The organism is Streptomyces blattellae, from assembly GCF_009709555.1.
GTDB classification, from domain to species: domain Bacteria; phylum Actinomycetota; class Actinomycetes; order Streptomycetales; family Streptomycetaceae; genus Streptomyces; species Streptomyces blattellae.
Map to the genome: position 1 here is coordinate 1 of NZ_WJBG01000233.1, position 55518 is coordinate 55518.

General features: G+C 71.8%; 50 protein-coding genes and 4 pseudogenes (1 of these 54 only partly in view). 30 read left to right on the forward strand and 24 right to left on the reverse strand.

Features of this window, described 5'->3' with window-relative positions; translation table 11 throughout:
• The 6 genes and pseudogenes from GFH49_RS33960 to GFH49_RS41685 form a co-directional block, all read left to right on the forward strand.
• On the forward strand, positions 1-852 hold an 852-nt coding region (locus tag GFH49_RS33960; protein WP_196218213.1), incomplete at its 5' end, for an alpha-glucosidase C-terminal domain-containing protein.
• Positions 853-880: 28 nt separating this feature from the next.
• Positions 881-2248, forward strand: coding sequence for a maltokinase N-terminal cap-like domain-containing protein (locus tag GFH49_RS33965; RefSeq protein WP_155059904.1), 1368 nt, complete (start codon positions 881-883; stop codon positions 2246-2248).
• A gap of 4 nt (positions 2249-2252) precedes the next feature.
• Entirely contained in the window at positions 2253-4457 is a 2205-nt protein-coding gene (glgB, locus tag GFH49_RS33970) for a 1,4-alpha-glucan branching enzyme (RefSeq protein WP_155059905.1), read from the forward strand.
• 124 nt (positions 4458-4581) lie between these two features.
• Positions 4582-6486 carry an AMP-dependent synthetase/ligase gene (locus GFH49_RS33975; RefSeq protein ID WP_155059906.1) on the forward strand — a complete coding sequence of 635 codons (1905 nt, stop codon included), beginning with the start codon at positions 4582-4584 and terminating at the stop codon, positions 6484-6486.
• 238 nt (positions 6487-6724) lie between these two features.
• Positions 6725-8101: an NAD(P)/FAD-dependent oxidoreductase gene (locus tag GFH49_RS33980; RefSeq protein ID WP_155059907.1), complete on the forward strand. Its 1377-nt coding sequence runs from the start codon at positions 6725-6727 to the stop codon at positions 8099-8101.
• 21 nt (positions 8102-8122) lie between these two features.
• A pseudogene (locus GFH49_RS41685) lies at positions 8123-8544 on the forward strand (hypothetical protein); the annotation flags it as partial.
• 34 nt (positions 8545-8578) lie between these two features.
• Here GFH49_RS41685 and GFH49_RS33990 read toward each other — a convergent pair.
• Positions 8579-9016, reverse strand: a complete 438-nt coding sequence (locus GFH49_RS33990; RefSeq protein ID WP_155059909.1) for an ATP-binding protein — start codon at positions 9014-9016, stop codon at positions 8579-8581.
• A gap of 158 nt (positions 9017-9174) precedes the next feature.
• Between GFH49_RS33990 and GFH49_RS33995 the strand changes: the two genes are divergently transcribed.
• The 3 genes from GFH49_RS33995 (at position 9175) to GFH49_RS34005 (ending at position 11659) form a co-directional block, all read left to right on the forward strand.
• Positions 9175-9396, forward strand: coding sequence for a hypothetical protein (locus GFH49_RS33995; protein ID WP_155059910.1), 222 nt, complete (start codon positions 9175-9177; stop codon positions 9394-9396).
• 49 nt (positions 9397-9445) lie between these two features.
• Positions 9446-10924 carry an aminotransferase class I/II-fold pyridoxal phosphate-dependent enzyme gene (locus GFH49_RS34000; protein ID WP_155059911.1) on the forward strand — a complete coding sequence of 493 codons (1479 nt, stop codon included), beginning with the start codon at positions 9446-9448 and terminating at the stop codon, positions 10922-10924.
• Between the two features lie 279 nt (positions 10925-11203).
• Positions 11204-11659: a cyclic nucleotide-binding domain-containing protein gene (locus tag GFH49_RS34005; protein WP_155059912.1), complete on the forward strand. Its 456-nt coding sequence runs from the start codon at positions 11204-11206 to the stop codon at positions 11657-11659.
• A 179-nt stretch (positions 11660-11838) separates the two neighbouring features.
• Here the strand turns inward: GFH49_RS34005 and GFH49_RS40785 are convergent.
• Together GFH49_RS40785 and GFH49_RS34015 are read right to left on the reverse strand one after the other, a co-directional pair.
• Positions 11839-11976, reverse strand: a pseudogene (locus GFH49_RS40785) (MFS transporter); the annotation flags it as partial.
• A 134-nt stretch (positions 11977-12110) separates the two neighbouring features.
• Complete coding sequence (locus tag GFH49_RS34015) at positions 12111-12722, reverse strand: LysE/ArgO family amino acid transporter (RefSeq protein ID WP_155059913.1); 612 nt, start codon at positions 12720-12722, stop codon at positions 12111-12113.
• A 69-nt stretch (positions 12723-12791) separates the two neighbouring features.
• On the opposite strand from GFH49_RS34015, the gene GFH49_RS34020 reads away from it, so the two are divergent.
• A complete protein-coding gene (locus tag GFH49_RS34020) occupies positions 12792-13676 on the forward strand; it encodes a LysR family transcriptional regulator ArgP (RefSeq protein WP_155059914.1) in 885 nt (294 codons plus the stop codon).
• Positions 13677-13729: 53 nt separating this feature from the next.
• On the opposite strand, the gene GFH49_RS34025 is transcribed toward GFH49_RS34020, so the two are convergent.
• Positions 13730-14437: a TetR/AcrR family transcriptional regulator gene (locus GFH49_RS34025; protein WP_155059915.1), complete on the reverse strand. Its 708-nt coding sequence runs from the start codon at positions 14435-14437 to the stop codon at positions 13730-13732.
• 111 nt (positions 14438-14548) lie between these two features.
• Between GFH49_RS34025 and GFH49_RS34030 the strand changes: the two genes are divergently transcribed.
• Positions 14549-15763 (forward strand): saccharopine dehydrogenase family protein, encoded by a 1215-nt coding sequence (locus GFH49_RS34030; RefSeq protein ID WP_155059916.1) that lies wholly within the window; start codon positions 14549-14551, stop codon positions 15761-15763.
• Positions 15764-15784: 21 nt separating this feature from the next.
• Here the strand turns inward: GFH49_RS34030 and GFH49_RS34035 are convergent, their stop codons facing one another.
• Genes GFH49_RS34035 through GFH49_RS34045 form a run of 3 tightly spaced genes read right to left on the reverse strand, consistent with a single transcriptional unit; the run spans position 15785 to position 19096 of the window.
• A complete protein-coding gene (locus tag GFH49_RS34035) occupies positions 15785-17638 on the reverse strand; it encodes a sensor histidine kinase (protein WP_155059917.1) in 1854 nt (617 codons plus the stop codon).
• On the reverse strand, positions 17638-18333 hold the full coding sequence (locus GFH49_RS34040; protein ID WP_155059918.1) for a response regulator: 696 nt from the start codon (positions 18331-18333) through the stop codon (positions 17638-17640). The genes GFH49_RS34035 and GFH49_RS34040 overlap by 1 nt, the downstream gene beginning before the upstream one ends.
• Before the next feature lie 19 nt (positions 18334-18352).
• Positions 18353-19096, reverse strand: a complete 744-nt coding sequence (locus GFH49_RS34045; protein WP_155059919.1) for a hypothetical protein — start codon at positions 19094-19096, stop codon at positions 18353-18355.
• A gap of 228 nt (positions 19097-19324) precedes the next feature.
• Between GFH49_RS34045 and GFH49_RS34050 the strand changes: the two genes are divergently transcribed.
• Complete coding sequence (locus GFH49_RS34050; RefSeq protein ID WP_155059920.1) at positions 19325-19675, forward strand: DUF488 domain-containing protein; 351 nt, start codon at positions 19325-19327, stop codon at positions 19673-19675.
• Between the two features lie 18 nt (positions 19676-19693).
• On the opposite strand, the gene GFH49_RS34055 is transcribed toward GFH49_RS34050, so the two are convergent.
• Both GFH49_RS34055 and GFH49_RS34060 read right to left on the reverse strand, forming a co-directional pair.
• Positions 19694-21367 (reverse strand): FAD-binding dehydrogenase, encoded by a 1674-nt coding sequence (locus GFH49_RS34055; RefSeq protein WP_155060005.1) that lies wholly within the window; start codon positions 21365-21367, stop codon positions 19694-19696.
• Positions 21368-21384: 17 nt separating this feature from the next.
• Positions 21385-22011, reverse strand: a complete 627-nt coding sequence (locus GFH49_RS34060; protein WP_155059921.1) for a TetR/AcrR family transcriptional regulator — start codon at positions 22009-22011, stop codon at positions 21385-21387.
• 128 nt (positions 22012-22139) lie between these two features.
• Here GFH49_RS34060 and GFH49_RS34065 point away from each other — a divergent pair, with 128 nt between their 5' ends.
• The 3 genes from GFH49_RS34065 to GFH49_RS34075 all read left to right on the forward strand — a co-directional run bounded on the left by GFH49_RS34065 (position 22140) and on the right by GFH49_RS34075 (position 24915).
• Positions 22140-22769 carry an alpha-ketoglutarate-dependent dioxygenase AlkB gene (locus tag GFH49_RS34065; protein ID WP_155059922.1) on the forward strand — a complete coding sequence of 210 codons (630 nt, stop codon included), beginning with the start codon at positions 22140-22142 and terminating at the stop codon, positions 22767-22769.
• Positions 22770-22925: 156 nt separating this feature from the next.
• Positions 22926-23672 carry an MBL fold metallo-hydrolase gene (locus GFH49_RS34070; protein WP_155059923.1) on the forward strand — a complete coding sequence of 249 codons (747 nt, stop codon included), beginning with the start codon at positions 22926-22928 and terminating at the stop codon, positions 23670-23672.
• Between the two features lie 10 nt (positions 23673-23682).
• A complete protein-coding gene (locus GFH49_RS34075; RefSeq protein ID WP_155059924.1) occupies positions 23683-24915 on the forward strand; it encodes a DUF4032 domain-containing protein in 1233 nt (410 codons plus the stop codon).
• A 1-nt stretch (position 24916) separates the two neighbouring features.
• On the opposite strand, the gene GFH49_RS34080 is transcribed toward GFH49_RS34075, so the two are convergent.
• Complete coding sequence (locus GFH49_RS34080; RefSeq protein WP_155059925.1) at positions 24917-25789, reverse strand: universal stress protein; 873 nt, start codon at positions 25787-25789, stop codon at positions 24917-24919.
• Between the two features lie 59 nt (positions 25790-25848).
• Here GFH49_RS34080 and GFH49_RS34085 point away from each other — a divergent pair, with 59 nt between their 5' ends.
• Complete coding sequence (locus tag GFH49_RS34085) at positions 25849-26214, forward strand: VOC family protein (protein WP_155059926.1); 366 nt, start codon at positions 25849-25851, stop codon at positions 26212-26214.
• Between the two features lie 76 nt (positions 26215-26290).
• Here the strand turns inward: GFH49_RS34085 and GFH49_RS34090 are convergent, their stop codons facing one another.
• The 4 genes from GFH49_RS34090 to GFH49_RS34105 form a co-directional block, all read right to left on the reverse strand.
• Positions 26291-26500: a hypothetical protein gene (locus GFH49_RS34090; protein ID WP_155059927.1), complete on the reverse strand. Its 210-nt coding sequence runs from the start codon at positions 26498-26500 to the stop codon at positions 26291-26293.
• The gene (locus GFH49_RS34095) at positions 26497-26688 is read right to left on the reverse strand and encodes a hypothetical protein (protein WP_155059928.1); all 192 of its coding nucleotides are present in this window, start codon (positions 26686-26688) and stop codon (positions 26497-26499) included. Before GFH49_RS34095 ends, GFH49_RS34090 begins: the two co-directional genes overlap by 4 nt.
• Entirely contained in the window at positions 26685-26873 is a 189-nt protein-coding gene (locus GFH49_RS34100; protein ID WP_155059929.1) for a hypothetical protein, read from the reverse strand. The genes GFH49_RS34095 and GFH49_RS34100 overlap by 4 nt, the downstream gene beginning before the upstream one ends.
• A gap of 87 nt (positions 26874-26960) precedes the next feature.
• Entirely contained in the window at positions 26961-28211 is a 1251-nt protein-coding gene (locus tag GFH49_RS34105) for a helix-turn-helix domain-containing protein (RefSeq protein WP_155059930.1), read from the reverse strand.
• 205 nt (positions 28212-28416) lie between these two features.
• Between GFH49_RS34105 and GFH49_RS41775 the strand changes: the two are divergent.
• Together GFH49_RS41775 and GFH49_RS34115 are read left to right on the forward strand one after the other, a co-directional pair.
• Positions 28417-28509, forward strand: a pseudogene (locus tag GFH49_RS41775) (UBP-type zinc finger domain-containing protein); the annotation flags it as partial.
• A 112-nt stretch (positions 28510-28621) separates the two neighbouring features.
• Positions 28622-31570: a helix-turn-helix transcriptional regulator gene (locus GFH49_RS34115; protein ID WP_155059932.1), complete on the forward strand. Its 2949-nt coding sequence runs from the start codon at positions 28622-28624 to the stop codon at positions 31568-31570.
• 9 nt (positions 31571-31579) lie between these two features.
• Here the strand turns inward: GFH49_RS34115 and GFH49_RS34120 are convergent, their stop codons facing one another.
• From GFH49_RS34120 to GFH49_RS34135, 4 genes are all read right to left on the reverse strand, one after another.
• On the reverse strand, positions 31580-32710 hold the full coding sequence (locus GFH49_RS34120) for a glycoside hydrolase family 88/105 protein (RefSeq protein ID WP_155059933.1): 1131 nt from the start codon (positions 32708-32710) through the stop codon (positions 31580-31582).
• A gap of 128 nt (positions 32711-32838) precedes the next feature.
• Complete coding sequence (locus GFH49_RS34125; protein ID WP_155059934.1) at positions 32839-34032, reverse strand: ROK family transcriptional regulator; 1194 nt, start codon at positions 34030-34032, stop codon at positions 32839-32841.
• Between the two features lie 76 nt (positions 34033-34108).
• Positions 34109-35416, reverse strand: coding sequence for an ABC transporter substrate-binding protein (locus GFH49_RS34130; RefSeq protein WP_230396654.1), 1308 nt, complete (start codon positions 35414-35416; stop codon positions 34109-34111).
• Between the two features lie 26 nt (positions 35417-35442).
• Positions 35443-36414: a bestrophin-like domain gene (locus GFH49_RS34135; RefSeq protein WP_155059935.1), complete on the reverse strand. Its 972-nt coding sequence runs from the start codon at positions 36412-36414 to the stop codon at positions 35443-35445.
• A gap of 230 nt (positions 36415-36644) precedes the next feature.
• Here GFH49_RS34135 and GFH49_RS34140 point away from each other — a divergent pair, with 230 nt between their 5' ends.
• From GFH49_RS34140 to GFH49_RS34155, 4 genes are all read left to right on the forward strand, one after another.
• Positions 36645-38147 (forward strand): CAP domain-containing protein, encoded by a 1503-nt coding sequence (locus GFH49_RS34140; RefSeq protein WP_155059936.1) that lies wholly within the window; start codon positions 36645-36647, stop codon positions 38145-38147.
• A gap of 69 nt (positions 38148-38216) precedes the next feature.
• A complete protein-coding gene (locus tag GFH49_RS34145; protein ID WP_155059937.1) occupies positions 38217-38894 on the forward strand; it encodes an AIM24 family protein in 678 nt (225 codons plus the stop codon).
• A gap of 694 nt (positions 38895-39588) precedes the next feature.
• Positions 39589-40557, forward strand: a complete 969-nt coding sequence (locus tag GFH49_RS34150; RefSeq protein WP_155059938.1) for a threonine/serine dehydratase family protein — start codon at positions 39589-39591, stop codon at positions 40555-40557.
• Positions 40558-40712: 155 nt separating this feature from the next.
• On the forward strand, positions 40713-42350 hold the full coding sequence (locus GFH49_RS34155; RefSeq protein WP_230396655.1) for a serine/threonine protein kinase: 1638 nt from the start codon (positions 40713-40715) through the stop codon (positions 42348-42350).
• Here the strand turns inward: GFH49_RS34155 and GFH49_RS34160 are convergent.
• On the reverse strand, positions 42342-43772 hold the full coding sequence (locus GFH49_RS34160; protein ID WP_155059939.1) for a serine hydrolase domain-containing protein: 1431 nt from the start codon (positions 43770-43772) through the stop codon (positions 42342-42344). The two genes, GFH49_RS34155 and GFH49_RS34160, sit on opposite strands and share 9 nt — an antisense overlap.
• A 181-nt stretch (positions 43773-43953) precedes the next feature.
• On the opposite strand from GFH49_RS34160, the gene GFH49_RS34165 reads away from it, so the two are divergent.
• Positions 43954-45006: a hypothetical protein gene (locus tag GFH49_RS34165; protein ID WP_155059940.1), complete on the forward strand. Its 1053-nt coding sequence runs from the start codon at positions 43954-43956 to the stop codon at positions 45004-45006.
• A 32-nt stretch (positions 45007-45038) separates the two neighbouring features.
• Here the strand turns inward: GFH49_RS34165 and GFH49_RS34170 are convergent, their stop codons facing one another.
• From GFH49_RS34170 to GFH49_RS34185, 4 genes are all read right to left on the reverse strand, one after another.
• Positions 45039-45542, reverse strand: coding sequence for a DUF6328 family protein (locus GFH49_RS34170; RefSeq protein WP_155059941.1), 504 nt, complete (start codon positions 45540-45542; stop codon positions 45039-45041).
• Positions 45543-45634: 92 nt separating this feature from the next.
• Positions 45635-46618 carry an aldo/keto reductase gene (locus GFH49_RS34175; RefSeq protein WP_155059942.1) on the reverse strand — a complete coding sequence of 328 codons (984 nt, stop codon included), beginning with the start codon at positions 46616-46618 and terminating at the stop codon, positions 45635-45637.
• A 62-nt stretch (positions 46619-46680) separates the two neighbouring features.
• The gene (locus tag GFH49_RS34180; protein WP_155059943.1) at positions 46681-47367 is read right to left on the reverse strand and encodes a ribonuclease H family protein; all 687 of its coding nucleotides are present in this window, start codon (positions 47365-47367) and stop codon (positions 46681-46683) included.
• Between the two features lie 47 nt (positions 47368-47414).
• Positions 47415-48212 carry a VOC family protein gene (locus GFH49_RS34185; protein ID WP_155059944.1) on the reverse strand — a complete coding sequence of 266 codons (798 nt, stop codon included), beginning with the start codon at positions 48210-48212 and terminating at the stop codon, positions 47415-47417.
• Positions 48213-48385: 173 nt separating this feature from the next.
• Between GFH49_RS34185 and GFH49_RS34190 the strand changes: the two genes are divergently transcribed.
• The 5 genes from GFH49_RS34190 to GFH49_RS34210 all read left to right on the forward strand — a co-directional run bounded on the left by GFH49_RS34190 (position 48386) and on the right by GFH49_RS34210 (position 54150).
• The gene (locus GFH49_RS34190) at positions 48386-49396 is read left to right on the forward strand and encodes a zinc-binding alcohol dehydrogenase family protein (protein WP_196218221.1); all 1011 of its coding nucleotides are present in this window, start codon (positions 48386-48388) and stop codon (positions 49394-49396) included.
• A 343-nt stretch (positions 49397-49739) separates the two neighbouring features.
• Positions 49740-50414: a response regulator transcription factor gene (locus tag GFH49_RS34195; RefSeq protein ID WP_155059946.1), complete on the forward strand. Its 675-nt coding sequence runs from the start codon at positions 49740-49742 to the stop codon at positions 50412-50414.
• 8 nt (positions 50415-50422) lie between these two features.
• Positions 50423-52102, forward strand: a complete 1680-nt coding sequence (locus tag GFH49_RS34200) for a hybrid sensor histidine kinase/response regulator (RefSeq protein WP_155059947.1) — start codon at positions 50423-50425, stop codon at positions 52100-52102.
• A gap of 75 nt (positions 52103-52177) precedes the next feature.
• Positions 52178-53080 carry an SGNH/GDSL hydrolase family protein gene (locus tag GFH49_RS34205; protein ID WP_155059948.1) on the forward strand — a complete coding sequence of 301 codons (903 nt, stop codon included), beginning with the start codon at positions 52178-52180 and terminating at the stop codon, positions 53078-53080.
• A 146-nt stretch (positions 53081-53226) separates the two neighbouring features.
• Positions 53227-54150, forward strand: coding sequence for an aminoglycoside phosphotransferase family protein (locus GFH49_RS34210; RefSeq protein ID WP_155059949.1), 924 nt, complete (start codon positions 53227-53229; stop codon positions 54148-54150).
• Between the two features lie 25 nt (positions 54151-54175).
• Here the strand turns inward: GFH49_RS34210 and GFH49_RS34215 are convergent, their stop codons facing one another.
• Positions 54176-54658: a VOC family protein gene (locus GFH49_RS34215; RefSeq protein ID WP_155059950.1), complete on the reverse strand. Its 483-nt coding sequence runs from the start codon at positions 54656-54658 to the stop codon at positions 54176-54178.
• 101 nt (positions 54659-54759) lie between these two features.
• Here GFH49_RS34215 and GFH49_RS34220 point away from each other — a divergent pair.
• A pseudogene (locus tag GFH49_RS34220) lies at positions 54760-54998 on the forward strand (epoxide hydrolase); the annotation flags it as partial.
• 136 nt (positions 54999-55134) lie between these two features.
• Positions 55135-55518, forward strand: the 5' portion of a protein-coding gene (locus tag GFH49_RS34225) for a ClpP family protease (RefSeq protein ID WP_155059951.1). 270 nt of this gene lie beyond the right edge of the window; 384 of the gene's 654 nt are visible here — the first part of the coding sequence; the start codon lies at positions 55135-55137; its stop codon lies beyond the right edge, outside the window.

Genomic DNA, 55518 nt, shown 5'->3' on the forward strand with positions numbered 1-55518 from the left:
GTGATGCCCCGGATCTTCATGGCGGTACGCCGGGAATCCCGCTACCCCGTCTCCGAAATCCTCGCCAAGACCCCCGCGATCCCCTCCAACTGCCAGTGGGGCATCTTCCTGCGCAACCACGACGAACTGACCCTGGAAATGGTCACCGACGAGGAACGCGACTACATGTGGGCGGAGTACGCGAAGGACCCGCGTATGCGCGCCAACATCGGCATCCGCCGCCGCCTCGCCCCCCTCCTCGACAACGACCGCAACCAGATCGAGCTGTTCACGGCCCTGCTGCTGTCCCTCCCGGGTTCGCCGATCCTGTACTACGGCGACGAGATCGGCATGGGCGACAACATCTGGCTCGGCGACCGCGACGCCGTCCGCACCCCGATGCAGTGGACCCCGGACCGTAACGCGGGCTTCTCGTCCTGCGACCCGGGCCGGCTGTCCCTGCCGACGATCATGGACCCGGTCTACGGCTACCAGGTCACGAACGTCGAGGCGTCGATGTCGTCCCCGTCGTCGCTGCTGCACTGGACCCGCCGCATGATCGAGATCCGCAAGCAGAACCCGGCCTTCGGACTCGGCACGTACACCGAACTGCAGTCCTCCAACCCGGCGGTGATCGCCTTCCTGCGCGAGTACGAGGACGACCTCGTGCTGTGCGTGAGCAACTTCGCGCGCTTCGCGCAGCCCACCGAGCTGGACCTGCGCGAGTTCAGCGGCCGGCATCCCGTCGAGCTGTTCGGCGGAGTCCGCTTCCCCGCCATCGGTGAACTTCCCTACCTGCTGACCCTGGGGGGCCACGGCTTCTACTGGTTCCGGCTCGTCCGAGTCGCATCCCGCATCGGCCGACGCCACTGAGTGGGCGCCGAGGAAAGGACGCGTCACCATGCAGAAGACCGCATCGCCGCGACCCGGTCGTACGGCCGTCACCGGGCCCATGGCCTCGCTCGCCGGGCTGCTGCGCGAATGGCTGCCGCGGCAACGGTGGTTCGCGGGCAAGGACCGGCCCGTCACCGACCTCGCGCTGCTGTCCATGACGGAGCTGTATCCGGGCTGTCTGCATCTGCTGGTGCACGCCGGACCCGCCGCCGTGCCCGCCCCCGGTGGCACGGGCGCCGCCCCGGCCGGTGACTGCTACCAGCTGCTGCTCGGTGTGCGCAGGCATCTGGCGCCGCGCCTCGGCCGGGCCCTGATCGGACGGGCGGAGGACGGGCCGCTGGCGGGTCTGACGGTGTACGACGCGCTGCACGACCCGCGCTCGGCGCAGCTGCTGTTGGAGCGGCTGCGGCAGCCCGGCACGGTGGGCCCCCTTCGCTTCGAAGCCGCCCCGACCGCGGAGATCCCTGCCGGGCTGCCGCCCCGGCTGCTGGACGCCGAGCAGTCCAACTCCTCGCTGGTGTACGGCGACGCGTACATCCTGAAGGTGTTCCGGCGCATCCAGCCGGGCGTCAACCCCGACCTGGAGGTGCCGGGCGCGCTGGCCGAGCTGGGCTGCCGCCGGGTGCCCGCACCGGTGGCCTGGCTGCGGACCACGCATCCGCAGGAGGCGACGCTCGGCGTGCTGCAGCCGTATCTGCGGGACGCGTCCGACGGCTGGACCCTGGCGCTGCGGGCGCTGTCGTCCGATGCCGACTTCACCGCGCAGGCGCACCAGTTGGGGCAGGCCATGGCGGAGGTGCACCTCGCACTGGCGTCGGCTTTCCCGGCGGGCGCGCACGAGGAGCACGGCCGCACGGCGGCTGCGATGATCTCGCGGCTGGACGCCGCCGCGCACTGCGTGCCGGCGCTGCGGCCGTTCGTCCCCGGCCTGCGGACCGCCTTCTCCGCGCTCACGACCTGCGACACGGGACCGCCCGCCCAGCGGATCCACGGCGACCTGCATCTCGGGCAGGTGCTGCGCGCCGGGCGCGAGTGGTTCGTCATCGACTTCGAGGGCGAGCCGTCCCGGCCGCTCGCCGAGCGGTGCAGCGCCCAGTCGCCGGTGCGGGACATCGCGGGGATGCTGCGCTCCTTCGACTACGCGGCCCGGCAGCGCCGGCCGTGGCGTCCCGAGTGGGCACGCCGCTGCCGGGAGGCCTACTGCGCGGGCTATGCCGCCCGTGCGGGCTGGGATCCCCGCAAGAAGCACGGGCTGCTGCGCGCCTACGAGACGGACCGCGCGGTGTACGAAGTGCTGTACGAAGCCAGACACCGTCCGGACTGGCTCTCCGTGCCGATGGCGGCGATCGAGCGTCTCGCCGTGAGAGGAAGCTGAAGCCGTGGCCCTGCGAGACACCTCCCTCCCCGAGCCGTCCGGCCCGCCGCCGCCCACGGCCGCGCCCCTGGATCCCGCCGCCCGTGAGCGCCTTCTGTCCGGCGCCCATCACGACCCGCACGCCCTGCTCGGCGCCCATCCGGTGCCGGGCGGGGTGTTGTTCCGGGCGTTGCGTCCGTTCGCCCGCGCGGTGAGCGTCGTGGTCGACGGGCAGCGCACCGGGCTCGCCTCGGACGGGGACGGCCTGTTCTCCGCCGTACTGCCGCTGCCGGAGATTCCGTCGTACACGCTGGTGGTGGCATACGAGGACGACGAACACGAGGTGCACGACCCGTACCGCTTCCTGCCCGCCCTCGGTGATCTCGATCTGCATCTGATCCGCGAGGGCCGGCACGAGCAGCTGTGGCGGGCGCTCGGCGCCGAGCCGATGACCCACCAGGGCGTCACCGGCACCCGCTTCACCGTCTGGGCGCCGAACGCCCGGGGTGTCCGCGTCGCCGGTGACTTCACCTGCTGGGACGGTACGGCGTTCCCCATGCGGTCGCTGGGCGCGTCCGGCGTGTGGGAGCTGTTCCTGCCCGGCATCGGTGAGGGCACCCGCTACAAGTTCGAGATCACCTCCCGGTACGGCCACCGCTTCCTCAAGGCGGACCCGATGGCACGCCGTGCGGAGGTGCCGCCGGACACGGCGTCCGTGGTGACCACGTCCGACTACACGTGGGGCGACGCCGAGTGGCTGGCGCGGCGCGGGGACGTGCCCGTGCACGTGGCGCCGTTCTCCGTGTACGAGGTGCATCTGCCGTCCTGGCGGCCCGGGCTGACGTACCGTCAACTCGCCGAGGAGCTGCCGGCCTACGTCAGGGACCTCGGCTTCACCCATGTCGAGCTGATGCCGGTCATGGAGCATCCCTTCGGCGGCTCCTGGGGTTACCAGGTCACGTCGTACTACGCCCCCACCTCCCGCCTCGGCGCCCCCGACGACTTCAAGTACCTGGTGGACGCCCTGCACCAGGCCGGCATCGGCGTGATCATGGACTGGGTGCCCGCCCATTTCCCCAAGGACGACTGGGCGCTGGCCCGCTTCGACGGGGATCCGCTGTACGAGCCGGGAGACGACCGGCGGGCCGAGCATCCGGACTGGGGGACGTACGAGTTCGACTTCGGGCGCACCGAGGTACGCAACTTCCTGGTCGCCAACGCGGTGTACTGGTGCGAGGAGTTCCACATCGACGGGCTGCGGGTGGATGCCGTCGCCTCGATGCTCTACCTCGACTACTCGCGCGACTCCGGTCAGTGGACGCCCAATGTGTACGGGGGGCGGGAGGATCTGGACGCCGTGGCGTTCCTGCGGGAGATGAACGCGACCGTGTACCGGCGGGCGCCGGGGGTCGTGATGATCGCCGAGGAGTCGACGGCGTGGGACGGGGTGACCCGGCCGACCGACAGCGGCGGTCTGGGTTTCGGCCTGAAGTGGAACATGGGGTGGATGCACGACTCGCTGGGCTACATCGCCCACGAGCCGGTCCACCGCAAGTACCACCACCACGAGATGACGTTCTCGATGGTCTACGCCTACAGCGAGAACTACGTCCTGCCCATCTCGCACGACGAGGTCGTGCACGGCAAGCAGGCCCTCGTGTCGAAGATGCCGGGCGACTGGTGGCAGCAGCGCGCCAACCACCGCGCCTATCTCGGCTTCATGTGGGCCCACCCGGGCAAGCAGCTCCTCTTCATGGGCCAGGAGTTCGCCCAGGGCGCCGAATGGTCCGAGGCGCACGGCCCGGACTGGTGGCTGCTGGACCCGGCGTACGGCGCGGAGGCCGACCACCGCGGGGTGCGGAACCTGGTTCGCGACCTCAACACGGTCTACCGGGCCACCCCGTCCCTCTGGCAGCGCGACACCGAACCCTCCGGTTTCCGGTGGGTGGTCGGGGACGCCGCCGAGGACAACGTCTTCGCGTTCCTGAGGTACGACGCCGAGGGCGTCCCGCTGCTCGCGGTCTCCAACCTCTCCCCCGTCGTCCGCCACGACTACCGCCTCGGCGTCCCCGACACCGTCCTCGCCTGGTGCGAAACCCTCAACACGGACGCGGCGGAGTACGGCGGCAGCGATGTCACCAACCCCGGCCCGGTCACACCGGAGGACGGGCGTCTCCGGATCACGCTGCCGCCGCTGGCCACGGTGTGGTTGACGCCCTACACCGTGTGAAGCTCCTGCGGAGGCGACTTTCCAGTTCCGGCACCACGGGCTGTCACCTGGGCTAGATTCGAGCCCACCGATAACCGTGCTCGTCGGTGACGTCACACCTCGTACACAGCAGCAGGAGCAGCGCATGCGCGACTTCGCCCTCGCGCCACCGGCCACCACGACCATGACCGGCGGACTCGCCGACAGCATCTTCGAGACGGCGGACCTCCGGCCCACCCTCCCGGTGCTCGCGCGCCGCCCCGACCCCTCCTCCACGGTCTGGGAGGAGGTGACCGCCGTCGAACTCCGCGACGAAGTGGTCGACTTGGCCAAGGGGTTCATCGCGTCCGGGATCCTGCCGGGCAACCGCGTGGCGATCATGGCGCGCACCCGGTACGAGTGGACGGTGCTCGGCTACGCCCTGTGGGCCGTGGGCGCCGAAGTCGTACCGATCTACCCGACGTCGTCGCGCGACCAGATCGAGTGGATCCTGCGGGACGCCGCCTGCGTGGCCATGGTCGTGGAGGACGAGCAGGCCATCATGACCGTCGGATCCGTGTGCTCGGGGCTGCCGCTGCTGCGCCACGTCTGGCAGTTGGACGCGGGGGCGCTGGAACAGCTGACGGAACGGGGCGTGGTCATCCCGCTGGCCACGGTCGACTCGTTGCGCCGCATCGTGATGCCGGACTCCACCGCGGTCATCGCCTATACGTCCGGCACTACGGGTCATCCCCTCGGCTGCGCGCTGAGCCATCGCGGACTGGCGAGCGCCTGCGACACGCTGCTCGCGGGCTGGGGCCACACGGTGGTACCACCCGGAGGGCAGGGATCGGTGCTCGCTTTCCTCCCCTTCTCCCATGTGTACGGCCTGGTGGTTCAGGGAGTGTGCATCCGCGGCGGCCTGGTGATGGGCCACGAACCGGACCTGGGCGAGGCGGCACTGTCGGCGGCCCTGCGCTCGTTCCGGCCCACGTACTTCTGCGCCGTTCCGTCCATCTTCGAGAAGATCTACAAGAACTTCCTGCGCACGGCCCAGCAGGCGGGCCGTGGCGCGCTGTTCGAGCGGGCGGCCGACACGGCACGGGACTTCGCCATGGCTTCCGAGCGGCAGCGGCTCGGCGAGGGGCCGGGGCCCGGATTCGATCTGCGGCTGCAACACGCCCTGTACGAGCGGACGGTGTACCGCAAGCTGCGCTCCGCGCTCGGCGGCAGGATGCTCCTGGCGGCGTCCGGCGGCTCACCCCTCAACCGCGAACTCTCCCTCTTCTACGAGGGCATCGGCCTCTACGTCCACGACGCCTACGGCCTCACCGAGACCAGCGGCGGCATCACGGCGCAGCCGCTGGGCCGGGAGAGGTCCGGAACCGTGGGGAAGGCACTTCCGGGCACGGACATCCGGGTGGCCGACGACGGGGAGATCCTGGTGCACGGTCCCTCCGTCTTCCAGGGTTACGTCAACGACGAGGCCGCCACCCGGGCCGCGCTGTACGGCGGCTGGCTGGCGACCGGGGACATCGGACGGCTCGACCCCGAGGGCTATCTGACGATCACCGGCCGCAAGAAGGACATCATCATCACCAGCGGCGGCAAGAGCGTCGCGCCCGCGCCGCTGGAGCAGCGGTTGCGTATGCACTGCCTGATCCATCAGGCCGTCGTCGTCGGCGACAACCGGCCCTGCGTCGGCGCCCTGATCACCCTGGATCCGGAGTTCCTGGCGCACTGGCGTGGCGCCCTCGCCCTCCCGAGCGACACGCCGAGCCGGGACGCCCGGGAGGAGAACGCGCTGCGGGAGGAGATCGCGCGTGCCGTGGCGGCGGCCAACAGTGCCGTGTCACGCTCGGAGTCCATCCGTGTCTTCCGGGTGCTGTCGGAGCCGTTCGACCTGTCAAACGGGCTGCTGACCCCGTCGATGAAGCTGCGCCGGGACGCGATCGTGGAGCGCTACGCGTTCGAGATCGACGCCATGTACCAGGCGCGCTCCCGCAGTTGGCGGCATGCCACGCCGGACGAGTCGGCGGGCTGGGAGGAGTCGGACAACGTGTTCCGGTGAGCGGCCTGCTACTCCGACCAGGTCAATCACCCGGCAAGCATCGCGCACACACCTCATTCACACCCGCCCGGTGCGTTGGAGGCACCGGGCGGGGCATGGTGGTCCCCGACGCGTTCGTCTGCCTGCCGCATCCGGCTGGCGGATCTGCTGAAGGCACGGTGGGATCGATGAGGTGCGAGGCAGCGATCCAGGGGCATACGAACCGCGTGCAGTGGGACCGCCTGGAGCCGCAGAAGGGATGGACAACGTGACACGACCCAGGATCCTGGTGGTTGGCGCAGGCTTCGCCGGAGTGGCGTGCGTACGCCGCCTGGAACGCAAACTCGCCCCGGACGAGGCCGACGTCACCCTGGTGGCGCCGTTCGCCTACCAGCTCTATCTGCCGCTGCTGCCCCAGGTCGCCTCCGGCGTGCTGACGCCGCAGTCGATCGCCGTATCGCTGCGCCGCAGCAAGAAATACCGCACCCGGATCATCCCGGGCGGGGCGATAGGCGTGGATCTCAAGGCCAAGGTGTGCGTCATCCGCACCATCAACGGCCAGATCGTCGACGAGCCCTACGACTACATCGTGCTGGCGCCCGGGAGCGTCACCCGCACCTTCGACATCCCCGGGCTCACGGACCACGCGTTCGGCATGAAGACCCTCGCCGAGGCCGCCTACATCCGCGACCACGTCATCTCCCAGCTCGACCTCGCCGACTCCAGCCAGGACCCGGCCGAACGGGCCGCACGGCTGCAGTTCGTGGTCGTCGGCGGCGGATACGCGGGCACCGAGACGGCCGCCTGCCTCCAGCGCCTCACGCACGCCGCCGTCAAGCGCTACCCCCGCATCGACCCGGCGCTGATCAAGTGGCATCTGATCGACATCGCGCCGAAGCTGATGCCGGAGCTGGGCGACAAGCTCGGCCGCAGTGCCCAGGAGATCCTGCGCCGACGCGGGATCGAGATCTCCCTCGGCGTCTCCATCGGCAAGGCGGGGCCCGAGGAGGTCACCTTCACCGACGGGCGCGTGATCCCCACCCGCACACTGATCTGGACCGCCGGCGTGGTCGCCAGTCCGCTCATCGCCACCCTCGGAGCGGAGACGGTCCGGGGACGGCTCGCGGTCGCCGCCGAGATGAACCTGCCCGGCCACGACGGTGTCTTCGCTCTCGGCGACGCGGCCGCGGTGCCCGACAAGGCCAAGGACGAGGAGGGCGCGGTCTGCCCGCCGACCGCACAGCACGCCATGCGCCAGGGAAAGCGCGTCGCCGACAACGTCATCGCGACCGTGCGCAACCAGCCCATGGTGCCGTACGTCCACAAGGACCTCGGCCTCGTCGTCGACCTCGGCGGCAAGGACGCCGTGTCCAAGCCGCTCGGCATCGAACTGCGGGGGTTGCCCGCCCAGGCGGTGGCCCGCGGCTACCACTGGTCGGCGCTGCGCACCAACGTCGCCAAGACGCGGGTCATGACGAACTGGGTGCTCAACGCGCTCGCCGGCGACGATTTCGTGCGCACCGGCTTCCAGTCGCGCAGGCCCGCCAAGCTGCACGACTTCGAGTACATCCACTCGTATCTGACGCCCGAACAGGTACGGGCGCATGTCGACGGCACGGACCGGCTGGACCAGTGACGCCGCGACTGATCGACGCTCCTGAGGGATCGCCCGGCATGGGGGCGACGGGACCGGGCGCGGCTGCGGGACCTCGCGGCGGCGTCCGACCCCCGGCCGACCGCGCCTGACCGCCGGACTGCGGACGGTGGACGGTGGACGCCGTCACCCTCGCGCCGGCCGTGCTCGCCCTGCCGGGATCCGTCGTGAGCCATCGTCGTGAGCCATCTGGGGCGATGGCGGCGATGGTCGCCACCTTCGCCATCCGGGAGAAGCAGCGCGCCCCGGCAGGCAGTCACGGGTGACGGCCCCGTGACCTCTTCTTCGCCGCGCTCAGGCCGACCGGCCTCCAGGTGTGGCGCCGCAGACAGCAGCGAGGACGCCGGCTGCGGGAGGCGTTCCGCGCCCGGCTGGCCCAGCTCGTGTCCGCGCAGCTCGGGCCGCTGGACGCGGGTCCCGACGCCCGTCGGTGCGCCGCCCAAGCGGTGACGCGGGCGGTCAGGACAGCGGCACGACGGCGGTGATGCACTTGCCGCCCGAGGGCAGGTCCGCGACCCGTATGTCGCGGGCCAGCCGGAGGACGATCGGCCAGCCGCGCCCGCCCGGCCGCTGCCGCCCCTCCGCGTCGACCGGCGGCTCGGTCACCGGGAGGGCGTCGCTGCGGTCGCAGACCGAGACCCGTACCGCGGGCCCCTCGACGTCGACCCGGAAGTCCGTGACCCCGCCGCCGTGCAGGATCGCGTTGGTCGTCAGTTCCGTGGCGACGAGGAGGGCGTCCGACAGGGCGTCGGCACCGCACGCGGTTCCGGTGGCACGGCAGCGTTCGGTCACCACGCGCTCCACGGTTCTGCGCGCCTCGGCGGGCGCGTAACTCCGCCCGGGACGGCTCGCGGCCGACGCGCCGGCACCGGGGCCGGTACTGCGATCCTCGTACATCCCTCTGGCTCCTGTTCGATACGGAAAGAAGCCGGGCCCGGCTGTGCAAGAGGTCACAGTTATTCGGCTCACCCCTGCGCATCGCGCCAAACCTCTGCCCGGGAACAGGAGTGGGGGTCATCCGGTCATCACGGGCTGACATGGGGTACCCGGACCGCATGACGGATGTCGTGGACTCGGACGAACTGCTACGGCGCATCCAGCGGGCCAGGGCCTACGCCGAAAAGGAGAAGCGGCAGTGGCGGTCGCGCACCGACGCGCTCACGTCCACCGATCCGGACAAGGCCCGGGACGCGGCCGTACGGACGCTGGCGTACGAGGCCGTGCTCCGGGTGCTGGACGAGATCGTCACCCCGGGCAGGCACAGCGAGGAGCGCTGACCCGGGCCGGCGCGGATTGCCTGCCGTGGAGCCGGGAACCCGGATGCGCATGACAGCCGATCATGCGCGCGCACCGGTCCTGGAGGCCCTGGACGACTACCGCCGACGGGGACACCTGTCGTTCACCCCGCCCGGGCACAAGCAGGCTCGCGGCGCCGACCCGGCGGTGCGTGAGGTGCTGGGGGACGCGGTCTTCCTCGGCGACGTCCTGGCGTCGGGCGGCTTGGACGACCGGCTCCACCAGGGCAGTGTCCTGGAGCGTGCCGAGGAGCTGATGGCCGACGCGGTACACGCCGAGCACACGTTCTTCACCACCTGCGGCAGCTCGCTGTCCGTCAAGGCGGCGATGCTCGCCGTGGCGGGTCCGCACGAGAAGCTGGTGCTGGGTCGCGACGTCCACAAGTCCGTCGCGTCGGGTCTGATCCTGTCCGGGATCGAGCCCGCGTGGGTGGAGCCGCAATGGGACGGCGCACGGCACCTGGCCCATCCGCCGTCCCCGGAGGAGTTCGAGCGGACCCTCGACCGTCATCCCGACGCGAAGGGAGCGCTGGTCACCAGCCCTACACCGTACGGCGGCTGCGCCTACCTGACGGAGATCGCGCGGCTCTGCCACCGGCGCTCGCTGCCGCTGATCGTCGACGAGGCCTGGGGCGCGCATCTGCCCTTCCATCCCGATCTGCCGTCCTGGGCGATGGACGCGGGCGCCGACATCTGCGTCACCAGCATCCACAAGATGGGCAGCGGCCTGGAGCAGGGCTCGGTCTTCCATCTGCAGGGCGATCTCGTCCCGCCGGAGCTGCTGCGGCAGCGGGCGGACCTGCTGGGCACCACCAGCCCGTCGGTCCTGATCTTCGCCGGTATGGACGGCTGGCGCCGGCAGATGGCCCTGCGAGGGGAGGAGATCATGGGCGCCGCGCTGGAACTCGGGGCCGAGGTCCGGGCCGCCGTCGAGCAGATCGACGGGATGCACGTCAACGACCGCGGCGACTTCTGCGGTGCGGGACTCGCCGCCGACTTCGACCCGCTGCCGGTCGTGATCGACATCGGCGGTCTCGGCATCTCCGGGTACCAGGCCGCGGACTGGCTCCGTGAGCACCGGAGCGTGGACGCCCACCTGGCCGACCACCGTCGGATCGGCATGCAGATCACTCATGGCGACGACGCGGAGACGACCGGCGGACTGCTCGCCGCGCTGAAGGACCTCGCGCGGGCCGCGCCCCTGCTGCCGCCGGCCCCGCGGGTTGCGGTCCCGGCGTCGGCCGAGCTGCGTCTGGAGCAGGCCGTGACACCCCGGGACGCGTTCTTCGGACCCGCCGAGGACGTTCCGGCGGACGCGGCCGCCGGGCGGGTCGTGGCCGAGATGATCACGCCCTACCCGCCGGGGATCCCGGTCGCGCTGCCCGGCGAACGGCTCACCGATCCAGTGCTGCGCTACCTGGTCACGGGCCTTGCCGCGGGCATGTACCTCCCGGACCCGAGCGACCCGGCCCTGGGCACGGTTCGGGTCGTGAAACCCGGATCGACGTGAAACGGGTCACGTGACCGGCTTCATCTGCACAAAAGGACCCGAGATGGTTTACGGTTCATTCATACGTGGTGACGGGGTCGACCGTATCCGTCCTCCGATACCACCCATAACGGCCCTGGCTGGCCTCCCCCGTCCAGCCAGGGCTTTTTCATGCCCGCCGCGGGAACCCGGGGATCCCGCCCACAACTGCTGTCCGCCGAGGTGCTCCGGGCGTCGGCAGCGGCTGAAATGGGCGTAGGGAAAGCACCGGATCCGATCGCCGGCGAGGAGCTGCGTGTCATGACCAAAGCGATAAAACTGCTGACCGCTCTTCCTCCGCCCCAGCGGCAGCGCCTGATGACGCTCGCGCGGGAGGTCTCCTTCCCGGAGGACTGCCGGATCTTCGAGGCGGGCGGCCGGGCCGACCGCTTCTGGGTCATCCGCTCGGGCGCGGTCTCGCTCACCCAGCGGGTGAACTCCCTGCGACGGGTCACCGTGGCGAGCCTCGGCGCGGGCGATCTGCTCGGCTGGTCCTGGCTGTTCCCGCCGCACGAGTGGGACTTCGGCGCGGAGGCCTTCAGCCCCGTCCGCGCCTACGAGTTCGACGCGGCGGCCGTGCTCCGGCTGTGCGAGGAGGACCCGCATCTCGGGCTGTCGCTGGTGCGCAACGTGGCGGAGATCCTCGCGCACCGGCTGGAGACGACCCGGGGCAAGCTGATGGAGCAGTACTCGATGCACCGGCGGGGCACGCTGTAGGGCGCATCGGACGCGGTAACAGCGAGCGCCGGGCATCGCGGCGGCCAGGCCCGGCATCACGGCGACGACCAGAACGCCGCCGCCCGCACCGCCGTCCGCGAGGTGCCGGCGACGGCCGAGCGCGCCACTCCCCTCGTCACGCTGCTCGACGGCACCGTCCCACCGCGCGAACACGACCGGATCCGCCGGGGCACCGAGACGGCGGTGAGCCGGCTGCCGACGGCGGTGACGATGGCCGAGTTCCCCAGGCGGCGGTAGGCCGGGCGGCGCAGCGGACGGGTGTCCCGCGCCCAGCGGCGCCGGTCACGGCGGGGCAGGGTCGTCTTCTTGGCGGCGTCGGACTCGGAGTGGGACTGCTCTCGCTCGTTCCCACGGTCCCTGGATGCTCGCTACGTCTTTCGAAGCCAGAGGTCACCATGGCGCCACCGACCGGGTGTCCGGGTCCGTAACCTCAGATTCCGGCAATGAGCGTCGCGCCCAGGGCGATCATCGTCGCGGCGACCAGACCGTCCAGGATCCGCCAGGCGGCGGGCCGGGCCAGGAGACCGCTGAGCAGCCGGGCGCCGAAGCCGAGGGCCGCGAACCAGCACAGGCTGGCGCAGGCGGCGCCGAGTCCGAACGTCCAGCGCAGCGAACCCCGGTCGGCGGCGACGGAGCCGAGCAGGAACACGGTGTCGAGGTAGACGTGCGGGTTGAGCCAGGTCATGGCCAGGCAGGTGAGCACGGCACGTCGGCGGGAGCCCGCCGCCTCCCCCTCCGCCTTCAGGGCACCCGGCCGGACCACCCGGCGTGCGGCGAGCGCCCCGTAGCAGAGCAGGAACGCGCCGCCGATCCAGCCGACGGCGGTCAGCGCCCCCGGCCAGGCGACCACCACGGCGCCGACACCGGCGACACCCAGCGTGATGAGGGCCGCGTCGGAGAGGGCGCAGATCGCGACGACGGGGAGGACCGCGTCGCGGCGGATCCCCTGCCGCAGGACGAAGGCGTTCTGGGCGCCGATGGCGACGATGAGCGAGAGACCGGTGCCGAATCCGGCGACCGCGGCGGACAGCGCGTGGGACATGGCATCGACGCTAGGGAGACCCTGGTCTGGAGTACAGCTAAAGATTCTTACGTAACATTAGCTCTCGTGATGAACGACCTCCCACTCGACCAGGTACGGACCCTCCTCGCCGTGGTGGACGAGGGCACGTTCGACGCGGCGGCGTCCGCCCTGCATGTGACGCCGTCCGCGGTCAGCCAGCGCGTCAAGGCACTGGAGCAGCGCACCGGGCGGGTGCTGCTCACCCGGACCAAGCCGGTGCGGCCGACCGAGTCGGGTGAGGTGGTCGTGCGGTTCGCCCGCCAGCTGGCCCGGCTGGAGCGCGACGCGCGGGCCGAACTCGGCATGACGAGCGCGGGCGAGCCGACCCGGGTGTCCATCGCCGTGAACGCCGACTCCCTCGCCACCTGGTTCCTTGGCGCGCTCACCCGCCTGCCCGCCGAGCCGCGGCTCGGCTTCGAGCTGCGCCGCGAGGACGAGGACCACACGGCGGAACTGCTCCGGGAGGGCCAGGTGATGGCGGCGGTGACCTCCTCGCCGGACGCCGTGGCGGGGTGCTCGGTGCGGGCGCTGGGCCGGATGCGCTACCTGGCCGTGGCCAGTCCGGAGTTCGCGGCCGGGCATCTCGGCGGCCCGTTGGGGGAGGCTCCGGTGGTGGACTTCGACCGCCGTGACGACTTCCAGGACGGTTTCGTACGGCGACTGCCGGGGGCCGAGGGCGCGGCGAGCCCGGTGCGGCACTTCATCCCCACCTCGGAAGGGTTCGCGGTGGCCGTCGCCGCCGGTCTGGGCTGGGGCATGCTGCCCGAGGCGCAGGCCGTGCCGCTGCTCCGCGCGGGGCGTCTGGTTCAGCTGGCGCCGGAGCGGCCGGTGGATGTGCCCCTGTACTGGCAGCAGTGGAAGCTGGACTCGCCCGCGCTGGCGGCGGTGGCCCATGCCGTGTCGGCGACGGCAGCCGAGACGCTTCGCTCCTGAGCGGCCCGGCACTGTCCGGCACCGTATCGATGCCGAGGTGACAACTCCCCGGCTCAGTCCCGCAGTTCCTCCAGCCGGGCCCCGGCGCTGTCCAGGAGCATCTCCAGGGCCGTCGGATAGGCGCTGGTGACCATGCGCGTGGCCAGGAGGGGTGCCGCCTCGGCGATCCGCGGATGAGTGGTACGGGGCAGGCGGGCGTACGTCGAGCGCCACATGTCCTCGTCGGCGCGGAGCGCGGCGCTCGGCAGGGTCAGGGACGCGGCGTCCAGCGCGGCGAAGGCCAGCGTCTGGTCGATGAAGGCGTGGTAGATCCGAACGGTGTCCGGCACCGGGAACCCGGCCGTGCGCAGCACGTCCAGCACCGCCTCGTCCGCGGCCAGTTCGCTGGCCCGCCCGGTGACCCGGTTCGCGGTGAGCAGCGCCGCCTGCGGGTGGGCGACGTACGCGGCGTGGATGCGCAACCCGACGGTGCGCAGGTCCTCCCGCCACTCCCCCGTGGGCCGCCAGCCCCGCAGCGCCTGGCCGATGAGCGCGTCGCCGATCGCGAGGGTCAGGTCGTCCATGCCGCGGAAGTACCGGTACAGCGTGCTGGGGTCGGCGTCGAGGGCGAGTCCGAGGCGGCGGGCGGTGAGGCCGGCGCTGCCGTGTTCGCGCAGCATGCGCAGTGCGGTCTCGACGATGAGTTGCTCGGACAGCACGGTGCCGCCCTTGGTGGGCCGTCGCCGGCGCCGCCGATCCTCGGGCACCACGGGTTTGGGCACGCGGCCTCCTTCGCGAGCTTATGCCAACGCCATTGACCTTAAGCGGGCAGACGGCGTTGTATCCCGTGCGGGGCCCGTGTTCGCCGCTTTGACCGACAGGGAGTTCTTGTCATGCGTGTACTGCTCGTGGGCGCCGGTGGTGTGGGCACCGCCGTCACCCGGATCGCGGCCCGGCGGTCCTTCTTCGAGGCGATGGTGGTCGCCGACTACGACCCGGCACGGGCGGACGCGGCCGTCGCCGCGGTCGGCGACCGGCGGTTTCGCGCCGAGCGTGTGGACGCGGGCGACCAGACCGCGGTGGCGGCCCTGCTGGAGGCGCACGGATGCGACGTGCTCCTCAACGCCACCGACCCGCGCTTCGTGATGCCGCTGTTCCGGGCGGCGTACGCGGCCGGGGCCACGTATGTCGACATGGCGATGTCGCTGTCGCGCCCCCACCCCGACCGCCCGTACGAGGAGTGCGGGGTCAAGCTCGGCGACGCCCAGTTCGCGCAGGCCGCCGACTGGGAGAAGGCGGGTGTGCTGGCGCTCGTCGGCATGGGGGTGGAGCCGGGCCTGTCCGACGTGTTCGCCCGGCACGCCGCCGATGAACTCTTCGACGAGATCGAGGAGATCGGCATCCGCGACGGCGCGAACCTCACCGTCGACGGCTACGACTTCGCCCCGTCCTTCAGCATCTGGACCACCATCGAGGAGTGCCTGAACCCGCCCGTGGTCTACGAGGCCGACCGCGGCTGGTTCACCACGGCACCCTTCAGCGAGCCCGAGGTGTTCGACTTCCCGGAGGGCATCGGCCCGGTCGAGTGCGTCAACGTGGAGCACGAGGAGGTGCTGCTCGTCCCCCGCTGGGTCGACGCGCGCCGGGTCACCTTCAAGTACGGCCTGGGCGAGGAGTTCATCGGGACGCTCAAGACGCTGCACCTGCTGGGCCTGGACCGCACCGGCCCGGTGACCGTCCCGAGCCCGGCGGGCCCGGTCGCGGTGTCTCCCCGTGACGTCGTCGCAGCGTGCCTGCCCGACCCGGCGGCCCTGGGCGAGCGGATGCACGGCAAGACCTGCGCGGGCACCTGGGTGCGGGGCACCAAGGACGGCGCGCAGCGCGAGGTGTACCTGTATCACGTGGTCGACAACCAGTGGTCGATGGCCGAGTACGGCTGTCAGGCCGTGGTGTGGCAGACGGCGGTCAATCCGGTCGTCTCCCTCGAACTCCTCGCCACCGGCGCCTGGTCCGGCTCGGGCGTCCTCGGGCCGGAGGCCTTCCCCGCCCGCCCCTTCCTCGATCTGCTGACGGAGTACGGCTCCCCGTGGGGCCTCCGGGAGCAGTGAGGGGCCCACCCTCTCGGCTCCTCAGGACGGCCCGGTCTCTGATCCGCTCCGGCTCTCGGCACTCTCCCGCGGCGTCCGGCCACGTGGCAGTCGCAGCGTGAAGGCGCTGCCCTCGCCGGGCTCGCTCGTCACACCGGCCGTGCCGCCGTGGGCGGCGGTCAGATGGCGGACGATGGGCAGGCCGAGCCCGCTGCCGCCCGTACGGCGGCTGCGGGACTTCTCCGCTCGCCAGAACCGGTCGAAGACGTGGGGCAGATCCTCGGGCGCGATGCCGCTGCCGGTGTCGGCGACCTCGATCACGACATCGTCGCCGTCCTCCCACGCGGCCAGGGTGACGGTGCCGCCGGCCGGGGTGTGCCGCAGCGCGTTGGAGACCAGGTTGCCGAGCGCCTGCCGCATCCGGACCGGGTCGGCGTCCAGCCAGGGCGTGCCGTCGGCGTCGGTGCGCAGTGCGACCCCGGCCGCGTCTGCGGCGACATGGTGGGCCGCGGCGACCTGATGGAGGAGTTCGTCGCCGCGCACGGGCTCGCGGTACAGGCGCAGGGTCCCGGCGTCGGCGTCCGCGAGGTCCCGCAGGTCGTCGATGACGCGCTGGAGGACGACGGCCTCCTCGTGCAGCGCGGCCAGCAGGGCGGGGTCCGGGTCGACGACTCCGTCGCGGGTGACCTCCAGCCAGCCGCGGATATTGGTGAGCGGGCTGCGCAGTTCGTGCGCGATGTCGCTGACCATGGCCTTGCGCTGGGCTTCCAGGCGTTCGCGGCGTTCGGTCAGGTCGTTGAAGGCCGCGGCCAGGATGCCCGTCTCGTCCCGGGTGGTGACGGGGACGCGGACGTGGCGGTGCGAGGGCTGCTGGGCCGCCGCGGTCAGCGCGCGCAGCGGCCGTACCAGCCGGGTGGCGACCACGGCGGTCACGGCCACGGTGACGGCGAGCACGAGCCCCGCGGTGCCCACGACCTTGGCCTTGTTGGCCGGGGACATGTCGAACCGCACGGCAGTGCCGCCCCCGCCGCCCAGGAACAGTTCGGCCACCGGCGCCGCATAGGGGTCGAGCTGGGTGCGGCGGGCGTCGTCGAGGCAGGACTCGGCCTGCCGCCTGTCCTCGACCGCTGCCTTGTCGGGCCCGGACGCGAAGGGCAGGCTCGAAAAGAGCGGGCCGGGCAGGGCGTCCCCGAGTGACAGGGGCTGCTGGGGATCGACGCCCGCCCGGGTCAGGCAGCCGCGCGCGAGGGTGTGGAGCGCGGTCAGTGCCCGCGCCTCCGTGGGCATGGGCGTGGTGAGCATTCCGTCGGCGCACGGCTCGGGCACATACCCGGTCCGGTCGGCATCGGCGACGACCGGACGGCCGCCGGGTGTCCGGGTCAGGGTGGTCTCCACGCCGAAGCGGGCGAAGCAGGTCTGTCGTTTCCGGGCCATGGCGTCGAGCTCCGTGCGTTCGCCCGTGGTGAGCCGGTACGGGCCGACCACGCGCGGGTCGGTGCCGGTCAGCTGGGCGCCCGGCTCGCTGTAGGTGTCGGTGCTCAGCGGGTCCACGGTCGCGGCGGCGGTCGGTGGCAGGGAGGTGCCGGGCGGCGCCGAGTCGGCGATGGTCCGCCGGTCGGGGGTGACGAGGGCGATGCGTCGGCCCGTCTTCGCCGACAACTCCCGCACGGTAGCGTCGACTCCCCGCCAGTCACGATGCGTGGCCGCGTAGCCGCTGAGTTCGGCGAGGACCTCCATGTCCGCGGCGAGGGCCTGGCCCTGTTCCTCCCTCAGCGCGCGGGTGGTCGTCGTCACGGCCAGCCACGCGGTCGCCGCCACCGAGCACACGGCGATGAGGCCGGAGGCGATCAGCAGCCGTACCAGGAGGCGCTTGCGCAGCGGGATGCGCCCGCTCATCAGCGGGCCCCGCTGAGCTTGTAGCCGACTCCGAAGACGGTCAGCAGCCGGGCAGGGCGGCGCGGGTCGGCCTCGACCTTCTTGCGCAGGTTCATGATGTGCACGTCGACGGCTCGTTCGGTGGAGGCCCGGTCGGTGCCCCGGGTGATCTCCAGCAACTGCCGCCGGGAGAACACCCGTTCCGGTTCCCCGACCATGGCCAGCAGGATCTCGAACTCGGCCGGCGTGCACTCCACCGGCGCTCCGTCGCAGCGCACTTCATGCCGGACGGGATCGACGGAGAGACCCGCGGCGCGTACGGCCGGATCGTCGCGCCGGTCCGCGGGCACCCGTCCGCCGCGCCGCAGGACGGTCCGGATGCGGGCCATCAGCTCGCGCGGACTGTACGGCTTGGTCATGTAGTCGTCCGCGCCCAGCTCCAGGCCGAGCAGGACGTCCTCCTCGGCCGAGCGGGCGGTGAGCATCAGGACCGGGATGTCGTCGTCCGCACGCAGCACCCGGCACACCCCGAACCCGTCGATCTCCGGGAGCATCAGGTCCAGGACGACGAGGTCCGGGGCGACCCGCCGCGCCGCGTCCAGGGCCGCCCGCCCGTCGTGGACCACGGTGGCGGTGTGTCCTTCCGCGAGCAGGGACCGCCGTATCAACTCGGCCTGCATCTCATCGTCCTCGGCGACCAGCACATGTGCGCACACGCGGCGGATCCTAAACCGTTCAGCGGGCCAGGGACTGGGCGTCGCCCATGACGACGACGGGGTGGAGCCGCGGGTCCAGCGCCAGGAGCAGCTCCTTCATGTGCTCCTCGGCGACGCTCACACAGCCCTGCGTGGGGCCGCCGTGGTCGACGTGCAACCAGATCCCGCCGCCGCGGCTCGCGCCGAGCGGGCGGGTCCAGTCCAGCGGCGAGGTTCCGGGTTTCCGGTTGTAGTCGATGGCGATGACGTAGTCGAAGGAGCCGGCCAGCGGCTCACCCTCGAATCCGGTGCCGGAGGCGGTGAAGCTGGCGGAGCGGTCGTACGGCAGCCTGGTTCCGGGGTCTTCGAGCAGGCCGCCGGCGTCCGAGAGGGTGTAGACGCCGATGGGTGAGCGCAGGTCGCCGACCCGGTGGTCGTCGGTCCAGCCCCTGAGGGCGTTGTGGGCGGGCCAGCTCTCGCCCGCACGCCAGCCCGCGGCGGTGCGCTCGTACAGGATGACGGTGGAGGCCGAGGAGTTCTTGCCCCGACCGGTCACGACGACGGCCTGCCGGGCCTCGGACGGCACCTCCGCCAAGGTCTTCGGCCCGAGGCCGGGCAGCTGCTGCGGGGCCGTCTCGATGGAGACCTCGGGGGCGAGGGTATTCGGCGTGGTGGCCGGCGTGGTCACGGTCTCGTGGTCCGGGGAGGCCGCGGCACCGCCACCGCATCCGGTCAGGAGCAGGGACGCGGCGAGCAGGGCTGATCCGGGCTTGCGTGCGATCATGGCTCGACTTTGACCAGGAGATGTGAGGAAGTCGTCAGGTTCTGCGGGGCGTTCGGTCACAGCTGTTCACGCTTGCGAGTCGGAGGGCGGGGAGCCGGGGGGCGGGCACGGCTGCACGGCAGGCGTCGGTTCATCCGTGTTTCGCCCTCGTTCAGGTCACGTCGTACCGCCTTCCCCGCCGCACTCCGCAGTACGCTCCCGGCACATCCCCCGTCGAGAGGCCGCACCGTGAGCGTTCGTGTCCGTCGCGTCTACGATCCGCCCGAGCCGGACGACGGCACCCGAGTGCTGGTCGACCGGCTGTGGCCACGCGGTGTGTCGAAGGACGCGGCGCGGGTGGACGAGTGGCCGAAGGCGCTCACGCCGTCGTCCGAACTGCGCCGCTGGTACCACGCGGGCGAGGGGTCGTACGAGGAGTTCAGCCGTCGTTACGAGGCGGAACTCGCCGCGCCCGAGGTCACCGAACTCGTCGAGGTGATCCGGGAGTTGGTCCGTAAGGGGCCGGTGACCCTGCTCACCTCGGCCAAGTCCCCCGAGGAGAGTCATGCCGCCGTGCTGGCCCGTCTCCTGCAGAGCTGAGGAGACGGGCCGGCAGACTCATCCCGTCTGCCGCGCCGCCGCCCGGCCCGCCGCGCGCCCGGAGAACAGGCAGCCGCCGAGGAAGGTGCCCTCCAGCGCGTTGTAGCCGTGGACGCCGCCACCGCCGAAGCCGGCGACCTCGCCCGCCGCGTAGAGGCCCTCGATCGGCCGGCCGTCCGCGCCGAGCGCGCGGGAGTCGAGGTCGGTCTGGATGCCGCCGAGGGTCTTGCGGGTCAGGACGTGCAGTTTGACGCCGATCAGGGGTCCGGCGGCAGGGTCGAGGATGCGGTGCGGGGTGGCGACCCGGCCGAGACGGTCGCCGATGTAGCGGCGGGCGTTGCGGATGCCCTGGACCTGGGAGTCCTTCGTGTAGGGGTTGGCGATCTGCAGATCGCGCGCCTCGATCTGGCGCCGCACCTCGGCCGCGTCGAGGAGCGGCTTGTGCGTCAACTGGTTCATCTTCTCGACGAGTTGGTCGAGTGCCGGGGCCACGACGAAGTCCGCCCCCTTGCGCAGGAACGCGTCGACCGGTTTCGGGGCGCCCTTGCCCAGGACACGCTCACGCAGAAACGCCCTGCGGTCCTTGGAGGTGATGTCGGGGTTCTGCTCGGAGCCCGACAGCGCGAACTCCTTGTCGATGATCTTCTGGGTGAGGATGAACCAGGAGTGGTCGTACCCGGCGATGTCCTCGGTGGTGCGCAGGTACTTGAGGGTGCCGAGGGTGTCGTAGCCGGGCAGACACGGGTCGGGCAGCCGACGGCCGAGCGCGTCGAACCACATCGAGGACGGGCCGGGCAGGATGCGGATGCCGTGGCCGGGCCAGATCGGGTCCCAGTTCTGCAGGCCCTCGGTGTAGTGCCACATGCGGTCGCGGTTGACCAGCCGTACGCCGGCCTCGGCGCTGATGTCGAGCATGCGCCCGTCGACGTAGGCGGGCACGCCCGTGACCATCTCGGCGGGCGCGGTGCCGAGGCGTTCGGGCCAGTAGCGGCGGACGATGTCGTGGTTGGCGCCGATGCCGCCGGTGGTGACGACGACGGCCTGGGCGGTGAGTTCGAAGTCGCCGATCCGGTCGCGGTTGGAGGCGGCACCGCGGGCCGAGCGGTCCTCGGCGAGGACCGTGCCGCGCACGCCGCGCACCGAGCCCTCCTCGACGACGAGTTCGTCCACCCGGTGCCGGTGGTGGAAGGTGAGCAGCCCGTCGCGCGCCGCCTGCTCGGCGTGGCCGACGAAGGGCTCGACGACACCCGTGCCCGTGCCCCAGGCGATGTGGAAGCGGGGGACGGAGTTGCCGTGTCCGTCGGCCCGCAGGTCGCCGCGCTCCGCCCAGCCGACCGTCGGCAGGAACGAGATGCCGTGCCCGGCGAGCCACGACCGCTTCTCCCCCGCCGCGAACTCGACATAGGCCCGCGCCCAGCGCACCGCCCAGGAGTCCTCGTCGTCGACGCGGTCGAACTGCGCGCTGCCCTGCCAGTCGTTCCAGGCGAGGTCGAAGGAGTCCTTGATGCCCAGGCGCCGCTGCTCCGGGGAGTCGACCAGGAACAGCCCGCCGAAGGACCAGAACGCCTGGCCGCCCAGGTTGGCGGCGTTCTCCTGGTCGACCAGGGCGACCCTGCGGCCCCGGCTGGTGAGTTCGTGTGCCGCGACCAGGCCGGCGAGGCCCGCTCCGACGACGATGACGTCGGCATCCATGGCGACCGTCCCCTTCCTCATACGGTTTTCCCGCTGCCGTCGGTGAGCAGCGCGGTCAGCAGTTGCTTGAGCCAGGCGCGAGCGTGCCCGACCTCGCCGTCCAGCAGCAGTTGAATGGTGACCCCGTCGTACGCGGCGACCACCGCATGGGCGGCGGCCTCGATGTCGCCCAGTACGGCGGGCAGTTCGGTGTGCCCCTGGGCGCGGGCGAGCCGCTGCGCGATGGCGCCGCGCAGCCGGGCGCGGTGCTCCAGCAGGGTCCGCGCCACGTCCGGGTCACGGGCGGCGTGCACCAGGAAGTCCGTCTTCACCAGCAGCCAGTCCCGGTCGAGCAGCAGCACCTCGGTGACGCGGTCGACGGCGGCGGGCACGTCGAGGTCGGGGCCGTCGAGGGCGAGCGCTCCGGACACCTGCTCGGCGATCAGGTCGGCGCGCTGCCGGTAGAGGGCGAAGAACAGCTCGTCGAGGCTGGCGAAGTTCGAGTAGAAGGCGCCCCGGCTGTACCCGGCCGCCTCACAGACCTCCTCGATCGAGACCCGGCCGAAGCCCTTGGCCGCGAACACCGCGAACGCGGCGTCCAGGAGATTGGCGCGGGTGCGGACCCGGCGTCTGGTCACGCGCCCGGTCGTCGCGTCCGCCACCATGTCCCGCCCTTCGTTCGATACGTGAATGTATCCGATACAGGAATGTATCCAAAGGGTGAGGACGGGTAAGAGCAAGAGCCCCCTCACATCATTGGAACATATTTTCGATTTACCGGTACGCTGGGCTCATGACCGCGCACCTCCAGGGCTCGCTCTTCGACCAGTCGGACCGGCTCCGCCTCGGTTCCCTCGGCGGGCTGCGCCGCACCGAACTGGACCGCGGCGCCTGGATCGACGTCCTGCCCGGGTGGCTCGAAGGCTCCGACGTCCTGTTCGAACAACTGGCGGACGACGTGCCGTGGCGTGCGGAGCGGCGCACGATGTACGACCACGTCGTCGACGTACCTCGGCTGCTGGCGTTCTACGGCGCCGACGACCCGCTGCCGCACCCCGTACTCGACGAGGCGCGCGACGCGCTCTCGGCGCACTACGCCGGCGAACTCGGCGAGCCCTTCACCACAGCCGGCCTGTGCTACTACCGCGACGGCCGGGACAGCGTCGCCTGGCACGGCGACCGGATCGGACGGGGCGCCCGGGAGGACACGATGGTCGCGATCCTCTCCGTCGGCACGCCCCGTGATCTGCTGCTGCGTCCCGCGCACGGCGGCGGCGACACGATCCGGCGTCCGCTGGGGCACGGGGACCTGATCGTGATGGGCGGCTCCTGCCAGCGGACCTGGGAGCACGCCGTACCGAAGACCGCACGGGCCGCGGGACCACGCATCAGCGTGCAGTTCCGCCCGCACGGCGTGCACTGAGGCGGAGAGGCGGCCGCTTCGGATGCGCGCGGGGGCTGCCTCCGGCGGACGGCGCCGGAGGCAGCCTCACCCCCTGACGGAACCCTGCCGCCCCTCGACGCTGCGGGTCTGCTTTGCTGGTGCCGTCGGGCAGGGACCTCACCAATCGGGACGATCATGCGGGCAGCGGTGCAGCAAGTCGCCGACGGCACCTATCTGGTGCACGGCTCCCACACGAACTGGGTGATCCTGAGCGAGGGGGAGTCCGTCACGCTGGTCGACACGGGATACCCCGGGGACCGGGCGCACCTTCTCGCTTCGCTCGCGGAGGTGGGGAGTTCGCCGGAGGCCGTCGCGGCGGTGCTGATCACGCACGCCCACAACGACCACCTGGGTTCGGCCGAGCACCTGCGCGGCACGTACGGCACGCCGGTCTACCTCCACGAGGCCGAAGTGCCGCACGCCCGCCGTGATTTCCTGCACCAGGTGACCATCGGCAAGGTCCTCAACAACGGCTGGCGTCCGGGTGTCCTGCCGTGGGCCGTCCACGCCCTGCGGGTCGGCGGCACCGCCCACGTCCCCGTCGCCGAACCTCAGGCGTTCCCGGCGCGGGGTCCGCTCGACCTGCCCGGCCGCCCCGTCCCCGTGCACACGCCGGGCCATACGCTCGGCCACACCGCCTTCCACCTCCCTCAGGCCGGAGTGGTGATCTCCGGCGACGCCCTGGTCAGCGGCCACCCCACCTCGCGCGCCAGGGGGCCACAGCTGCTGCCGGACATGTTCCACCACGAACGCGCCCGCGCCGTGACCTCGCTGGAGATCCTGGAGAGCCTCGACGCCGACGTCCTGGTCCCCGGACACGGGCCGGTGCACCGCGGGCCGGTAGGTGAGGCGGCACGGCACGCCATGGAGCGCGCGCTCTAGAGTTCTGGCCATGGCATTGCAGATCAGCGCGACCAACCCGGAGCACCCCGCGCTCCTCCTGGAGCTGCCGTGGGGCGTGACCCTGGAGGAGTGGCCCGAGGAGTACCTCGTCCCGCTGCCGCGCGGCATCTCCCGCCATGTGGTGCGGTACGCCCGGGCCGGCTCCGAGGTCGTCGCCGTCAAGGAGCTGGCCGAACGTCCCGCGCTGCGCGAGTACGAGCTGCTGCGGGACCTGGACCGTATCGGCATCCCCGCGGTCGACCCCCTCGCCGTGGTCACCGGGCGTGCCGACAAGGACGGGGTCCCGCTGGAGCCGGTGCTGATCACCCGGCATCTGGGCGGCTCGATGCCGTACCGCTCGATGTTCGAGACGACGATGCGCCCCGCCACCATGCACCGCCTCATGGACGCCCTGGCCGTGCTGCTGGTCCGGCTGCACCTCGCCGGGTTCGCCTGGGGCGACTGCTCGCTGTCCAACACGCTCTTCCGGCGGGACGCGGGCGCCTACGCCGCATACCTCGTGGACGCCGAGACCGGTGACCTGCATCCGCGGCTCAGCACCGGACAGCGCGACTACGACCTCGACCTCGCCCGGGTCAACATCAGCGGCGAGCTGCTGGACCTGGAGGCGTCCGGGGCGCTGCACCCGTCCGTCGACGCGATCGAGTTCGGCACCGAGATCTGCGTGCGCTACCGGGCGCTGTGGGAGGAGCTGACCCGTACCTCCGTCTACCCGGCGGGCAAGCACCACTACATAGAGCGCCGGATACGCCGCCTGAACGATCTCGGTTTCGACGTGGCCGAGATGCAGATCGAGCACAACTCCAACGGCGACACGGTCACCTTCGTGCCCAAGGTCGTCGACGCGGGCCACCACCAGCGCCAGCTGCTCCGGCTGACCGGCCTCGACACCGAGGAGAACCAGGCGCGGCGGCTCCTGAACGACCTGGAGAGCTGGATGGCCACCCAGGACGACTACGCCCCGGGCGACCCCCTCGGCGCCCGCCCGGAGGTGCTCGCCCACCGCTGGGTGCGGGACGTGTTCCGGCCCACCGTGCGCGCCGTGCCACTTCGGCTGCGCGGCTCGATGGACCCGGCCGAGATCTACCACGAGCTGCTCGAACACCGCTGGTACCTGTCCGAGCGGGCCCAGCACGACATCGGGCTGGACACGGCGGTGGCGGACTACGTCAAGAGCATCCTGCCCAAGGCCCGCGAGACGCTGCGGCCGACGGCCGAGTGACTCAGGCGGGCGGCACCACGGCCACCGGGCAGCCCGCGTGATGCAGGACGCCGTGCGCGACGGAGCCGATCCGGGCGCCGACGGCGCTGCGGCGGGCCCGGCGGCCGACGACCATCAGCTGCGCCTGCCCGGCGACGTCCAGCAGCACCTGCCCCGCGCTGCCCATCTCCACGTGCTCCGCCACCGCAACGTCCGGGAACCGGTCGCGCCACGGCTGCACCGCCGCGGCCAGCGCCTTCTTCTCGTACGGCTCCAGCCCTCCGGCCTCGTCGAGCAGCTTCAGCGAGCCCGGGCTGTAGGAGAACACCGGCGGCAGGGTCCAGGCCCGTACGGCCCGTACGGTCGCCCCGCGGGCCGCCGCCGTCTCGAACGCGAACCGCAGCACGGCGGCGCTGTCGTCCGGGTCGCCCTGCTGGCCCACGACGACCTCGCGGCCATCGGCCTCGGCGGCCGGCTCGTCCCCCGCCCTGACGAGGACGACGGGGCCCGTGGCCCCGGCGATGACCTGCTGTCCGACCGAGCCGAGCAGGAACCCGACGACCCGGCCGTGGCCGCGCGAGCCGAGCACCAGCATCTCGGCGTCGGCCGCGGCGGCGGTCAGGGTGTCGACCGGGCCGCCTTCGAGGACGTCCGTCGTCACATCGAGTTCCGGGTGCTGCTGGATAACGGTCCTGGCGGCCTCCGCCACGGCCTTGCGCACCCACCCGGCCTGGCTACCCGCGTCCCCGGCGTCGACCGCCTCGTGCGGCTGGAACCTCCAGGCGTGCACCACCCGCAGCGGCAGCCCGCGGCGGACCGCCTCGCGGGCCGCCCAAGCCAGCGCGGCGAGGCTCTCCTCCGTACCGTCGACCCCTGCCGTGATCGGGCGTTTCATGCTGCTGCCTCCCAGTATCGCGGTCGCCTCCGTCGACCAGTCTTCACTACGCTGCCGGGATGGGCCTGGTATGGGAGCAAGTCAACCTGGACAAGGCCGATGCGGCCGACGCGGCTGGCCTGGGCCGCTGGTGGGCCGAGGCTCTGGGGTGGGCGGTGCTGAACGACTCGCCGGAGGAATTCGAGATCCGGCCGCGGGAGGACCGCCTGCCGGGGCTGATCTTCGGGCCGGTCCCCGAGGGCAAGACGTTGAAGAACCGCCTGCACCTCGACTTCCGCCCCGACGACCAGGAGGCCGAGGTCGCCCGTTTCCTCGCGCTCGGCGCACGGCACGCGGACGTCGGCCAGACCGGCGGGGAGAGCTGGGTCACGCTTGCCGACCCGGAGGGCAACGAGTTCTGCGTGCTGAGTTCACGGCGCCGCTGAGGCCGCCGTACGGCGAATCCGAACGCTCTCGGGGTGGGAGACGTATGGCACCGGCCGGGCGTTGGGCTGTGGGGTGCTACATCGCGGGGCGATGTGCGGCCCAGATGCGGAGCATGATCCGGAGCAGGTCCGGGCCGATCAGCTCGACGTCGCCTACATGATCACGGTGGGCGTAGATGTCCCATCCTGGACCCGAGTTGCCCAGGTCGTGAGCCACCAACTCGGCGTCCGCCGGGTCAGTGATCACCTCGTCGCAGGCGCGGCACACGTGCAGGCCTGTGGTCACGAGGCATCTCCCCGGCGGTGGCAGGCGCACGTGCAGCGGCGCACGAGCCAGCCCCCGTGCGAGTACGGCAAGGGCACGTCCTTGATCTGGCGGCACAGACCGTGCACGTCCCGGTAGTCCGGCTGTTGGGCCAGGGTGCATTCCGCCGACAGCGGCGGCCGGTCGGTCTCGGTTGTCGGCGCGGTCATCGTCCGGCCGCCTGGTGGCTGCGCATCTCCACGTTGATGTCCGAGACCTTGGACAGGTCCCCGTCCAGCCGGGCCGCCTCCGGCGCGCGGGCGAGTGCGCCGCACACGTCGCACCCGTCGACCGGATCCGGATCCTGGGGCGGCAGGCCCACCCGCACCGGTCCGGTCATGGTCGTCTCGCTCATGGTCCCCTCGATCCCTCGCTGCGTCGGCCGGGCTGAGACCGTACGAGCGCCGGGGGACTGGCAGGGGCACAGAATGTGCCCCCTCGGCTATGCAGCCAACAGACCGAGCTTCACGGCGAGTTCGGAGGCGCGGCGCTTGCGGGACGGGCTCTTGGACTCCGCCTCTTCGAGGACGATCCGTTTTGCGTAGCCGTTGTACTTGATCGTCTCCGGGGCGGCCTCGTGGGCCTGGTTGAGCGTGGCCAACGCCACGTCCGGCTGTCCGTCGAGCTGGTATCCGCGTGCCTCTTCGATCCGGTGCCGGGCGCGGCGCGGCCGGGACGGGATGGTCATGGCGTCGGCCGCCGCTGCCTGCCGCACCGACTCACCCCCCTGGTGCAGCTCCACGGCGATGGTCACCGCGTGCGCCCCCATGATCGCCCGCGAGAACGACGTCACGGGGTGGTAGTAGTCGGCGGGCAGCCGGTCGGCCATGTCCCGCGCGGTGTCCCAGAAGCGCCACGCCGTCCCGGTCTGGCCACGCCGGGCGGCCGTGTACCCGGCTTCGAAGGTGAGGGCCCCCGTGATCGCCAGGACGTCGTCCGGTGCGTCCGGCAGCAGGGGTTCGAGGTACGCCAGGGTCTCCAGGTTCACCGCGTCGGCGGCGTCGAACTGCGCCGGTCCGGAGTCGCGGTGCGCCTGTGCGGCCAGCCACGCGGCCACGCCGATTGCGTGCGGGTCCTCGGACTCCTGCGCGGCGGTCAGACCCCGCCCGGCGACCCGCCACAACAGGGCGGCGTCCGGCTGGTAGGCCACGAAGAACTGTGCCAGCGAGTACACCTCGGCAAGCGCGGCCTGCGCCGCGCGCCGTTCGGTCCCGGTGTCTGCCTGGCGGACAGCGGCCTGTGCGTCACGGATCAGGTCCGGCAGCAGAGCGCCGATGACGTCCCGGTGGTTGGGTGCGGAGTGCCGCGCCGACCAGGCCCGTGCGAGCCGGGCGCGCAGGTGCGCAGCGGGCGGGGCCTCGTCCGCGCCGGCGATCGGGAAGGCGTCCACGGCGGCCTTCACGGCGGCGAGACGCGGATGCCCGGGACCGGTGAACAGGTCCACGTGGACGGACTGATCACCGGTGAGGTCGGCCAGGTCGCGCACCCGCAGCACTTCGGCGACGCGCAGGATCGTCTCCGGCTTGGGCGTCTTCAGGCGCCCGGTCTCAACGCCCTTGACCCAGGACCCGGACTTGCCGACGAGGCCCCCGAGCTGATCACGGGTCAGGCCCTTGCGGGTCCGAAGGATCTGGAGCCGCTGGCCGAACACCAACCGGTCGGCGTACGGGTCCGGCGTAGCATCTTCAGGCATGGCCTTGCCCCTCCTCGCAGCTTCGTCACTGCCAGGGTATGGGGCCAGGCCGTTCTCGTGTCCTGTCCATTCATGTCCGGCCTGATCACCAACGGCGCGACACGTTCGGCGGGAGCTTGGGCGGCCGGTTGCCCCTACGGGCGTTGCAGACCCGGTGCGCCGGTCGCAGGTATGTGACCGAGGACGGGTCGAGACCCTGGGCAATCTGGCGCCGCCGCTGAGCCATCCGGCGGATCAGCCCGCGCCGGGCCCCGCCGGACGGGTGCGGGCGGACTGGGCACGGGTGCTGCGGGCCTGAGCACGAGCGCCGGGGGCCTGAGCGCCACGCGGCGAAGCCGCTTATCGGTACGAGCCCCGCCCCCCTGAAGGCCCGATCAGGCGCTGTCAGTGTGTCGTGCCAGGATGGATTCGTGCCGCAGACCACTACGTTCACCACGCCCATCGTCGGCCGGGAGGATGAGCTCGCCCGCCTCTCCAGCGTGCTGGAGCGCGCCCGGGGCGGTGCGGCTCGTGCTGTTCTGGTCGCCGGGGATGCCGGGGTCGGGAAGACGCGGGTGCTGGACGAGGTCTCGGCGCGGGCCGCTGCCGCCGGGATGACCGTACTGACCGGGCACTGTGTGGATCTCGGTGACGTCGGACTGCCGTATCTGCCGTTCAGCGAGGTGCTGGGGGTGCTCGCCGCCGACGAGCGGTTCGCGGACGTGCTGGCGGCGCATCCGGCGGTGGAGCGGTTGCTGGGTGCCGGGTCGGACGACGGCGGGCGGGTGCGGCTGTTCGAGGGTGTGGCGGGGCTGCTGGCCGATCTGTCGGACATCGCTCCGCTGCTGCTCGTGCTGGAGGATCTGCACTGGGCGGATCAGTCCTCGCGGGATCTGCTGCGGTTCCTGCTCAGCCGCGGCATGCTGCAGCGGTCCGCGGGTGGTGCGCCCACGCATCGGCTGGCGGTGTTCGCTTCGTACCGCGCGGACGATCTGCACCGCCGGCATCCCTTGCGCCCGCTGCTCGCCGAGCTGGTGCGGCTGCCCGCCGTGGAGCGGCTGGAGCTGCGGCCCATGGCCGATCCCGACGTGGCCCGGCTGGTGCGCGGGCTGCCGCGGGAGCGTCCGGTGCCGGACGCGACGGTCCGCCGGATCGTGGAGCGCGCCGAGGGCAACGCCTTCTACGCGGAGGAGCTGCTGGCCGCCACGGACGCGGAGGCGAGCGGGGTGCCCAGCGGGCTGGCCGATGTCCTCCTCATCCGTTTCGAGCAGCTGTCCGACACGGCTCAGCAGGTGCTGCGTACGGCCGCCGTCGCCGGGCGGCGGGTCGAGCACGACCTGCTGCGGGACGCGGTCGGGCTCCCCGAGGACGAGTTGGAGTCGGCGCTGCGGGAGGCCGTGGAGCGGCAACTCCTCGTCTCCGGGAACGGCGACACGTACTCCTTCCGCCATGCACTGGCCCGGGAGGCGGTGTACGCCGATCTGCTGCCGGGTGAACGGGCGCGGCTGCACGGTGCGTTCGCCCGGCTGCTGTCCGGCCGCGGGCAGCGCGCGGAGACCGCGGCCGAGCGCGCCCACCACTACCGCGCGAGCCATGATCTCGCCGAGGCCCTGGCCGCCTCGCTGGAGGCCGCCGGCCACGCCCATCGGCTCGGTGCTCCGGCCGAGGAACTCAGGCATCTGGAAGCCGCGCTCGACGTGTGGTCGTCGGTGGACCGGGCCGCCCGGCCGTCGGGCGAGGGGGTCGACAGGGTGACGCTGACGCTGCGTGCCTCCGCGGCGGCGGCGCACGCCGGGGAGTCGCACCGCGCGGTCTCCCTCACCCGTGCCGCGCTGGCGGGCATCGGCCAGGACGCGGACTCCGAGCTGGCCGCCCGGGTGCGCTACACGCTCGCCGGGAACCTGATCGGCGTCGACAACCTGACGGCGGCGTTCACGTACAGCAGCGAGGCGCTCGCTCTGATCCCCGCCGAACCCGCCTCGCGGACCTGGGTGTGGGCGGCGGCCACGCATGTGATGGCGGCCCGCCAGGTCGGCGAGACGGCGGTCGCGCTGCGGGTCGCCCGCCAAGCGCTGGGCGTCGCCGAGCAGTTGAGAGTGACCGATGCCCAGGCCGACCTGCTGATCTCGTTGGCCACTCTCGAAGGCGGCGGTCGTCGCACTCCTCAGGGCCGCGAGCGGCTGCGGGAGGCCCGGGAGCTGGCCCGGAGTTCGGGGAGTGCGCCGGTGGAGACGCGTGCGCTGTTCAACCTCGCCATGGGCTGTTTCGAGTCCGGCGATCTGGAGGAGTGCCTGCCCTGGCTGACCGAGGGGCTGGACCGCGCCCGCCGCGCCGGTCTGCTGTCCTCGCCGTATCCGCTGGAGATGCGCTACCTCCAGCTGCTGGTGCTGTACACCCTGGGCCGCTGGGACGAGTGCCTGCGCGCGGCGGTGAGCGACGCCGCGGTGCTGCCGGCGAGCGGCGGCTATACGGCGGGTCCCGCGCTGAACGTCGCCCTGGCGCGCGGCGACTTCAAGGCGGCCGACCGTGCGCGCGCCCTGCTTCAGGGGCCGTTCGACTGGATGGCCACGCTCGTCGCGGGGATCGTGCTGACGGACGCCGCCGCGCTGCTCGGCGATGCGGACGACGCCGTGGCGCGGATGCGCTCCACGGTCGCGGCGCTCACCGACGACGCGGGCACGCCGCCCGATGTGACGGTCCGGCTCGCCACGCTCGCCCTGTCCGCCGTCGCCGACTCGGCCGTCGAGCTCCGCCGCACCGGCGACGAAGCCGGGGCCCGCCACCGGGCGCGGACGGCGGACGAGCTGGTGGAGCTGGCGCGGGGTGTGGCCCGGCACGGCGAGGAGGGCGTCCCACACGGCCCGGAGGGGCAGGCCTGGCTGGCCCGGGCGGAGGCGGAGTGGGCGCGGGCCGTGTCCGGTCCGGACGCGGAGGCGTGGGGGAAGGCGGTGGCCGCGTTCGACTACGGCGACCCGTACGAGCGGGCGCGCTGCCGACTGCGGTTCGCCGAGGCCCTGTTGGCGGCCGGGCGCCGCGAGGAGGCGGCCGTCGAGGCAGGCACGGCCCGGGTGACGGCCGCCGAACTGCGCGCCACGCCGCTCTTGGAGCGCGTGGACGCCGTCATACGCCGTGGCGGGCTGTCGGACCCCGGCCACCACGGCACGTCACCGCTCACCGCCCGCGAGCAGGACGTGCTGCGGCTCCTCGCCCTCGGCCGCAGCAACCGGCAGATAGGCGAGGAGCTGTTCATCACCGGCAAGACAGCGAGCGTCCACGTCTCCAACATTCTCGGCAAGCTGGGCGCCGCGAGCCGCACCGAGGCCGTGGCGATCGCCTACCGCCGGGGCCTGATCACCCCGGAGCCGACGGCGTCCGGCTGACCGGCCCGGTCAGCCGAGCAGCAGGGCCAGTTCGGTGCCGCCCAGCAGGAAGGCGCCGACGCCGAAGTCCGCGGTGCTGTCGTACGTCACGGGCTGGCTGGACTCGGGGCGGTGACCGACCTTCTGTACATACCCCAGGAAGCCGTCGGGGTGGACGGCGGTGGTGACGAGGCCGTGCCAGGCCCGGGACACGACGGGCAGGTGCGCGGCCCGGCCGACGAGCCGGGCGCGGAGCGCGTAGGCCGTGCCGTAGAGGAAGAAGGACGTGCCGCTGGTCTCGGGCCCGGGCAGATGGTCGGGGTCGGCGAGGTTCACGTTCCAGAAGCCGTCCGTCCGCTGCACCCGCGCCAGCGCCCGGACGAGCCGGGTCAGGGTCTGGCGGTATTCGGCGGTGTGCGGCTCGCCCGGCGGGAGGGCCTTGAGGGTCTTGGTGTGGCCGGCGGCGACCCAGCCGTTGCCCCGGGACCACAGCACCGGCTTGCCGGAGGGCGAGAGGATTCCGCCGGGCAGGAACCGGTCGTCGCGGTACCAGAGACCGCTGGCCGGGTCGTACAGGCCGGGCCCGCCTTCGATCCGCTTGGTGTGGTCGTAGAGGGCGTACAGCTTCGCCCGGTAGGCGGGGTCGCCGCGCAGGATGCCGAGGCGGGCGAAGGGCGGCATGCCCATGTGCAGGGCGTCGTCCCACCACCAGTCGTCATTTTTCTCTGGCTGGTCCGTGTACACCATGCGGTGCAACGACTCCTCGATGGCGGCGAGTTTCCGCTCCTCGGGCTCGATCGCGTAGAGGTCGAGGTAGGCCTGTCCGGCGTTGTGGTTGTCGGCGTGCCGGGTGGTGATCCCGCCTTTGAGACCGTAGGCGTGCTCCTCCGCCCACTCCTCGGCGTAGGCGAGATAGCGGGGCGTGCCGGTGAGGCGGTGCAGGGTGAGCAGGCCGCTGAAGAAGGTGGCGTTGGCCCAGCCGTTGTCGCCGGGGTCCGGGTGGGCGGTGATCCAGTGGTCGGCGACCCGGCGCAGCACGCGCACCACCTCCGCCGCCGACGGGAGTGGCGGGGCGGGTGCGGCTGCCGCTCTGGTCGTCGGCAGGAGTGTCGCGGTGGCCGTGAGGGCGGCGCCGCCGGTCAGCAAGCGACGTCGGTTCATGAGATCGGCTCCTCTCGGGTACGGGGTCAGGTGCGGTCGAGGCCGTTCAGGTCCACGGCGTACGCCATGGCCTGCGTGCCCTTGTCGTCGGGGTGCAGAGCCCGCGGTGAGGGGCCCGCACAGGGGTCTCAGCGCGCGTGCGGGGGCTGGTTCATCTCGGACCTGATGAAGGACTGGATCGCGGTGGCGGCGGCCCCGCGTGCCCATTCCTCGAAGGGCAGCGGGCGGGTCTGTACGTCGCACTGGGCGGCGGAGCCGAAGGCGGCGGCGGTGAAGGCGTCACGGATCTGCTCGGCGAACAGGTCGTAGGCAGCCAGGCCCTCACCGGAGATGATCACGCGCTCCGGGCCGAGCAGGTTGGCCACGGTGGCGATGCCCCGGCCGATCGCGGCACCGGCGCGGGCATACGCCGCGCGTGCCCCGGCGACGCCTTGGTGGGCCAGCGCCACGGCCTCGGCGGTGCCGGCGACCTCGATGCCGGTGGTCTCGCGGATCTGCCGGACGATGGCGGCGTCCCCGGCGATCGCCTCCACACAGCCCCGGTTGCCGCAGTGACAGAGCGGGCCCGCCGGGTCGACGGTCACATGGCCGATCTCACCGGCCACTCCGTGCGCACCGGCGACCACCCGGCCGTGCACGACAAGTCCGCAGCCGATGCCGGCGCCGACGGTCACCACGGCGAAGTCGGACAGCCCGGCACCGGCGCCGAACCACTGCTCGGCGACGGTCAGGGCCCGTACGTCGTTGTCGACGGTGACCGGCAGTCCCGTGGTCATGGTGGCGAGTCCGGCGAGCGGGACGTCGTGCCAGTCGAGGAACGGCGAGTAGCGGACGACGCCTTCGGCGCGGTCGACGTCGCCGGAGACGGCGATGCCGAGCCCGAGGACAGGGGTGCCGAACTCGTCGGCCTCGACGAGCAGTTGCCGCACCAGCTCCGCGACCGAGGCCAGCACCGCCTTGGGGTCGCGGGCGGACGGCGGCATACGGCGGGCGACGCGGATCCGGCAGCACAGGTCGGTGAGTACGCCGATGATCTCGTCGCCGGTCAGCTTGATCCCGATGAACAGCGCCCGTCCGCCGTCGACCCGCACCGGGTTGGCGGGCCGACCGAGCGCGGGGCGTGCCTCCGCGTCCGCGTCCTCCACCAGGTATCCGGCTTCGATCAGCGGACGTACCGCCTTGGTCACGGCCGCGGCGGAGAGTCCGGCACGCCGGGACAACTCCAGGCGGGTGAGGGGCCCTTGGGACAGGAGCGTGGTGAAGACCTGGGAGGCGGCCGGTGTGTTGACGGGGAACGTCTGGGCGCGAGCGGTCGGGCGCATGGCGGGGAACCTAGAGCTGTTCTTTTCCGCCGTCAATAAAAGAAAGAGGATCGGGCGACGAGACCCGGCAGGGGGTTCAGTCCCGGTAGCCGCCGCCCTCGACCACGTCGTTCGCGAAGAGCTGGGCCTTCTCCAGCGCCTCGTCGACCGACTGCCGGCCGGCGATCGCGGCGGAGATCTCCTTGGCCACCCGGTCACCGAGCCCCGCGTACTCGGGGATGCCGACGTACGAGGTCCCCGTCCACGGCTGCTTGTGCAGGCCGGGCCGGGTGAGGTTCACGGCGTTGAGAGCATCCAGCGTCGGCTGCAGAAACGCCTTGGCCGCCTTCCGGTACGGAGGAAGGCGGTATGTGGACAGCCGGCTGCCCGGTGGCACTCCGACCCAGCCGAGCCTTTCGCCGTAAAGCCTCAAGAACCGCTTCGACGTGGCCCAGGAGGCGAAATCCCACGCGGCCTCGGGGTGCTTGGAGGTGACCGGGATCGCGAGCGCCCAGGTCCACAGCCATCCCGCACTGTCCGTGCGCATCACGGGCGCGGGAGCGTAGCCGAGCCGGCCGGCCACCTCGCTGACCCTGGAGTCCTCAAGCCGACCGGCGAAGGAGGTGGTGTCGTACAGCATGGCCGCCCCGCCCCGCTCCATCGTCGCCTGGCACTGGGCGGGCCCTGCTTCATACGCCCGGGGCTCACCGGAGCCGCGGACCAGGTCCACGTAGAACCGCACCGCCCGCCTGGTTTCGGGGGAGGTGAACCGAGGGTTCCAGTGCTCGTCGAACCAACGGCCGCCGAAGGTCAGGATCACGGTGTTGAGAGACACCAGGTTCAGCCAGACGGGACCGCCGCGCAGGCAGATTCCGGCGATGCGGTGCCGGGGATCGTGCAGTTGGGCCGCCAGTTCGGCGACCTGCGGCCAGGTCGGGCGTTCCGGCATGGTCAACCCGGCCTTGGCGAACAGGTCCTTGCGGTACACCAGGAAGGACGACTCCCCGTAGTACGGCACCGCGTACAGGGCCTTTCGGTAGGACAGCGCCGTACGCACCACGGGAATGAAATCCTCTACGTCGTAGTCGCCCCGGCTCGCCGGGACGTCGAGTCGGGTGAGCCATCCTCGCGAGGCCCAGATCGGCGCCTCCCACGGGCCGATGGAGACGACGTCGTAGCGGCTCTCCTCGTTGGCGATGTCCTTGGCCAGCCGATTCCGCAGCACCCTCTCGGGGAGGAAGACGAACTTCACGCGGATACGGGGATGGGTGCGCCGGAAGTCGTCGACGAGCTTCTCCATGTCCCGCGTGAAATCGACGGACGCCACCGTGATCGTCGTGTCCTGCCCGTTCCCGGCGCAGGCAGCGGCGCCCAGGGCGAGCGAGGTGAGCAATGCTGCTACCACAGGGATACGGGTAAACCGTGTGAGGTTCACTGCGGAAGCTGCTCCGAGCTGGCGAACGAGACGTAGTCGGCCACGTCCAGGAGGCAGCCCGGCACCCGCTCCCTGCTCGAAATCCCGAAGTACGTGGTGATCTGCGCTTGCCCCTCGGGAGGAACTCCCATTCCTTGTGTCAGCGCGACCTTCCAATGCGACAGGCCGATCGCGTTGCTGTCCTGGAGGGGGTGGTCCAGCGCGATGATCAGGGTGATGAACAACCCGATGAAGAGCGACAGCAGTCCGGTCAGGGCCACGTGGTCGATCATTCTGACGCCGACCAGTGCCCAGGTCGCCGCAATGGTCACGAACGCGCCGCCGAAGAGGACGAGATACAGCACAGGCAGCAGCCCGATGCTCACCTCCCCCTGCCGTTCACGGCGCAGGTTGTTGTAATCGTTGAAGGCTTCGAGGGTGACGGACTGGGCGTTCGACTCCTCTTCGTTCCGCGGCTCATAGAACATCAGAGACTCGAATACGGCATCCAGCCGCCCTTGGTCCTCGACGATTTCGCCCCGCTGCTGCTGCGGCCAGACCTCGTTGATCACATTCTCGGCGTAGTTCCGCACCTGGGACTGGATACGACATCTACGGCTGTTGGGAAAAGCCTCTCCGGCGCGATAGACCGTGGTCAGTTGCGAAGCCTCCTCATTGACCAGCTTCTTCACCTCCACGTAGTGGTCGTACGCCCCCACGGCAACCAGCCCGATCAGCAAGGCGTAAAAGCCTCCGACGACTTCGACCAGGAATTTGACGCGTTCGTTGTGCTCGGGATCTTCGCCGAACCAGTCGCGGATCCGGGCTCGTACGAGCAGGCCACTCAGGCCGAAGATGAGGAATCCGCCCACCAGCAGCAGAGCCTGGGTCCAGAACGGCACATGCGAGAACCAAGCAGGCATTCGCTGATCTCGCCCCCGTCCGCCCTGCACATCCCGGTTCATATCCCGGTCCACGTCCCGGTTCACGTCCCAGTGCGATGGTCCTTACGTGGCCGCTGTCCTCACCAGAGCGCGCGGAACCGACAAGGAGCAGTCACCACCACACGGCACACACGCGTCGCCCGTGCGTACGCCACCCGGCGCCACCTGGTACGAAGTACGCCCCCGAGGCGGCCGAGGGGGAACCCGCACGCCCTGGCGGACGTTTCCCGGACAACCCCTACCGGGGCCGGATCCACGACCATCAGGGCGGCGTCATGAGCGAGTTGGTCCCCGGAGGCAATCTGCCTCTCCCGGGCGGCGTCTTGAGCGTCCAGGTGCCCGGCCCCTTCGACGTGTCCGCGCTCATCACCGACGACAGCGGAAAAGTGCGGGGCGACACCGATTTCGTGTTCTACAACCAGCCGTCCGCACCGGGCGCCCACTTGCAGGGCCACACGCTCACCGTCGACCCGTCCCGTCTGCGCACCGGCGCCACCCGGGTCACCGTGGTCGTCAGCGCCGCCGAGCCCGCCACTCCCTTGGGCAGCCTGCCCGCCCCCACCCTCCTGGTCGCCGGTCCGGGCGGCCGGCTGATCGCCCGGTTCGCCCCGCCGCGGCCGGGGCAGGAGACGGTGCTGCTGCTCGCGGAGATCTACCGGCGCGGCAGCGGGTGGAAACTGCGCGCGCTCGGGCAGGGGTACGCGGACGGACTGGCCGGACTCGCCCGCGACTTCGGGGTCGAGGTCACCGAGGACAGCGCGACCACGGCGGCACCGCAAGCCGGGTTCGGCGCGGCACCCGCGTCGCCCTTCCCCGCATCACAGCGTCCGGCCACCGCACCACACCGACCGTCCACCGCGCCACCCGCCCCTCCCCCCACGCCACCGCGTCCGCCCACCGCACCCCGCCGACCCACCGCACCCCGCCGACCCACCGCGGCGCCACCCGCCCCTCCCTCCGCGCCACGCCATCCCTCGTCAGCGGCCTCCATCCCCGCCCCGGACCCCGACGGATTCCTCGGCCTCGTCAACCCCGCCCGCGCCAGGGCCGGTTCACCGCCCGTCTCCCTGGACGCCCGCCTGGCCTCCGCCGCGCGAGCCCACGCCTCCGCCATGGCCGCGGCAGGACAACTCGGTGTGGAAGGCCCAGGCGGTGTCTCCGTGTACCAGCGCGTCACGGCGACCGGATTCACGTATGTCACGGTCGGCGAGCACCTGGTCTCCGGCCCGCGCACGCCCGCCGAGTTCGTGGACTACTGCCTGCGTTCGCAGGAGCCGAGCCGCACCCTGCACGACCCGGCGTTCACCCACGCGGGCCTGGGGTACGTCACGGGCGGTCGTTCCGGCGACACGTACTGGACCGCGCTGTGGGCCAGGCCGCTGACGCCGCAGGAACTGGCGCGGACGGCGGCCGACGTCGTCGACCTCACCAACCGGGAGCGCGCCGGGGCCGGTCTGCCGACCCTGGCCGTCGACCCGATCCTGACCACGGCGGCGCAGGCGCACAGCGCGGACATGATCGCCCGCGCCTTCTACTCGCACACCTCGCCCGACGGCAGCCAGCCCTGGGACCGGGCGGCGTCCGCTGGCTCCACCCGGCGCTCGATCGGCGAGAACATAGCCTGCGGACAGCGCTCACCGGCCGAGGTGGTGGAGGGCTGGATGAACAGTCCGGGCCATCGGGCCAACATCCTCAAGCCCACGTTCACCCACATCGGCGTCGGCTTCGCCGGCGGCGGCGCGGCGGGCACGTACTGGACACAACTCTTCGGCGCCTGACGGAAAGCCGTGAAAGACCCCTGCCCCGCGATCTTGGCGGAAGGACCGGCTCCGGGAAAGGATGCTCATATGAAGGGTGACCTCTTTTCCAGCGAGCACATGGTCCAGCCCGCCGCGGCGCCGGGCATGACGATCGAGAACGCCAAATGCGTCAAGTACGCGGTGAACGGCGAGATGATGGCGCGTCAGGGCGCGATGATCGCCTATCGCGGCAATCTCCAGTTCGAGCGCAAGGGCCAGGGCGTGGGCGGGATGCTCAAGCGCGCGGTGACCGGCGAGGGGCTTCCGCTGATGGCGGTGCGCGGGCAGGGCGAGGCCTGGTTCGCGCACGAGGCGCAGAACTGCTTCGTCGTCGATGTGAACTCCGGTGACGAGTTCACCGTCAACGGCCGCAACGTGCTGTGCTTCGACGCCTCGCTGTCGTACCGGATCGCGACCGTGAAGGGCGCCGGCATCTCGGGCGGCGGCCTGTTCAACAGCGTCTTCTCCGGACACGGCAGGCTGGGCCTGGTGTGCGAGGGCAACCCGCTGGTCATCCCGGTCTCGCCGCAGTATCCGGTGTACGTCGACACGGACGCGATCGTCGGCTGGACCGCCGGCCTGCAGACCTCGCTGCACCGTTCGCAGTCCCTCGGGTCGATGCTGCGCGGCGGTTCCGGGGAAGCGGTGCAGTTGATGCTGCAGGGCCAGGGACATGTGGTCGTACGCCCGAGTGAACTGGCGCCGCAGAAGGCACAGCAGCACTGAGAGGTTCCGTGAAGTGGTCTGCGTCTCACGCTCGCGGTCGCCGAGGCGCAGCGTCGGGTGGCCCGGGTGGGCGGTGCGGACCGGGCGGGGCGGGCGAGTTGTCGCGCGGCCCGGGAGGCCGGGGAAACCGCGGCGCCGGTCTGGCGCTGCGGGGCGGCAGCACGCCGACCCCGGCAGTGCGGGGCGTTCACCTGGCCCGGCGGCTCCCCGCCTCGGCGCCGAACGGGCCTTGGCGAAGCGGAGCGGAGCACCGCTCGACTTCGAAGACCCGCGTACCATCCGGCGCAGAGGCGATCCCGCGGTCACCGGCAAGCCCGTGCACGGCGATCGGCGGGAGCGGACGAAGAGACGGACGTGCCCGGTGCCGGGCGCTCTCCACTCCCCACCGCCGGGCGCGCGTCGGCTCGTCGCGCTCCTCGAAGCCGACGGCGAGCCCGCCGAGGCCACCGCGCTGATCGATGCGGCGGGGCGGGCGGCCGGTCGGCGGCCTTGCCGGGGCTCGCCGTCATCTGGTCGCCGCGGGGGTCGCGCCCACAGACGTATCCCTGCGGCGAAGCACCGCCGACAAGCTGCGGTCACGGCTCGGCTTCCTGGTGCGCCGCCGCCTTTGATATCGAATTGACCCGCGTCGCGTCTCGGGTCAGGGTTCGATGCGGACGCGGACTCAGTCACCCGCGCCGGTAGGGTGATGGTCATGATCGGGATCACGGACATCGAGGCCATCGAGGCCGCCGCCGCACGGATCGCCGGACATGTCGTCCGCACCCCCACCGTGCCCAGCCCGGGTGTGTCCGCGCTGCTCGGCGTCCCGGTCACCGCGAAGCTGGAACTCCTGCAGCGCACCGGGTCGTTCAAGGTCCGCGGCGCCACGGCGAAGCTGCTCTCGCTGAGCGAGGCCGAGCGGGCCGCCGGGGTCGTGGCGGTCAGCGGCGGCAATCACGGCATCGCGCTCGCGGTCATGGCCGCCGCCCTCGATGTGAAGGCCACGGTCGTGATGCCGCGCTCGGCACCGGCCCGCTCCATCGAGATCGCCCAGGACGCCGGCGCGTCGGTGCGGCTCACCGACGACATGGACGGCGCGTTCTCGCTGGTGACGCGGCTGAGGGACGAGGGGCTGACCCTGGTCCACCCGTTCGACGACCCGGTGGTGATCGCCGGACAGGGCACCGTCGGGGTGGAGTTCGCGGATGACGCCGGAGAACTGACCGACGTGCTGGTGAGCGTCGGGGGCGGTGGGCTGATCGCCGGTGTGGCCGCGGCGCTGCGTGCGCGCCGGCCCGGTGTGCGGGTGTGGGGCGTGGAGACCGAGGGCGCGCAGGCGATGTCCGAGGCGCTGGCGGCGGGGGGACCGGTGCCGGTGGAGCTGTCCTCGATCGTCACCACGCTCAGCGCCCCGTCCGTGTCACATGTGACATACCACCATGTGTCCGCCCTGGTCACCGAGGTGCTCGTGGTCCCGGACCGGGAGGCCGTGCAGGGCGTGCTCGACCTCGCCGACCACGCCAAGCTGTGGACCGAGCCGGCCGCCGGATGTCTGCTGCCCGCGGCCCGCCGGGTCCTGGAGCGGGTGGGTGAGGGGGCACGGCTCGGCCTGGTGGTGTGCGGCGGAAACGCGACGACCGGTGACGTGATGCGGTGGACGGAACGCTTCGGTCTGCGCTGAGCGCATCCCGGTCGAAATCCCCATGGACTACAGCGAGTTCCGCTCACCTCGGGCACAAGCCGAAAGAAGGTCACCGGAGTTGCGGATTCGTTGAACGCACACCATTGCACCGGTCGTACCTCTGGGAAAGGTGAGAGCCAGGGGTTCAGCGAGGGATGACCATGGTCAAGGCGCACGTCTCCACACACGAGTTGGTGGCTGGAAGGTACCGCCTCCTGGAGATCCTCCATCGGGAGACGAACCGCATCTGCTGGTACGGCGAGGATGCCGAGACCTCGCGGCCCTGTCTCCTCACGCAGACGGTGCTCCCGGCCGACTCCGACGGGGAGACCGTGCGCCGGGCCACCGCCCGGGTGATCCGCATGTCCGAGACCATGGGGATGCTGCGTCCGGGCAAGGTGGCCACGGTCGTCGACGCGATCGAGGAGTACGGCACCCTGTGGACGGTCACCGAGTGGATCGACGGCATTCCGCTGGGCGAACTCCTCACCCAGGAGGGCACGTTCGACCATGTACGGGCGGCGCGGATCGGCTTGCAGCTGCTCGACGTGCTGGAGGCGGCGCACGGCGAGGGCATCACCCACGGCGAACTGAGTCCCGGTCAGGTGTTCGTGCGGGAGCAGGGGCCCCTTGTGGTCACCGGCTTCGGCCTGGCCGGCGCGACCCTCGTACCGCGCGTGACGGCACCGTCGTACGCCTCCCCGGAACAGGCCCGTGACGAGCGTATCGGCCCGGCGGCCGACCTGTGGGCCCTGGGTGCGCTCCTCTACACGATGCTGGAGGGCCGCCCGCCCTTCCGTGAGCGTGACCGGCCCGAAACGACGCTGAAGGGGGTCGACCGGCTTCCGCTGCGCACACCCCTGCGCGCCGGACCGCTCACCCAGGTGGTGCAGGGGCTGCTCCGCAAGAACTGCAGCGAGCGGCTGACCCGGCCCGTGGTCCGCGAGGCACTGCTCCGCGTCCTCAACGAGGATCCCGAGATGGTCGCGCCGTCGGCGGCGCGGCCCCGGCTGCGCGGGGTGTACGCGGCCGCCCTGCACGCGAGTCCGGCGTGGAGCAGACGCACCATGATCGCCGGGACGACGCTGGCCGTCGTCACCGTGTCCGTCGCCGTCCTCGCCGTGTCCCGCCAGGTCTCCGACACCGAAGGCACGTCCGAGGCCGGTACGGCGCCCCGGCCGCCGGCTTCGGCGTCCGCCCCGGAGCAGCGGCCCCCTTCGCCGTCCGTGACACCGTCCCGAACCCCGACGCCGACACCCACGCCAACGCCGACGCCCACACGCGCTCCGACTTCGGCGTCCCCCTCCCCCACGGGCACGCCCCTGCCGCCCGGCTTCAGCCGCTACCACTCCCCTGAGGGCTTCTCACTCGCCCTCCCCCAGGGCTGGAAGCCGCTGCAGACCACCCGCCAGGCCGATCTGGCCTACCGCGTGGTGCTCGGCAAGTCCGGCGACCCGCGCACGCTGACCGTCACCTACAGCGAGGCGCTCGGCCCGGATCCGGTAGCCGTCTGGCGGGACGACGTCGAGCCCGAGCTGAAGCAGGACGACGACGGTTACCGGCGGATCGGCGAGATCCGCGCGACGACGTACCAGGGCCGCGAGGCCGCCGACATCGAGTGGCTCGCCGATGTCGACGGCACGCGCGTGCGCACCTTCGGCCGCGGTTTCCTCATCGGCGAGCACCGCGGCTTCTCACTGCGCTGGACGACCCCGGCCGCCGACTGGGACGACGCCGCCAACCGTGCAGCGCTGAACACCTTCCTGCGGACCTTCCAGGTGCCGTCAGAGTGAGGCGCGGGGTGCGCGCATCGTGTGCAACGGGCCCTGGTGCAGCGGCTGCGTGGACCACCGCGCGGTGAAGGTACCGTCGGTGAGCGAGCACACCACGACCAGATGGTGCGGCGTCTCCAGGAAGGCCACGTCCACGACGAGGGTGTCCGGGCCACTCCATCCCCCGCTCACCGCGGTGGGGACCGGTCCCTCGGTGACGGTCCAGCCGTCGCTGCCGATCGGCACCTGCAACGGCTGCCCGTCGTCGATCAGCGCCAGGTTCCGGCCCTCCGTGATGTGCACCGCGGTCAGTGTCGGCTGGGCCGCGCACACACCGCCGTGCGGCGTGAAGTCGGCGACGGACCAGGCCTCCGCGCGCTCCGGCGGTGCGGGCTCGCCCCCGGCCGGCGGCAGGGCGAGCCGTGCCAGCCGTGCGGCCAGGGCGCTGTCGCGCTCTTCGTGGCCGGGCAGCGGGGTCGGTCCGAACGCGGGCAGCAGAAGGTCCCAGACGACGTTCAGGAGCTTCTGCATCTGTTCGGTGGCCGCGGTCGTCGCGATCACCGCGTCGTGCTCCGGCAGTACCAGGCAGTACTGGCCGTACGCCCCGTCACCGCGGTAGCCGTGCCGGCACATCCAGAACTGGAAGCCGTAGCCCTGCTGCCAGTCGATCCCGCTCATCTCGGCGCCGGCGTTGGAGATCTGCGCACGCGTGGCCTCGGCCACCCACGCCTCGGGCAGCAGCCGCTCGCCCTCCCACACCCCGCGCTGCAGATACAGCTGGCCCAGCCGGGCGACGGCGTCGGTGGTGGCGTGCAGTCCGCTGAAGCCCAGCTCGCCGCCGGATCCGTCGCGCAGCCATGCCGTCTCGCCGATGCCGAGCGGATCGAGCAGCCGGGGCCGGAGATAGTCCGTCAGCGACTGGCCGGTGACGCGCCGCACGATCGCGCCGAGCGTGTACGTGGCGGGCTGGTTGTACGCGAACACGGTCCCCGGATCGTGGCCCGGCGGCAGCAGCAGGAAGCCGCGCACGAGGTTCTGGTGGTCGAGGGCGAGAGCGGGGTACAGGGTGTCGGCCGCATGACCGCTCGCCATGGACGCCAGGTGCCGTACGAGCATCGCACGGCTGCGCGGATCGGTGATGTCGGCCTCGAACTCCGGGAAGTACGAGATCACCGGGGCGTCGAAGTCGAGCAGCCCCTCGTCGGCGGCGAGCGCGGCGGCGGCCGCCGTGAAGTTCTTGCTGAGCGAGTAGAGCAGATGCGGGCGGTCTTCGGTGTACGGCGCCCACCAGCCGGATGCCACGAGGTGGCCGTGCCGCATGATCATCAGGCTGTGCGGCTCGATGTCCGGGGCGGCGTCGAGGGCGTCGAGGAAGGCGTGGACACCGGACGCGTCGACGCCCTGGGCGGCGGGTGTGCTCAGAGGCAGCGGGCGAACACTCATGCCCGTATCCTCCCCCTGCCGTCCGCCGTGATCGAGGGCCTGCCGGCGAACGGGAGGCCAAACACCTGCCCCGGGGCCGGGACGCACGGGCCCGAAGCCGGGCAGGGCATCGTCATGAGCCCATATAGGCTGCGGATGGCACCTGTTCCAGCACTGGCAACACCTCTCAGGAGAGTCACCCGTGACCCTGGCGACCGTCCCGTCCGAGACGTCCCCCGCGCCCCTGTCCGACCTCGTGGCACGCGACGCCCGCGAGTTCGGGGTCTACGCACGGACCGGAGGCTGGGCCTTCGGCCTGATGGTGGCGCGCAGCGTACGGCCCGGCGGGCAGGGCGCGGACGAGACGCCGAAGGTCTCCGCGAAGGAGTTCGCCGAGCTCGCCGGCTGTTCCGCCGACCGCGTCATGCGCTACTACAAGGCGTGGGACCGGGCCGCCGACGACGGTCTCGTCCCGCACTTCGAGGAGCTGGCGCCGGGGCAGGAGGTCGAGCTGCCTGACGCGGACGTGTGGCTCACCTACTACGTCTCGCGCAACAGCGCCGCCTCGGAGCGCGGCACCGCCATCTCCGCGGCGGCCGAGGCCGAGGGCATCCGGCCGACCAAGGCCCTTGAGGTCGCGGAGAACCCCACCGCGCTGCGCGCCGCGATCCTCGCGGACCCCTCCACCGCCCAGGCGGCCCGCCGGGCACTTCTGGACCGCGTCCGTGAAGATCAGGAACTCCAGGCCGAGTTGGCCCGGGACATCGTGCGCACCGACGACCTGAAGAAGGCCGTCGCCGCCGGGAACAGGGCTGCCGACCGGATCGGATACGTCCGCCAGATCGCCGAGTCCGGCCAGATCAAGACCCCCGCCGGGCAGACCGTCGACGCGCCCGCCGACGTACGCCAGGAGGCCGAGCGGCATCTGTCCCTCATCGACGAGCTGGACGACGCGGAGGACCCCGGCGAGTGGGCCGGCGAGGCCTACGACACCATGAAGTCCCTCGTCGCCAAGACCGTGGAGGCCGACCCCGAACTGCGCGTGCAGGAGCGGCGGACGAAGTTCTACAGCAGCCTCCAGCGGGCGACGAAGGTGTTCGAGGAGCTGACCTTCGACGACGCCCAGGACTTCTACGAGGACGACATGGTGCAGCAGCTGGAGGAACTCCAGCACGCGATCAGCACATGCATCACGGCGCTGCGCGGGGCGAGTGGGGCACGTGGAGTGCCTGGCAACGCTTCCAACGCTTCCTGACCACGCGGGTCCGCAGGGCTGCGCGCTCGGCCTCACCGTGACGTATGGCGACGCCGTGCCCACCAGGGGGCGCCGAACCAGCACAGCAGGTACCAGGCCACGATTCCGGCGACGAGCCACGGCACATAGTCGTCGTGGTCCGTCGCGACCCTGAGGATCAGCAGGACCGCGGCGGTCATCGTGGCCAGCAGCAGCAGGAGGCCGACGAAGGTCATCCGGGAGGCCCACTCCACGGCCTGCGGTTTGATGCGCCGGCCGGACACGAGCCGGTGCAGGCTCACCGGGCCGATCAGCGCCCCGGTGGCGGCGGCTCCCAGGACGACGGTGACGATGTAGATGTTCTGGTCCGTGGCGTCCAGCTCCACGAACCTCGGCGCGAACACGACCGTGAGCAGAAAGCCGAACAGGATCTGCACCCCGGTCTGCGCGACCCGGATCTCCTGGATCAGCTCGCCCCACTTGCGGTCGGCGCGCTGCTCCGGGGTCTCGTCGCGACCCCAGTCCTCGGTGTCCGCACGCTTTCCCGTGACCGACAAGGTCCCTCCCTGATCGATCGAACCCGCGTACTGTCTCGGACCCGAGTGCCCAGATTCGCGCGGTTCGATCGGTCAGGGCGGCACGACCCCTGCTACCAGCGACTCTCCACCTGGTCCTTGATCCGGCGGTCGTAGAGGTCCCGGATCGCGGTGAGCGTCTCGTCGGACAGCTCCGGCAGTTCGGCGGCGGCGGCGTTGGCGCGGGCCTGCTCGGGTGAGCGGGCACCGGGGATGACGGTGGTCACGCCGGGCTGCTGGATGATCCAGCGCAGCGCCAGCTGGGCCGGCGTGTATCCCTCCGGGGCCAGGGCGGAGAACTCGGCCGCGGCCTCCACGCCCGTCTCGTAGTCGACGCCGGAGAACGTCTCGCCCTGGTCGAAGGACTCACCGTGCCGGTTGAAGGTGCGGTGGTCGTTCTCGGCGAAGACCGTGTCCTTGGTGTACTTGCCGGAGAGCAGTCCCGAGGCCAGCGGAACCCGCGCGATGATGCCGACGCCGGCCTCGTGCGCCGCCGGGAGCACCTCGGCGAGCGGCTTCATGCGGAACGGGTTCAGGATGATCTGCACGCTCGCCACGTTCGGGCGGGCGATGGCGGTCAGCGCCTCGGCGCAGGTCTCCACGCTGACGCCGTACGCGGCGATGCGCTCCTCGGCGACCAGCGTGTCCAGGGCGTCGAAGACCTCGTCGGTGGAGTAGACGGGCGTCGGCGGGCAGTGCAGCTGCACCAGGTCGAGGCGGTCGACGCCGAGGTCGCGGCGGGAACGGTCGTTCCAGGCGCGGAAGTTGTCCAGGACGTAGTTCCCGGGGATCTGGTCGACACGGCGGCCCATCTTGGACGCGACCAGGACGTGCAGATCAGGGCGTCCGCGCAGGAACGTGGCGATGGTCTGCTCACTGCGTCCGTCGCCGTACACGTCGGCGGTGTCGAAGAACGTCACCCCCGTCTCGGCCGCCGCCTCCAGCACCGCCAGGGCTTCCTTGTCGTCCACGTCGCCCCAGTCGGCGCCCAGCTGCCATGTGCCGAGACCGACGACAGATGCCTGCTGACCCGACCTACCGAATACACGCTCGTCCATGGCGTCAGTCTGTCATGACGCCATGGACCCGCTCGCTGCCGCCCGCCGCCGGCCCGGCCTGGTCAGGCGTCCGCCGTGCGGCACTCCGGGTGGCCCCAGCCCTGCGCGTTCTTGGTGATGGGCTCTCCGGCGGCGTACGAGCGGCCGCAGAGGCAGCGGCCCGGGAACTTCGCCTTGATCGTGCGGGTGGAGCCGGCGCCCTTGGCGGGCCGGGACGCGGCGGCCTTGCGGCGCGGGGGCCCGGAGGCGGGGGTGTCGGGTGAGGGCGGCGGCGCGGGTGAGCCGAGGTCGCTGCCCGCGGGTTGCTGGACGATCGCGGCCTGGCTGGCGGCCCGGTCGGCGAAGTCGTTGAGCGGGTCGCCGTCGACCTGGTGGGCGGGGACGTAGCGGAAGTCGACCTTGCGGCCGTCGAGGAGTCCGTCGATGCGGACGACGAGGTCCTGGTTGGCGACCGGCTTGCCGGCGGACGTCTTCCAGCCGTTGCGCTTCCAGCCGGGCAGCCAGGTGGTGACGGCCTTCATGGCGTACTGCGAGTCCATCCGGATCTCCAGCGGCACATCCGGGTCGACAGCCGTCAGCAGGCGTTCCAGCGCGGTGAGTTCGGCGACGTTGTTGGTCGCCCTGCCGAGCGGCCCCGCCTCCCAGCGGCTCGGGGCCTCGGCCCCGTCGGCGACGACCCAGGCCCAGCCCGCCGGTCCGGGGTTTCCCTTCGAAGCCCCGTCGCACGCGGCCACCACTCGTTCACGCATGCGCCGATCATGCCATGGGCGGGCCGGGCCCCGAGTCGTGGTGTGGGTCAGACGTCGGTCAGCTTCGGCATCTCACCCTGGGTGTTCGTGGTGTCGATCACCGAGAAGTTGGCGCCCTGCGGATCGGTGAGCGCCGCGAACCGTCCGAAGGGGGTGTCCATCGGCCCGAACCGCAGAACCGCGCCGAGCTTGGTGGCCTTGGCGACGGCGTCGTCGCAGTCGGCGACCCCAAAGTAGACGTTGATGTACGGCGGCACCTCGGGTGGGAAGTCCTCGGTCATCTTCATCCGGCCCAGGGCGGGACGGCCTGCGACGTTGTAGACCCGGAAGTCCATCGCGTCGTCGTCCATCTGCTGTGCCGTGTACGGGAAGACGGCGGGGAAGAACGTGTCCGACCTCTCCGGTTCACGGGTGAAGATCTCCGCCCAGCAGAACGCGCCCGGCTGGTCCATCGGCGCCTCGAACCCCTCGTGGGTGCCCGCCTGCCACACGCCGAACACGACGCCGCCGGGATCGCTCGCCAGGCACATGCTGCCGAAGTCGCCCACCGCCATCGGCTCCATGATCACCTGGCCACCGTTGTCACGGATCTTGGCCGCGGTGGCGGCCACGTCCGGCGACGCGAAGTAGAGGCACCACTGGGACTGGTCTTCCTGTCCGGGCATCGGGGGTACGACGGCGGCGACCGCCTTGCCGTCCACGTAGGCCTGGGTGTAGTTGCCGTACTCCGTCGCCTGTTCGCCGAAGGTCCAGCCGAGGACGTCGCCGTAGAAGCTCTTCGCCCCCTCGACGTCGCTGAACATCGCATCGGCCCAACAGGGGGCTCCCTCAGGTTGTACCGCCATGGCTGCGGCCCTCTCGGTGTATTGGCTTGTCCGAATCGGTGGATTGACTGTCCGAATTCTCACGCTAGTCAACCGTCTGCCGGACCGCGCGCTGAATGCGTGGCTCCGTTCCAGACTGGAGGAGGACGAGGGCGGACTTCGGGCGGACGGGGTGCGGGATGGCGGACGGGACGATGCGGGCGTGGACCGTGATGCGGCCGGCGCCCGTCGAGAAGGGGCCCCTCCGGTTCGTGCGGAGACCGGTGCCGGTACCGGGGGACGACGAACTGCTGGTGCACGTGCGCGCGTGCGGGGTGTGCCGGACCGACCTGCACGTGACCGAGGGGGACCTGCCGGTGCGTCGGCCGGAGGTGACACCCGGGCACGAGGTCGTCGGTGTCGTCGCCGGGTTCGGGGCGGCGGTGCGCGGGGTCGCTGTCGGCGACCGGGTGGGCGTGGCGTGGCTGCGGCGGACCGACGGCACCTGCGTGTACTGCCTGCGGGGGGCGGAGAACCTGTGCCCGCATTCCGAGTACACCGGCTGGGACGCCGACGGCGGTTACGCGGAGTACACGACCGTTCCGGCCGCGTTCGCGCACCGGCTGCCCGAGGGCCTCGACGACGTGGCGGCGGCGCCCCTGCTGTGTGCCGGGATCATCGGCTATCGCGCGCTGCGGCGGGCCTCGCTTCCGCCCGGCGGGCGGCTCGGGCTGTACGGCTTCGGCGGCAGCGCCCATCTGTGCGCGCAGCTGGCGCTGGCCGAGGGTGCCACCGTGCATGTGCTGACCCGGGGTGCGGCGGCGCGGCGGCTGGCGCTGGAGCTGGGGGTCGCGTCGGCGCGCGGTGCGTACGAGGCGCCACCCGAGCCGCTGGACGCGGCGATCCTCTTCGCACCGGTCGGCGACCTGGTCCCGGTGGCGCTGCGCGCCCTCGACCGCGGCGGCATCCTGTCGATCGCCGGGATCCACCTCACCGACATCCCGTCCCTGCGCTACGAGAGCGAGCTGTTCTACGAGAAGGAGTTGCGCAGCGTCACTTCCAACACCCGTGAGGACGCACGGGAGTTCCTGGCGCTGGCCGCCCGGCACGACATCCACGCCACCACGCACGCCTATCCCTTGCCGGCGGCCGACAGAGCGCTGGCCGACCTCAAGCACGGCCGTTTCGACGGGGCGGCGGTACTGGTGAACGACATGGCGCCGTGATGGCGTAGGACCGTGACGGCGCACGACCCTGACGGCGCACGACGGCTGGTCACAGGGCGGCGATGGCGCCGGGCCGGGAGCGCGGGCGCCCGGCCGCCGCGCGACGGAGGCCGCCGTGCGGCGCGGCGACGGGCAGACCCACGTTGTGCAGCAGATCCGGCACGGGCGTACGCGGCCACTCAGCCGTCCCCGCGCCGCGTGTGCCCGCGCCGGATCTCCCCCTGGGCGGCTCCCCCCTTGAACCGTGGGCACGTACTGTTCTACCTTCGCCACATGGTCGGGGCATCAACGCCCGCTCATCGGCGACACAACGCTCGGGCGGCGGATGGGCCGGTGATGTGGAATGCGTCCGCACCTCGCGCTGATCGAGGACGACCCCGACTTCGCGCTGATGTGCCGCTCCTATCTCGAACGCGAAGGCTTCACCGTCAGCTGGGCCATGGACGCCCGCGCCGGCCAGGGCGTGCTGCGCGAGGCAGGGGTCGACCTGGCCGTGCTCGATCTGGGGCTGCCGGACGGCAGCGGCCTCGAACTGCTGCGCGGGGTGCGCTCCATCAGCCGCCTTCCGGTGATCGTGGTGACCGGGCGGGGCGCGGAGGCCGACCGTGTGGCGGGACTGGAGATTGGCGCCGACGACTACCTGGTCAAGCCGTTCTCACAGCGGGAGCTGGTGGCCCGGATCCGGGCCGTGCTGCGCCGCTCGCAGCCGCCCGAGACACCAGAGGTCCTCCTGGTCGGGTCGTTGCGCGTCGACACGGGCGCCCGCCAGGCCTCCGCCGACGGCACTCTGCTGGCGCTGCGCCCCAAGGAGTACGCGCTGCTGGAGGTGCTGGCCGGTGCTCCCGGGCGGGTGTTCTCCGCGCAGCAGCTCCTGGAGCAGGTCTGGGGTGCCGCCTGGCAGCAGTCCGCGACCGTGGTCGAGCACGTGTACCGGCTGCGCGGCAAGCTCGCGGACCTGCCCGCACCGGCTCCGCGGATCACCACCGTCCGCGGCTACGGCTACCGCCTCGACCCCTGAGAGCCGCCATGCCGCCGACCGGCCCGGACTTCCAGCGGCTCTTCCACGCCACGCTGTCGCCGCTGCTGATCCTCACTCCCGACTTCACCATCGTCGAGGTCAACCGCGCCTACCTGGCGGCCACCGGCACCGGGCGGGACATCGTCGGGCAGCCGATCTTCGAGGTGTTCCCCGGCAGCCCGGCCGCCCCTCCCCCAGCCTTCGGCCGGGGGGACCCCCATCGCGCTGCGCGCGCCGACGGCGTCTCCGAGCTGCGCCGCTCGCTGGAGACGGTGGTCGGGACCGGTCGTACGGACGTCATGGCGTTGCAGCGGTACGACATCCCCGCAGGGGACGGGGGGCCGTTCGCCGAGCGCTACTGGAGTCCCGTCAACACGCCGGTCATCGGAGCCGACGGCCGGGTGACGCACATCATCCACCGGGTCGAGGACGTCACCGAGTTCGTGCGTCTGCGCGAGGTGGGGCGGGGGCAGCGGCGGGCGACGGCCGAGGGCATGGAGACCGACCTGCTGGTGCGGGCCCGGCAGATCCGTGAGGTGAACGACCAGCTCAGCCGGGCGAACACCGAACTGGACGCGGCGGGGCGGCAGTTGCGCGAGGAGCAGCGGGCCAAGGACCGGTTCATCGCCACGCTCTCGCACGAGCTGCGCAACCCCCTGGCAGCCGCAGCCGCGGCCACCGAGCTGCTGGCGCTGGACCTGCCGGACGGGCATCCGGCGCTGTCGGTCCTGGAACGCCAGCTGGGCACGCTGGTGCGGATGAGCAACGACCTGCTCGACGGCACCCGGGCGGTGACCGGGCGGCTGGAGCTGGTGCGCGAGCGGACCGACCTCGGGTCCGTCGTGGACAGCGCGTGCGCCGACATCCGGGGCCTGTTCGGGCACGAGGACCGCACGCTGCACGTCAGCCTCCCACCGGGGCCGGTGCCGGTGGACGGGGACCGGCTGCGGCTGGCCCAGGTCCTGACGAACCTGCTGTCGAACGCCCTCAAGTACACCCCGCCGGGCGGCCACACCGAGGTGCGGCTCACGGTCGAGGACGGGCAGGTCCGGCTGACCGTGCAGGACGACGGCATCGGCTTCGATCCCGGGCAGGCGGAGGACCTCTTCGGGGTGTTCATGCGGGCGGCCCCGGTCGGCCCGCGCAGCCCGGAGGGCCTGGGGCTGGGGCTCGCGGTCGCGCGGACGGTCATGGAACTGCACGGCGGCACCATCTCGGCGCACAGCGACGGGCCCGGCAAGGGCGCGACGTTCACGGCGCTGACGCCGGTGGCGGACACCGCGGCACCGCGGCCACCGCGCCCCTTGTCCGCAGTCCGGCCGCCCCGGCGTCATCTGGCCGTCCTGATCGTGGAGGACAACACGGACCTGGCGGCGACCTATCGCACCCTGCTGGAGCGGCAGGGCCACCATGTCACCACCGTGCACACGGGCGCCGACGCGCTCACCGCCACACAGGCCGACCTGTTCGACGTCGTCCTGTGCGACCTGGGTCTGCCCGACATCGACGGCTACGCGGTCGCGCGGGGCGTACGGGCCCGGCCGCACGGCAAGCGGGTCCGGCTGATCGCGGTGTCGGGCTTCAGCCAGGGCACCGATCGCGTACTGTCCCGGGCGGCCGGGTTCGACACTCACTGGGCGAAGCCGCTGCCGCTGAGCGACTTGCTGGACCTGCTGGAACAGCCATGACATGTGTCTTCCCCCAGGGGCCGGGCTGTGCTTGCCTGGGGAGCCGTTTTCCGTGTCCGGGGCGGGAGTTGCTGTATGCGGAGATCGTGGATCGTGGGGGTACTGCTGTCCGGGGTGCTGCTCGGCGCGTGCGGCGATCCGGCGTCCGAGCCGGAGGAAGCACCGCCCACGCCCTCCGCGCCGGCGGGCACGACACGACAGCAGGCGCCGGCCACACCGACGACGCCGGTGCAGGCGCCCACCGTGCTCTACCTCGGGGACTCCCTGGCGATGGAGAACCAGAAGGTTCTGGGGCAGGAGCTGCGCAGGGACCTGGACGCCGAGTACACCAGCGCCCCGTACTCGGGCACCACGCTCTGCGACTACCTGGAGGGCACGAACAAGCGCTCCCTCGTCCCGGCCGCGCACAAGGCGGCCGCCCTGGTGCGCTCCCTGGACCCGGACTACGTGGTGCTGCAGTTCTGGGGCAACGCCTGGGGCTACACGTGGTGCATGGACGGGATCACGCACGCCAAGTCTCCCAGCACCTACTTCGAGCGGTACGCCGCCGACGCCGAGCGCCTCACCGAGCAGATCGCGGCGGCCGGAGGATCCGAACGCCCGCGGATCGTCTGGGTCTCGCAGGGCCCGGACCCCATCACCCCCGACCGGGTCCGGCGCGTGAACGCCATCTACGAGGAGCGGGCCGCCGCCTCCGGCGATCTCGTCGCCGACGCGGGCCGGACGGTCAGCCCGGCCGGCGGGCGCTACACCTGGACGCAGTACCTGCCCTGCACGCCGTACGAGCGCGAGCACCCCGACTACTGCACCGAGCCGGGCGGCGGCCGGACCGCGCTCCACATCGACGACGACTACCTGCACTTCTGTCTGGCCCCCACGACATCCAAGCCGAAGCCGTGCCCGGTCCGCTCCCCCGGCATCCTGCGGATCGCCCGGGAGATCACCCGGGCGATCGGCGAGGGGGTTCGGTCTCGATGAGCCTGTCGAGGTGACGGCGGGAGGTCGTCGCCGGTGAACTCGCCGTCGGCGGCACGGGGTTGTGGGGTGGTGGCGGTGGCGTGGCGGACCACGAGAGCGCCGAAATCGTTGGACAGCACGTGCCGTCGACCAGTGGGATGGCGCCCATGTGTGCCCTGAAGATGCGTCCGGACGAAGTGGAGATCGACGCCGAGCTGGTGGGCCGGCTGATCGCCCGGCAGTTCCCCGACTGGGCGGGGCTGCCCGTGGCGCGGCTGGAGTCCTCCGGCACCGAGAACGCGATGTTCCGGCTCGGCGACGACCTGGTGGTACGGCTCCCCCGGCACCCCGGTGCCGTCGCGGACGTGGAGCACGAGCAGCGCTGGCTGCCCCGGCTGGGACCGCTGCTGCCGGCCGCGGTGCCCGAGCCGGTCGGGCGGGGCGTGCCGGGCGACGGGTTCCCGTGGGCGTGGTCGGTGTTCCGGTGGCTGGACGGGCACAATCCGGCGGTCGACGCGCTCGACGATCCCGGGACGCTGGCCGGGGAACTGGCGGCGTTCATCGGCGCGCTGCGCGGCATGGATCCCGGGGGCGGGCCGGTCGGCTACCGGGGCATTCCCCTGGCGACGCGGGACACGCCGACGCGTGAGGCGCTCGCCCAGCTGACGAACACCGTGGACACGGACGCGGTGACGGCACTGTGGGAGGCGGCCCTACGGGTCCCGGGGCACTCCGGGCCGCCCGTCTGGGCGCACGGGGACCTGTCTCCCGGAAACGTGCTGGTGGCGGACGGACGACTGAGCGCGGTGATCGACTTCGGGACCTTGGGCGTCGGCGACCCGGCCGTGGATCTGATCGTGGCCTGGAACCTCCTGCCCGCGTCGGCCCGTGCCACCTTCCGTCAGGCCCTGGGCGTCGATGACGCCGAGTGGGCGCGGGGGCGGGGCTGGGCGCTGTCGGTCTCGCTGATCCAGCTGCCGTACTACTGGACGACGAATCCGCCGCTGGCGGCGAACTCACGGCATGTGATCAAGGAGATCCTGGCCGAGGCCGGACAAGCCTCGGCCGGCGGACCGGTGCACCAGCCGTAATCAACCGGGCACCGCGCTCTGTGCCCTACTCGCCCGCGTACGCCTTCTCCAGGGCGGCGATGTCGATCTTGCCCATCTTCATCATGGCTCCCATGGCGCGGGCGGCCTTCTCCGGGTCCGGGTCGGTGGTCAGCTCGATGAGACGGTCGGGCACGACCTGCCAGGAGAGGCCGTACTTGTCCTTCAGCCAGCCGCAGGGGCCGGGCTGGCCGCCGCCATCGAGGAACTTGGCCCAGTAGAAGTCGACCTCTTCCTGGTCCGCGCAGGCGATCATGAAGGAGATCGCCTCGGTGAACTTGAACTGCGGGCCGCCGTTGAGAGCCAGGAACCGCTGGCCGTTGGCCGTGAACTCGACGGTCATCACGGACCCGGCGGGCTGCACGGTGCCCTCGGGGTAGCGGGCGACCTCACCGACAGCGGAGTTCTTGAAGATCGAGGTGTAGTAGTGGGCGGCGTCCTCGGCCTGGTCGTCGAACCAGAGACACGTGGTGAATCCGTCGGTGGCCATGAGTACCTCCTGGGTCGTGGAACGCGGTCACCTGTATCGACCGATCCTTCCCCCGGAACTCATCGGCCGGGCAGCCGGTTGATCCACGTGGCCGCTACACCGTCCCGGCATACCGGCTGTCCGGCACCGCCGGTTCGCCCGCCCGGATCCACTACGAGCGGGCGCACGCCTCGGCCGAACGGGCCGGAGCGCCCAGGCAGCCGTCGACCGCACGGAGAACATCGTGCGGTGGACCGAGATGGACCGCGGTGGGCACTTCGCCGCGATGGAGGTGCCGGATCTGCTGGTCGAGGGCGTGCGGGCGTTCTTCCGGCAGTTGCGCGCGAAGGGTGACGGCTGACCGTACGCGGAGACGCTCTGCCCACGGCGAATCTGCCGCGGGCAGAGAAACCCCCGGCGGGGGCGGTTCCCGGCCGAGAGTGGAGAGCGCAACCCACTGCGACTCGACACCTCGACACTCGACCAGGAGCGCGCCAATGTCTCAACTCACCGCCGGCCGGAGGCCGGACCCCATGCCGCGGGCCGAGGAGGGCGACACCCCTCCGACCCGGTTCGACGACCACCTCGCCGCCCAACTCCTCGGTCAGCGGATCGTGTTGCTGGGCACCCAGGTCGACGAGATCTCCGCGAACCGGGTCTGCTCCCAGCTGCTGATCCTGTCCGCCGAGGACCCGCGCACGGACATCAGCCTGTACATCAACAGCCCGGGGGGCTCGGTGTACGCGGGTCTCGCCATCTACGACACGATGCGGCTCATCCCGAACGGCGTGTCGACGCTCGCGATGGGTTTCGCGGCGAGCATGGGCCAGTTCCTGCTCTGCGGCGGCACGCCCGGCAAGCGGTACGCCCTGCCGAACGCG

Bases quoted from the DNA above. Each gene is read 5' to 3' on its own strand.
- GFH49_RS34210 (WP_155059949.1), top strand. From the start codon at position 53,227: ATGTGTGCCCTGAAGATGCGTCCGGACGAAGTGGAGATCGACGCCGAG.
- GFH49_RS34120 (WP_155059933.1), bottom strand. From the start codon at position 32,710: ATGAACCGACGTCGCTTGCTGACCGGCGGCGCCGCCCTCACGGCCACC.
- GFH49_RS34105 (WP_155059930.1), bottom strand. From the start codon at position 28,211: ATGCCTGAAGATGCTACGCCGGACCCGTACGCCGACCGGTTGGTGTTC.
- GFH49_RS34030 (WP_155059916.1), top strand. From the start codon at position 14,549: ATGCGTGTACTGCTCGTGGGCGCCGGTGGTGTGGGCACCGCCGTCACC.
- GFH49_RS34205 (WP_155059948.1), top strand. From the start codon at position 52,178: ATGCGGAGATCGTGGATCGTGGGGGTACTGCTGTCCGGGGTGCTGCTC.
- GFH49_RS34065 (WP_155059922.1), top strand. From the start codon at position 22,140: ATGACCGCGCACCTCCAGGGCTCGCTCTTCGACCAGTCGGACCGGCTC.
- GFH49_RS33995 (WP_155059910.1), top strand. From the start codon at position 9,175: ATGACGGATGTCGTGGACTCGGACGAACTGCTACGGCGCATCCAGCGG.
- GFH49_RS34070 (WP_155059923.1), top strand. From the start codon at position 22,926: ATGCGGGCAGCGGTGCAGCAAGTCGCCGACGGCACCTATCTGGTGCAC.
- GFH49_RS34150 (WP_155059938.1), top strand. From the start codon at position 39,589: ATGATCGGGATCACGGACATCGAGGCCATCGAGGCCGCCGCCGCACGG.
- GFH49_RS34020 (WP_155059914.1), top strand. From the start codon at position 12,792: ATGAACGACCTCCCACTCGACCAGGTACGGACCCTCCTCGCCGTGGTG.
- GFH49_RS34200 (WP_155059947.1), top strand. From the start codon at position 50,423: ATGCCGCCGACCGGCCCGGACTTCCAGCGGCTCTTCCACGCCACGCTG.
- GFH49_RS34075 (WP_155059924.1), top strand. From the start codon at position 23,683: ATGGCATTGCAGATCAGCGCGACCAACCCGGAGCACCCCGCGCTCCTC.
- GFH49_RS34155 (WP_230396655.1), top strand. From the start codon at position 40,713: ATGACCATGGTCAAGGCGCACGTCTCCACACACGAGTTGGTGGCTGGA.
- GFH49_RS34005 (WP_155059912.1), top strand. From the start codon at position 11,204: ATGACCAAAGCGATAAAACTGCTGACCGCTCTTCCTCCGCCCCAGCGG.
- GFH49_RS34185 (WP_155059944.1), bottom strand. From the start codon at position 48,212: ATGGCGGTACAACCTGAGGGAGCCCCCTGTTGGGCCGATGCGATGTTC.
- GFH49_RS34015 (WP_155059913.1), bottom strand. From the start codon at position 12,722: ATGTCCCACGCGCTGTCCGCCGCGGTCGCCGGATTCGGCACCGGTCTC.
- GFH49_RS34085 (WP_155059926.1), top strand. From the start codon at position 25,849: ATGGGCCTGGTATGGGAGCAAGTCAACCTGGACAAGGCCGATGCGGCC.
- GFH49_RS34140 (WP_155059936.1), top strand. From the start codon at position 36,645: ATGAGCGAGTTGGTCCCCGGAGGCAATCTGCCTCTCCCGGGCGGCGTC.
- GFH49_RS33990 (WP_155059909.1), bottom strand. From the start codon at position 9,016: ATGTACGAGGATCGCAGTACCGGCCCCGGTGCCGGCGCGTCGGCCGCG.
- GFH49_RS34195 (WP_155059946.1), top strand. From the start codon at position 49,740: ATGCGTCCGCACCTCGCGCTGATCGAGGACGACCCCGACTTCGCGCTG.
- GFH49_RS34100 (WP_155059929.1), bottom strand. From the start codon at position 26,873: ATGAGCGAGACGACCATGACCGGACCGGTGCGGGTGGGCCTGCCGCCC.
- GFH49_RS34180 (WP_155059943.1), bottom strand. From the start codon at position 47,367: ATGCGTGAACGAGTGGTGGCCGCGTGCGACGGGGCTTCGAAGGGAAAC.
- GFH49_RS34215 (WP_155059950.1), bottom strand. From the start codon at position 54,658: ATGGCCACCGACGGATTCACCACGTGTCTCTGGTTCGACGACCAGGCC.
- GFH49_RS34190 (WP_196218221.1), top strand. From the start codon at position 48,386: ATGCGGGCGTGGACCGTGATGCGGCCGGCGCCCGTCGAGAAGGGGCCC.
- GFH49_RS34000 (WP_155059911.1), top strand. From the start codon at position 9,446: ATGACAGCCGATCATGCGCGCGCACCGGTCCTGGAGGCCCTGGACGAC.
- GFH49_RS33980 (WP_155059907.1), top strand. From the start codon at position 6,725: ATGGACAACGTGACACGACCCAGGATCCTGGTGGTTGGCGCAGGCTTC.
- GFH49_RS34125 (WP_155059934.1), bottom strand. From the start codon at position 34,032: ATGCGCCCGACCGCTCGCGCCCAGACGTTCCCCGTCAACACACCGGCC.
- GFH49_RS34060 (WP_155059921.1), bottom strand. From the start codon at position 22,011: ATGGTGGCGGACGCGACGACCGGGCGCGTGACCAGACGCCGGGTCCGC.
- GFH49_RS34045 (WP_155059919.1), bottom strand. From the start codon at position 19,096: ATGATCGCACGCAAGCCCGGATCAGCCCTGCTCGCCGCGTCCCTGCTC.
- GFH49_RS33965 (WP_155059904.1), top strand. From the start codon at position 881: ATGCAGAAGACCGCATCGCCGCGACCCGGTCGTACGGCCGTCACCGGG.
- GFH49_RS34055 (WP_155060005.1), bottom strand. From the start codon at position 21,367: ATGGATGCCGACGTCATCGTCGTCGGAGCGGGCCTCGCCGGCCTGGTC.
- GFH49_RS34175 (WP_155059942.1), bottom strand. From the start codon at position 46,618: ATGGACGAGCGTGTATTCGGTAGGTCGGGTCAGCAGGCATCTGTCGTC.
- GFH49_RS34145 (WP_155059937.1), top strand. From the start codon at position 38,217: ATGAAGGGTGACCTCTTTTCCAGCGAGCACATGGTCCAGCCCGCCGCG.
- GFH49_RS34035 (WP_155059917.1), bottom strand. From the start codon at position 17,638: ATGAGCGGGCGCATCCCGCTGCGCAAGCGCCTCCTGGTACGGCTGCTG.
- GFH49_RS34095 (WP_155059928.1), bottom strand. From the start codon at position 26,688: ATGACCGCGCCGACAACCGAGACCGACCGGCCGCCGCTGTCGGCGGAA.
- GFH49_RS34160 (WP_155059939.1), bottom strand. From the start codon at position 43,772: ATGAGTGTTCGCCCGCTGCCTCTGAGCACACCCGCCGCCCAGGGCGTC.
- GFH49_RS34080 (WP_155059925.1), bottom strand. From the start codon at position 25,789: ATGAAACGCCCGATCACGGCAGGGGTCGACGGTACGGAGGAGAGCCTC.
- GFH49_RS33975 (WP_155059906.1), top strand. From the start codon at position 4,582: ATGCGCGACTTCGCCCTCGCGCCACCGGCCACCACGACCATGACCGGC.